Here is a 57671-nt window from a genome sequence, read left to right on the forward strand (position 1 = left end):
TTTAAATAACCTCCTAGTATATAAAATTCTACGCTTATTGCCAAAGTGGCAACCCTCAGTTGTGGAATTTGTTATTCATTGATTTACCAGGGATTTTTATTTATGTCTACTGATAACGCCACAGAATCCTTAACCATAGGATGACAGAAGGAAGACAAAGCAATAAACTTTTAATTATCCCATCCTTTACAATAAATTTAAGTTATATTTGAACAAAAATGGGAGGAATAAAACATACTAGATAACTAAATGGGGAAGCAAAATTGCCGTAAATTTTTCACTATCACCATCAAATTATGATTGGTCAGTTACTAGCAGGACATTACAAAGTTCTTGAAGTATTGGGTGAGGGGGGCTTTGGTCAAACTTACATTGTTGAGGACATACACCTCCCAGGAAAACCCAATTGTGTCCTCAAGCATCTTAAAACTACTAGTACAGACCCGGAATCTTTGGAAACTGCCAGACGGCTATTTCAAAAAGAAGCCGACACCCTACAACAGTTAGGCAATCACAGCCAGATACCAAGACTTTTAGCTTACTTTGAAGAAAACCAACAATTTTATTTGGTACAAGAATTTATCGAAGGACATCCCCTGAGTAGAGAACTACCTCTAGGAAAGAGATGGACAGAAACTCAGACGATTGAAATGCTCATTGAAGTGTTGAGCATATTGGAATTTGTTCACGCTCAGGGGGTAATTCATCGAGACATCAAACCTGATAATTTAATTAGGCGTGTATCAGACAATAAATTAGTTCTGATTGACTTTGGAGCTATCAAACAACTGCGCAGCCAAACCGCTATGGGGGCAGGGCGGCAAAATATAACCATCATTGTTGGCACTCGCGGCTATATGCCCTCCGAGCAAATTCGGCGTTTACCACGTCCTAGCAGTGATATTTACGCTTTGGGGATGATGGGTATTCAGGCGTTAACGGGGGTATATCCCCACGAATTGCAAGACGATCCGAATACAGGAGAAATACTTTGGCAGGATTTGACATCCGTTAGCCCCGAATTCGCCGCTATTTTAGCGAAGATGACGCGCTATCATTTCAAAGAGCGTTATCAAACAGCAAGCGAGGTATTGACAGCGCTACGAGAGTTGAGTAATTCGAGCAATAGTGCGATCACAAGCATTGAGTCTTCTACAAGTAGTTTGCATCAGTTAACTTTAGAGTGGGTAGAAGATGGCCAGGTAAAATATCGCACGATTTTGGAGAAGCAACAAAGTAAAAATCCTGGCAAAATCCGTATCGGTCGCGACCCCGAACAGTGCGATATAGTTTTACCAGATCCGACAATATCTGGGCTGCACGTAGAAATCTTCTTTCATTCACCAAAACAGAGATTTTATTTACGAAACCTACGTCAGCAAAATCCTCCTATTATTGATGGACAACTGCTCTTGGCTGGGGAAATGCCTCTAGCATCTGGCAGCACTCTGCGTTTGGGACAACAGAATTTCAGGGTGAGAGAAATAAGCTGCAAGCAGTATCCGAGTGGATATACCCCAATAGATTATTCCAAGTGCTTTGCGATTACACTTGCATCAGCAAAACCTGCACCTAAGACTATACGGATATCCCAAATTAAAAAGGCTGAAGATGGTGGTAGAAAAATAACTTCAGTGAGTCCGATTGTAGTTCCAGCTTCGATTGCACCCAAGAGAATACAACCCAGATTAAAGGTGGGCACAGCAGTTGCAGTTAGTGCGATCGCTGGTATATTTCTACTGAATACTGGCAATTTAAACAAAAGTAAATCACAGCAGAATTTTATCCTCCAACAACCTCAATTGTGCCGTGTTGTTTCTCCTTCTGGCGGCAAGTTATTGGCAAAATTACGCTCTGAACCACAAACAGAGATTGGCGCAATGAAACAATTAAATCTCGGTGAAAAAGTTTTATTTATGAAAGTACGAGGAGATTTCGTACAAGTAAAACTTGCTGATGGCACCCAAGGTTGGGTTTTCGGAGATGATATTCAGCGTTGTGAGAGAACAATTAGTAAGGGACTAGGGACTAGGGACTAGGGACTAGGGGAGCCAGCGCGTTGGGCGGCTTTGCCCTCCTTGTAGGCGCGTTCGCAAAGCGTTCTCGTAGAGTAACGACGTATCCGTTGGTAGCGACTGGCGTGCTAGGAAGAGGACAGAAAGAGGGGGGAGTGGGGGAGAATTATTCCCCGTGTCTCCGTGTATTCTTGTCCCCGTGTTCTCTCCCCAATCCCCAATTCCTAAAATCCCGAACCAGGTTGCTTCAAAAACTCCTTTTCTTCTGATGTAGAGTTTCTTCCTAAAATCGCATTCCGATGGGGAAAGCGCCCAAAACGCTCAATTATTTCCATGTGACGAATTGCGTAGTCAATACAACTAGCACTATCAGGATCGCTACTAAGTTGTTTAAATAGTTTTACTGCTTGACGTTGATGCTCAAGATTTTCGCTGTGTTCAAATGGGAAGTAAATAAACCAGCGTTGTACTGGCAGTAATTTTTGATCATAGCCATGAGCAACAGCGTGCTGTGCCGTAGAAAGCGCTTCCCAATCTGTGGCAAAGGCTTCTGGAGTACCGCGAAACATATTGCGGGGAAATTGATCCAACAGCAATATTAATGCCAGACAACTATCGGGAAATTGCATCCAGTCGTCTAAGTATCCTCCTGCCGCCTTTTGGTAATAATTAAAAAACTGGGTTCGCACTTGTTCATCAAACTCTGGTTTTTTAGTAAACCAAACATCTCTTGGTTTTCCGTAATCTGGCTGTTCGGGCTTGCCAAACCAAAAGTCTAATACTTCTTGTGCCTGTGTCATTGTTTTTACTGAGCACTACAAAGAACTTGTCGCATTTTATGCATATTCGCTGGCAATTCAAAATTGATTGCTTGTTGAATTAAAATTGAAGGGATAGGAATATTTGGGGTAGCTTGTACGGCATAACTAAGCAAAGTCCCACTACCGCAATCCAAGAGTTTCAATTCAGCACTAAAATCGTGAAAACTGCCTTGTTCTAACCGAAATTGAATTTTCTGCCCCAGTTCTTCTACAACGTTTAGGTAAATTTCTACATGGGCAGTAAAAAACAAAAAGGCTTTTTGTGCTGCTTGATACAGACGCTTGACTTCGCCTCGTCTTTGCAACACTTCGCTTTTGGTAATATCAGGGAAATATTGTACCCAACGGGGGTAATCCGTGAGTTGTTGCCAGACTTGCGATCGCACTAGTGGCACATACATCCAAGCAGTTACAGCACCACCCCAAGCTGTATGCGATCGCGTTTCTAACAAAATTTCGCCCTTTAGTAAGACTCTATTTTGCTCATCTTGACTCCAAGCTACTTGCGAACCTGGGTTAACTGAGTCTGAGATATCAGATGCAAATATCATGTTTTCTGTCACTCCTCAACACCTCACATTCCAGAAATTTCAACTCGGAACTACTTAATTTATTGATTAAGTGTATTCCATCAATTTCAATTCCAGTCCAATAGACAAAATTTCCGGAAATAAATATTTCTAACTAATTATGTTCTAATTTTTACTAACATTAAATAATCTCCTACCGCTTTTTCAGTAAAATTACTTTAAAGCTTGCAAAAATCGTTATATTGCCATATTAATAACCAGAAACAAGTTTGTCATAGATAGATACTGCTTATCAATCGCCCTAACCTCAACTACGAGCAAGGCGCAAAGCGGCGATGGGAGCGGAAATCATTGTAGTAACGCAAGTCATTTATGGAAAATACATTATTTTTGCTTGATAGTTCCGCAAAACGATATAAATGCTAGATTATACTACTTTTAAGCGTGATTGCACTTTTTAGCAACGCTCCGGTTCGCTCTTAGTCGATCTAAGATTGCTATATCTCAAATCGAAAGGCTGTTAAGTAAAGAGGCAAACTACGTGAGTCAATCTTCTTCCAAATTAAATCGCACATTAACCCAGGCTTTTGGTCTTTTTCTTGGTATTGCCATCGCTGTTTGGGTACTGAGGGGCTTTGGCATACTCACTTTTATCCCTGGAGGAATTATTTTGCTGTTGTTTGTGTTAGCGATCGCATTAGCTATTCTCAGTTACGTGCAAAGAACCTGGTGGCGTTTCTAAGCGCTAGATATTTAAAAGTTCACTTGATATTTCTGCGGCAAAGCGCAAGGGCACGCTGCCTCACTACCGCAAGTAGCTCACCGTGTCATTATCTGTAACTGCCTTTTGGAGAATTTAGTATAACAATTAAATATCTCTATTGATTGATAAAAAAATAATTATTGCACTGTGTTAGTTTTGTCTATATATCTTTAGTAAGAAAAATAAGTTGTTTCTGGAGTGAAAATTTTAGGATAAATAAATATTATTTATTATTTAATATGATAAGGGATACTCAGCAGGCTAAAATCTTGTTAATTGACGATAATCCAAGTAATATACAATTTTTATCCAATATCATCACCCAGCAAGGTTACAAAATACAAGTAGAAAAATCTACAAAAATAGCGGTAGTTACCGCAATTAATTGTTTTCCTGATTTAATTTTGCTAGATATTATAACACCGGAAATAGATAGTTATGAGATTTGCAAACAACTGAAATCTCATGTGATAACTCAGGATATTCCAATCATTTTTCTCAATGTTTTAAACACAGCCACAGAAAAAGTAAAAATTTTCAAATCTGGTGGTGTTGATTATTTGACCGAACCATTACAAGCAGAAGAAGTTATAGTACGTGTAGAAACTCAGCTGAAACTAAAAAGACTTCAAAAGCAGGTAAAAGAGCACGGCAAGTGGATTCATCAAGATTGCGATCCCTTCGCCGCTACGCGTCTACGCAGACTAGCTGAAGATACTTTACGAGAGAGTACAGAACGAGAACAAGCGATCGCCCAAGTAATTCAGAGGATGCGCCAGACATTAGATCTCGAAACGATATTTACTGCTACCACTCAAGAATTACGGCAAGTTCTCAATTGTGATCGCGTCGTTGTGTTTCGTTTTCATCCCGATTGGAGTGGTGAGTTGGTAGCCGAATCAGTCGAGAATGGCTGGGTGTCGCTGATTGAGCAAAACAATCATCACCCTCATCTGACAGAAAGTACTCTTCAAAACGAAAACAGCTTTCTACAAACTGCAAACAGTGCAAAGAATCCGATACTGGATATATATTTGCAAGAAATCCAAAATGAGATTTCTAAGCGCAACAGAGATTTTATTTGTGTACCAGACATTTACAAAACTGGGTTAGATTCTTGTTACATTAATCTCTTAGAAGAGTTTCAAGCCAAAGCTTATATTAAAGTTCCCATCTTTTGCGGCAATCAACTTTGGGGATTGCTGGCAAGTTATCAAAATTCTACTCCCCGCCCATGGAAAAAAGAAGAAATCAATATTGCCGTACAAATAGGCAATCACTTGGGAGTCGCTTTGCAACAAGCAGAATTGCTAGCACAGACTCAAAGACAATCACAAGCACTTCAGCAAGCTTTAGTTGCTGCTGATGCTGCCAATCGTGCCAAAAGCGAATTTCTAACAAATATGAGCCATGAGTTGCGTACCCCCCTAAATGTCATCCTTGGCTTCACTCAAGTCATGAACCGTGACAGTAGTCTATCTAATGAAAATCAGCATAACTTGGCAATCATCAATCGTGCTGGCGAACATCTGCTCAACTTAATCAACGACATTTTGGAAATGTCCAAAATTGAAGCTGGCAGAACCACATTGAATCTTAGTAGCTTTGATTTAATTCTCCTGTTGGATAATCTCCAACAAATGTTACATATTCGTGCTGCCACCAAAGACTTACAACTGGTGTTTGAATATGCACCCGAAATTCCCAGGCATATAATTAGCGACTCTAGTAAACTACGACAAGTCTTACTTAATCTTTTGGGAAATGCCATTAAATTTACAGACAGTGGTAGTGTGAAGCTGAAAGTAGACATAGGCAATAAGAAAAAAGATACGGAGAAATCACTCTCCATCTCTTCATGTCTTGATGCCAGTCATCATCCCACACAAAATCACCCACTTTTAGAGAAGCCCCGCTACGCGCCTCTACCAGTCGAAGAACCATTACTTTCAGAAGCCGTACCTGCGGAAGCAACTCCGCGTCTACATCAGCCGCCTAGTAGATCGGGAATTCCTTTCAGAACTATGGTTCAGCATGAGGCTGGCTTTTGCGAACAAGCCCCAAAATCTCCTGATTCCGTCTGTTTGCACTTCCAAGTAATCGACACCGGGCATGGTATTTCCCCAGAAGAAATTGAGCTGCTCTTTGAAGCTTTTGGGCAAACCGAAATTGGTAGAAAATCTCAACAGGGTACTGGGCTGGGTTTAGCCATTAGCCGCAAGTATGTACAATTGATGGGCGGTGAAATTAGTGTTAGCAGTACCGTTGGTGTAGGTAGTACATTTGCTTTTGATATTCAAGTTAATCTTCCTTCCTCAAGCGAAATTCAGACTACTGCTACCCCACACCACCGAGTTAATAGTTTAGCACCCGGTCAATCTGAATATCGCATTTTAGTAGTTGATGATGCCAATGATAGCCGCAAATTACTAGTAACATTACTGAAAAATATTGGTTTTGCTGTAAGGGAAGCGGCAAATGGTACTGAAGCCGTATGTATTTGGGAATCTTGGCAACCACACGTGATTCTTATGGATATGCGGATGCCTGTGATGGATGGCTATGAAGCAACAAGAGAAATTAGAGCCAGGGAGAGGAGGAGTGGGGGAGAGGGAGAGAGAGGGAGAGAATTCCCCGCATCTTGTGCTCGTACTGTGATTATTGCCTTGACAGCAAATGTATTTGAAGAACAACGACAAGCAATGATATCGGCTGGTTGTACTGATTTTATTAACAAGCCTTTTCGTGAACAAATAATACTAGAAAAATTGAATCAATATTTGGGAGTAAAGTATCTTTATCAAGCAGAAAACTGTCAAATCATACAAGAAAAACAAATAAATACAGAAGAAAGTTTAATTTCTGCAGATTTAGTAGCTTTATTATCTACAATGTCGCCGGAATGGTTGATAAAAGTACATCAAGCCGCAGCTCAGTGTAGTGATGACCTCATTTTAGAATTGCTTAAGCAACTGCCTCCAGAAAAATCTCTATTAGTAAACTGGCTTAAAGATTTAGCTCAAAATTTCCAGTTTAATAAAATTATAGAATTAACAAATATAAATATTAAAAAATGCAGAATGCAGAATACAGAATGTAATTAGTGGGGGATAAGTAGAAGATAGTCAGTGTTTTTCATTTACCCAAACTCCAGATAGAAAATCTGCATCTATTTGGTTCTTCTCTCCCTCCTCTGTATTTTTAAATAGCACTGTAAAAGCACCTGCGCCTAAGCCATCTTGAGGAAACATCCGATAACAAGGCATTGTCGTTAAATGAGACTGATAGTCTTTTAAGTGGGAAATCTCTACCGCCTGAAATTGAGGAAATTTTTTTAATAGCCATTCACAAACTTCCTCGTTTTCTTCTGGTGAATACGTACAAGTCATATAAGCAAGATAGCCTTGTGGTGACACAATTTGAGCAGAGTTTGCAATTATTCTTTTTTGTCGATTCGCATTTTTATTAATAGCGCTAGGGTGAAAGCATCCTGGTACTTTTTCACCTTTAGCAAGCAAAGATTGTCCACTACAAGGGGCATCTACTATGACTAAGTCACTAGATAATGGCACTTTTTCTGTAAAAAAGCTGGAATCTTTACTAACAACTATAGAAGGGCTAATATGGCAACGTTTCAAATTAGAAATTAACATTCCAAGACGTTTACCAATTACCTCGTTACTAATAAGTAACTCTGGTTTTAAAAGATTCCAAGCAAAGATGCTTTTTCCTCCTGGTGCAGCACACATATCAAAAACTACCTTGATTTGTTGAGTAATTTCTAATAATATTGAAGCTGCAAATACCGAAGAAAAATCTAAACAATAGAAATATCCTTGTTGATGTAGAATACTTTGGCCGGGTTTTTCTCCTAATAATAAACGGTCTATAAAGGGTGGTTGCCAAGGTAGGGCTGTTTCCAATCCAAAAGAAGAATCTTCTGGTTTTTCTTGGCACCAAAGTATACAGGGATGAAAAGGTTTGGGATGAGTTAAAGCTTCGACAAACTTTTCTTGTTCATCTATGTTATTAAATAAACGTTTAGCCAATTTCAGTAATAATTTTGAAGGTGCATCCATAAAGTTGGTTAGTTATATTTCTATAAAAATAGAAAGAAGAGAAATAAAATTTAATCAAAGTAGCTTTATATAATATATAAATCTTACAGCGGTTTTCTCTAAGGTGGGCATTGCTCTCCAATCTTTAAAAGGTTTACTAAATAGGCTTTGACGGGCAATGCCCACCCTACAATTTGTGGTCTACTACTCCTTATAAGCTACAAGGGTGTGTTATTCCGTAGTGGCGTGACACGACTAAAACGATGCAATCAATTGTCTTGTGGTGCGGGCAGGAAAGCCCGCTACGAGGAGAGGCTAAGTTGAACTTGGCAACGAGGATTTGTGAGTAGCATGAAGATAATTTTCGCCGCAAGTTACTTTGAGAGAGATAACTGCGGCGTCATGAAGGGTTGATTGAGAATTTACAGCACAGGTAATCTGTCGAACCCCATTAATATTAATTATCTAGAAACGCTAGAAAGCGATATGACTTATGATTTAAATTCACCCTCTAAAGCCCATCGTTTACCTGCCAAAAACTAATCTTTATGGCGGTGTTGCCATGCGACACCAAAAGCCGCCCCTGCCCCTGCCAATAAACCGGTACTCATTCCTTGTATAGTTTTAGTAATTGGGTCTTGAGTGAGGCACTCATTCGTAACTTTACTCGCTTGTAAGCAGGTGTTGCTCTCTGCCCAACTGGTAGTACCTCCTAAAATTACACCAGCTAGACTACAGGAAACAATAAGTAATAAAAGGCGCTTGTTTTTTCTATCCATAGATAGTTGCTAAAATTTTTAGGCTGCAAAGATTCATCAACTACTTTACACAACTGCTGGCGGGATGTCAGCAAGTAAGATCCTATATTAGAAAGCGATCGCCTAAAAAAAGTGGGCATTACCCACTCAATTTAGCCAAATTTACAAGACAGACGCCCACATCAAAGGATGAAAATCTTTATCCCTTCTGTCATCTGCCTTCTGACTTATTTTCAAGACAGATACCCTATTTACTCAATCCTTAAGTTAAAGGGCAAACGAGCATACACACCTCGCGGATCGTTCATATTTTGCAGAGTCGCAAGTTCCGCTTGTAGTTTTTGGAATTCAGCAGTAAGCAAATCGGGTGTTTTGAGTTGCTCTCTATTGAGGGCAACAACAGTCTTAACTTCTTCAGTTACCTCTCCAAAAAAGCGTTCTCCCCAACTACTCAATCTAGGATACTCTTGTAACTCCCAGTCTTTTCCCAACTTGGCTTGTTTAGCAGCGTAAGCAATAGCAGCATCCAAACCACCAATTTCATCAATTAAACCGATGCTTTTTGCTGCTGTACCTGACCAAACTCGTCCTTGAGCAATTTCAGCTACCTTTGCTTGGGGAATTTTTCGACCTTGGGCAACTTTATCAAGAAATGTATCATAAATTTGATTCACCATGCGCTGGTAAAGTGCCAATTCTTGATTAGTTTTAGGACGAGAAACTGTTTGACTATCAGCATAACGTCCAGTTTTTACACTATCCCAAGCGATGCCGTTGTTGTTAGCTAACTTTTGGGCATTGAAAAGCAATCCAAATACACCAATGGAACCTGTGATTGTATTTGGTTCAGCAAAAATGCGATTGGAATCACTAGCAATCCAATAACCCCCAGAAGCAGCGATATCACCCATTGATATTACCACTGGCTTTACTTCGCGAGTCAGGCGTACTTCTCGCTGCATCACCTCAGCTGCTGTCGCACTACCACCAGGGCTGTTAATTCTGAGTACAACCGCCTTCACATCCTTTTCTTGTCTGAGTTTGCGGAAAATTTTAGCAAAGCGATCGCCGCCGATTTCTCCTGTATCCCCTTGACCATCAACTATCTCACCTTCAGCGTAGACAACAGCAATTTTATTTTTAGAACTGCGTTCTGTACCAAGGGAGCGATCGCTAATTTGCGCATATTGACTGAGACTAATTTGCCGGAAGCTTTTCTCGTCTTTATCGGCACCTGTTAGCTGTTTGAGATCGGCAACCACTTCATCAAAATAGCCGACTTTATCAACTAAACCATTAGTTTTGGCTTGTTGTGCCTCTAAGAAAGCTTGGTTATCTGTAATTGCTTGCAATTTGGCGGGGGTAATTTTGCGACTGCTTCCGACTGCGTTTCGCCACTCTGCCCAGACATCATCCAATAATTTCTGAGTTTGTTGTCGGTTTTCTGGACTTAATTTTGTGAGTACAAATGGTTCAACGGCTCCTTTGAATTTTCCTACCCGCACAACTTGTACGCCGATACCATATTTTTCTAAAGCTCCTGCCAAGAATATCGGTTGTGAACTAAAACCATTGACTTCCATTGCTCCCAAGGGGTTAAGCACGACTGTATCGGCTACAGAACTGAGATAATATTCTCGTTCTCCCCATCCCACACCATAAGCCACTATCTTTTTACCAGCAGCGCGGCATTTTTCTAGTGCTTGACGAATTTCTTTATAGGTAGCAAAGCCTGCATTATTGGTTGCAGAATTACGAGTAGCATCTAAGTAGATACCGACAATGCGGCGATCGCGTCGCGCCTTTTCTAAAGCATCTAGAACTGCACGGAGGCTCATCTGCTCCTCCTCTGTTCCTGATAATGCTTTTTGCAGCAGTTCGCCAGAGCTTGGCTTTGTATCGGTAATTTTCGTTGATAAGTCAAAAACTAGCACTGACTTATTTTTAACTTCTGGCCCTGTATCTTTGCTAGCTGCAAACAACAAAACTAGAAGCCCTGTGGTTCCAAGACCAAAGAAAATAAAAAGTCCTAAAATACTGCCAAGTAAGCTGGCAAAAGTTTGTTTGATAAAATTCTGCATATTTTTGTTATTAGTCATTAGTCATTAGTCATTAGTGATTTTCCCTACGGCAAGGAACAATTTTACTAATGACTTCATTTGTATTCTTAATATTTCCCAATTCCTCCTACCCAACACTCAAAATAGGGAAAGTAAGACGAATCATTATACTTATTTTATTCGCTGTAAGTTACCTGAACACTTCAACTGCTCCAAGTTGGCGCTGCCAGTACAAAAGAGTACTGTGGTAATTTCAGCAACTAACACTTGTGCCAAGTCGTAAACAGCAGCTTCTGAGGAAGCCGCCGCTTGCAAAAACGGCATTGCTAAACCAGCTAGATCTGCTCCCAGTGCCAGTGCTTTTGCCACATCCAATCCATGACGCAACCCCCCGGAAGCAATCAAAGGTATTTGTGGTGCCACAGCACGAATGCTCATTAAGCACTCTGCGGTTGGTAAACCCCAATCTGCAAAGGTTGTACCCAAACGTCGCTGCAACATATTTTCGGCTCGTTCGCTTTCCACCTTTGCCCAAGATGTACCACCAGCCCCAGCCACATCAATTGCCTGAACTCCAGCAGCAATCAGTTTTTGTGCAATTGGTGCTGATATGCCATTGCCAACTTCTTTAGCAATCACTGGCACTGATAACTTACTGCATAAAATTGCTATTTTGTCAAGCAAACCTCGGAAATTTGTATCGCCTCTAGGTTGGATACATTCTTGTAGTGGGTTGAGGTGCAAAATAAGAGCATCAGCCTCAAGAATGTCAATGATTTGCAGACATTCATCCAAACCGTAATCGTAGTTGAGTTGGACAGCACCCAAATTGGCGAATAGAAGTACACCGGGGGCATACTTGCGCATAGCGAAAGTATCAGCTACTTGAGGTTTTTCTACCGCCACGCGCTGGGAACCAACACCCATAGCCATTCTGTAGTGTTGGGCAACTTCTGCCAGACGACGGTTAATTATGCCAGCCTCCGGGGTTCCTCCAGTCATTGAAGAAATTAACAGTGGTGCCCCTAGTGTCTTTCCCAAAAAAGTAGTACTAATATCAATTTCGTCGCGATTGAGTTCTGGTAAACAACAATGGGTAAAACGGTAGTCTTCTAATCCGTTGGTAGTTTGCTGGAATTGTACGTCTTCCTCAAGGCAGATGCGAATGTGATCGGCTTTGCGAGTTTCTGTAGAAGCGAATGGGCTAGTCTGGGTGTTCACAGGTGGTTCATACTACAAAGGTGTTGTAGTTTCTATTTTCTCATCTTAGTCGCGCCCATTCTGTGGGAAAGATAACGAAGACTGGTGAGCGTGTAATCTCTAATTCGTTGTGCAATCAGAAATTTTGCGATCGCTAATGGCTTATTTTCATAAATTTCTTGCAAAAATTAGGTTCTAAGGTAATTACAACCACAGATAGACACTGATTTTATCGGTGTTTATCTGTGTCCATCTGTGGTCGATATTATTTAATTAAAAACACATAAAAAAGCACAGCAATAGCCGCTAGCACCAAAAATAATTATGAGATTTTAGATGAGATTTTAGATGAGATTTGGGATGAGAATTTTTGCGTAATATTAGTTTTGACAACAGTAGTATTCACAGAACCCTCTTAAGCTCACCCTCTTGAAAGTGAATGCTGTTAACCATTACAACTACACACCAGCCTGCTACAGATCTAGGTTATCTACTACATAAACACCCAGAGCGCTGTCAGTCTTTTGTCCTTTCCTTTGGAAAGGCACATATTTTCTATTCTGAAGCAAGTACACATCTCTGTACGGCGGCACTCCTATTGGATGTTGATGCAGTGAAGTTGGTACGGGGACGGGGTACTTTTGTTGGGCAATATGTGAGCGATCGCCCTTACGTTGCTTCTTCATTTTTGAGTGTGGCAATTGCTCAAGTATTCAGTACCGCTCTTGCAGGGCGTTGCAAAGACAAGCCAGAACTAGCACAAATTCCCATTCCCTTGGTAGCAAGATTACCTGTTCTACCCTGTTGGGGAGGCGAAGAGTTTTTGCGGCAACTGTTTGAACCTTTGGGCTATTCAGTCAGTGCTCAAGGTCATTTATTAGATGAAAATTTTCCAGAGTGGGGACAGAGCCATTATTATACAGTTGAATTGCAGCATACTCTGCCACTTTCAGAATTATTAAGCCATCTCTACGTACTTATACCAGTACTGGATGATGAAAAACACTACTGGGTGGGTGATGAGGAGGTAGAAAAACTGCTACGTCATGGTGAAGGTTGGTTAGCTGGGCATCCAGCACGAGAACAAATTACCAAGCGTTATCTAAAACGTCAAGGTCATCTCACGCGTGCGGCTTTGGCTCAATTGATGGAGGAAGAAAATCTCGATCCAGATGGGGTAGAAGAACAACATACTCAAGAAGAAGCAGCGGTAGAAAAACCCCTCAGCCTCAATCAGCAAAGGTTAAATGCTGTAGTTGCCGCCCTCAAAAAACATGGTGCCAAGCGGGTGATTGATTTAGGCTGCGCTCAAGGCAATTTACTAAAAATCTTATTAAAAGACAGTTTTTTTGAGCAAATTCTCGGTGTTGACGTTTCCTATCGCTCCTTAGAAATAGCAAAAGAAAGATTGGATCGCCTACGTTTACCTCGCGATCGCTGGAACCGCCTGCAACTGATTCAAGGTGCGCTCACTTACCAAGATAAACGTTTGAAAGGCTACGATGCAGCTACGGTAATTGAGGTAATTGAACACCTAGATTTGTCGCGTATTCAAGCTTTTGAGCGAGTTTTATTTGAGGTGGCTCAACCAAAAACCATAGTTTTAACTACACCGAATATTGAGTATAACGTCAGATTTGAAAATTTACCTGCCGGGAGATTGCGCCATAAAGATCACCGCTTTGAGTGGACGCGAGAAGAATTCCAATCCTGGGCAAACACTGTGGCAAAACGCTTTGGCTACAAAGTGGAATTTCAACCTGTAGGAATCGAAGACTCAGAAGTCGGTTCACCAACGCAGATGGGAGTATTTAGCCGTAATTCCTAATTTCGTCATTGGCTATGGAAGCAATTATTTTTGTCAGAATTCAGAGTTATTTGTCATTAGTCATTAGTTAACACCATTTACTAACTACTGTACGGGCGGGTTTAGAAGATAAATTATCGGTTTGAACGGCAAGATTATCAACAAAACCCGCCCCTAATAACCACTAACCACTGTACGGGCGGGTTTAGAAGACAAATTATCAGTTTGAACGGCAATATTATCAACAAAACCCGCCCCCACTAACTACTAACTACTAACCACTCACTAACAATGAAATTAACAATTCCTGAACTTTCCTTAGTTGTCTTGATTGGCGCTTCTGGTGCCGGAAAATCAACTTTTGCTCGCAAAAAATTTCAAAGCTTTGAGGTACTCTCTTCAGACTTTTGTCGGGGATTAGTATCTGATGATGAGAATAATCAGTCTGCTAGCAAAGATGCTTTTGAAGTGCTGCGTTACATTACTGCCAAACGTTTAGCAGTAGGGAAACTAACGGTAGTTGATGCGACAAATGTCCACCCAGAGGATCGCAAAGAATTTATTCAGCTAGCACGGCAGTACCATTTTTTCCCAGTAGCGATCGCTTTTGATTTACCAGAAGAACTTTGTCACCAACGCAATCAACAACGCCCCGATCGCCAGTTTGGTTCCCATGTTGTCCGCCGTCATACCCAATTTTTGCGCCGTTCTCTACGAGGCTTGGAAAGAGAAGGCTTTCGCTATGTCTACATCCTCAAGTCTCCAGAAGAAATTGACGCCGCAGAAATTGAGCGTCAACCTCTTTGGAATAACCGCAAGTACGAACACGGCCCCTTTGATATCATTGGTGATATTCACGGCTGTTGCAATGAGCTAGAAGAATTACTGGGAAAATTAGGATACGTCAAAGATAGGGGACAGGGGATAGGGGATAGGGGACAGGGAAAAGAAGACACGGGGAGGTGGGAACACGGGGACAAGGAGAAGAATTCTGCTCCTCTGCTCCTCTGCTCCCCTGCTCCCTTGCTTCCACTCCCCCCCTCTGCCGCCCCCACTCCCTCTCTCTGGAACGATGCCCCCACCTATTACCATCCCCAAGGGCGCAAAGCTATTTTCTTAGGTGATTTAGTAGACAGAGGGCCGCGCATCCTTGATACAGTCAAGCTAGTGCGAAATATGGTAGTAGCGGGAACGGCTTTTTGTGTTCCTGGGAACCACGAACACAAACTACTGCGAAAATTACGAGGTAAAAACGTTAAGGTAAATCATGGCTTAGAGCAAACCTTGGCAGAAATTGCAGCTTTGCCAGAAGAGGTGCGCGAACATTTTTCAAAGCAATTGAAAGAGTTTTTAGATTCTTTGGTGAGTCATTATGTCCTTGATGGCGGGCGTCTAGTAGTTGCCCATGCGGGAATGAAGCAGGAATATCAGGGACGGGGTTCGGCTCAGGTGCGAGAATTTGCGCTGTATGGTGAAAGTACTGGCGAAATTGACGAGTTTGGTTTACCCGTTCGTTACAACTGGGCAGCAGAGTACAGAGGCGAGGCGATGGTTGTCTACGGACACACTCCCGTGCCGGAAGCAGAGTGGCTAAATAACACAATTGATATTGATACAGGCTGTGTTTTTGGAGGCAAACTTACAGCCTTGCGTTATCCAGAAAAAGAATTGGTAAGCGTACCTGCTGCCCAAATTTATTGCCAACCTGTTAAGCCTATTACAGCAACTGGCAGTGGGGAGTCAGACATAGAAAAGACAGCCCAACAAGAACATGATGATTTGCTGAATATAGATGATGTGCTGGGTAGGCGTATTGTTAATACTCGCTTAGTGCATAGTATTACTATTCGAGAAGAAAATGCGATCGCTGCTCTAGAGGTAATGAGCCGTTTTGCCGCTAACCCCAAATGGCTGATTTACTTGCCGCCCACTATGTCTCCCGTAGAAACTTGCCAAGAAGCAGGATATTTGGAACATCCTCAACAAGCTTTTGCTTACTACCAAAACCAAGGAATTACGGAAGTCGTATGTGAGGAAAAGCATATGGGTTCGCGGGCAGTAGTCATAGTTTGCCGTGATGAGATAGCAGCCAAGAAACGCTTTGGTGTTGATGACGAGGGCATTGGTATCTGCTACACCCGCACAGGACGGCATTTTTTTGAAAACTCTACTCTAGAAACACAACTTTTAGCGCGTTTAAATACTGCCCTTTCTAGCAGTGGCTTTTGGGAAAAATTTGATACCGATTGGGTTTGTTTGGATTGCGAACTCATGCCTTGGTCAGCCAAAGCTCAAGGGTTATTGCGAGAACAATATGCTCCTGTGGGAGTTGCTTCACGCCTTGCCCTCAATAATGCTGTCACATTACTGGAAAAAGCCACTTACCTTGGTGTTGATGTCAGTACACAACTAAGCAGTTATCAACAAAAATCTGAAATGGCACAGCACTACGTCAATGCCTATCGCCAGTACTGCTGGTCAGTAAGTGATATTTCTCACTTAAAGCTTGCGCCTTTCCACATCTTAGCAACAGAAAACGCTGTTCATACCGATAAAGAGCATTGCTGGCACATTCAAGAAGTAGCAAAAATTGCTTTTCACGATCCAGAGTTAGTGTTAACAACGACACACAAGGTAATAGATTTGTCAGATCCCAGTAGTCTAGCAGAGGGTGTGCATTGGTGGAAAGAACTAACAGCAGTGGGAGGTGAAGGTATGGTAGTTAAACCGATGCAATTTATGATTAAGGGCAATCGAGGTATTATACAACCTGCAGTAAAATGTCGTGGAAAAGAATATCTGCGTATCATTTACGGGCCGGAATACGATCTGCCTGAAAATTTACAACGTCTGCGTCAACGGGGATTATCGCTGAAGCGTTCCTTAGCAATGCGAGAGTTTGCTTTGGGTGTTGAAGCATTGGAGCGTTTTGTTGCCCATGCACCACTACGCCACGTACATGAATGCGTTTTTGGTATTCTGGCGCTGGAGAGTGAACCTGTAGATCCAAGGTTGTAAACTAATCAAAATATGCCTTCGTTCGGCAACGCCGATAAAATAATCTAAAAATGAGTCTTGTGGTGGAAGGTAGTTAAATCAAAGGTGAAAGCAAAAGCAAGATAGTGACGCAGGTTCAGGTTTTGCTCGCTAGAAATTGCTCGATCGCAACAGTATCGGAGTAAAACATTTGGGATTCAACAATTTTGCCGCCGTGCATTTTATAAACGCTTGCAGCTGGCAAATCAAGTTTACTGCCGCTACTTGCTTCCAAGCCTTTCAGACGCCAGAGAACGACGACATACTCGCCTGCATCGAGAAAGACAGCATCCATCTTTCTTTCAACTTCAGGTTGGAGATGATTCCAGGTTTGAGCTGCACCTTCAATGTGTTGTTTTGCGCCTTTGAGACCGTAATGAACACCACCATAAGGTAGTGATGCAGCATCGCGGATGACAATCTCAGGATCATAAGCAGCAAGCACTCCAGCCACATCACGTTCTTCAACCGCTTTGAACAAACGACGAGTTGTCTCGATATTCTCGTGTGACATAGCAATTTCTTCCTTTCATGCAAAGTGTTTGTAGCAGGGTTTTACAATCGTCAGACTAGTCTTTAACGATTACATATTCAGTATGCAGAAATCTTTGACCGCTTTGCTTCAACGTTCTTGCGATCGTTTTCAACGTTCTTGCTGCGAATAAACTTTGGGTGTCACTCCCACAAGCCGTTTGAAATGGTAAGTGAAATGTCCTTGACTGGCAAAACCAACCATCTGAGCAATTGTCACGAGCGACAAATTTCCTATCACCATCAGTTGTTTAGCTCGTTCAATTCGGCAACGGATTACATATTGATGAGGTGATGTATTGGTTGATTTCTTGAACAAGTGAGCAAAATGATAGGGACTTAATTGCACAATCTTTGCCAATTCAGCCAAGTTAATGTTTTTATCCAAGTTTGCATTAATGAAATCAATAATTTGCTTCCATTGTGTTTGAGTAAAACCGCCTGGAATCGGTTTAATTTGACGTGAATGAGTTGAATATCGAGCTAAAAGATGGACAACCAGTGCATAAGCGATCGCATCAGCATATAAACTGCTGTTTTCCCCATCAATCTCTAGCGATGTTTTCAGCGCAAAGCCAATCTGTTCCACTAATGGATCAACAAGAGTCGCGAGATGGGGAATCAGTTCTAAGCGATCGCTCCCAAACACGTCATAACCCACCTGAGTCAAAAAAGACGGTTCTAAAAACAGATTGAAGAATTCAGCTTCTTTATCCCAACGGAACTGTTGACTCAGATAAGCAGGATAAATTGCCAAATCTCCTGGGATTGAATCAACCGCCTTTCGTTGTCCATCAACGGCTTGCTCCAGTCGCACAGGCTTGCCGACATTCATACAAAGGGTATGTCGAGGCGATATATGCTCCGGCACTTCACAGGGAGGTTGCTGAAAGTGGGCAAAGTGAATGTTTGTCCACCTCGATCCGTCACTCACCAATATTGGCGATCGGGGAAGGATTAAAGGTAACTTGTTTTGAGCAAGATCGGTCACAGTTATTTTGAGTTTTTTAAGAGGATTCTAGCAGCAAGCACTAGAGATGCCTTCCCCAAAAATGGTGATTGAGGTGTCTGTTTTGGAAAAATGAATTAGCTTATTGCACCCCAAAAGAGTGTTTTGATAAACAAATCACTCTCAAGTTGGAAACACATTATATGCTCTGACAGAGGTTTTTTTGTCTCCATTTAAGTATCCTAATCGGTTAATGAGCGAATTAGAAGAAGGAAGAACAGGCAAGAGCATGGATAATATAGACAATATTGATAGTACTGCAAGTAATTCGGATCAAAATACGACAGGTACTGAAGCTAATATTATTGATAAGCCATCATCTCAAGAACCAAAAAAATTTTCGAGCATGATTGATATCGATGGTCAGCGTCCGATAGACCCAAGTGATTTAGAGGTTAAAGAGACTCTCGATATAGATGGTCAACGTCCAATTGCTAAGAGCAATTTTCAATTAAATGAAACAATAGACGTAGACGGTCAGCGTCCGATAGCCAAAAGCGATTTTCAGGATCGTGAAAAGCTTGCTATAGACGGTCAGCGTCCGATAGACCCAAGTGATTTAGAGATTAGAGATACTCTCGACATCGACGGTCAACGTCCGATTGCTAAAAGTAGTTATCAGGTTGAGGATACCCTCGACATTGACGGTCAGCGTCCAATTACTTCAAGTAATACTGAAAAGCTTGACATTACAACGGACTATGTAGACTAAAATCATCTAGGATGTTCTGTTTGAGTCTGAGGCTTAAGTTCAGAGTAAATTTGAGCCAGCTTGAATAATGGTGCGATCGCGTACACCAATCAGAATTATCAATTAATCACTTGGTGAAGGTAAAGCACGGAAAACACCTGTGCTTTTGCTAAGAGCTTTTCACGAGACGCAAATTATCGATAACCGCAATCACACTGAAAAAATTAAGCCAGCGCCTCAGGTGGTGCGCGTACACGCAAAGCGGCTATTTGCAGAAGTCGCTATGCGCACCAGGTTCTCGTCAGACATCGCTCCCCTACTCTTTTCAGAAATGAGAGGGCAGTGCTATTTAATCGCGGTATTACCCTCTGTGACTAGGGTTGAAGTCAATTACTCATGTTCACCCACGTTTTGTGCATTCCAGAACTGTTCGGCAAATGCAACGGCTGGGTGAATTGGCGCTTTAGGCTTGGCTTTCAGTAACATACCCGCTTCATGCGGCAAGCGATCGCTCTTGGTTGAATTACACCTCTCACACGCCGTTACCACATTGTCCCAGGTATGCTGTCCACCCTTGGAGCGAGGAATTACATGGTCAAGTGTTAAATGCTTGGTGCTACCGCAGTATTGACAGGTGTAGCGATCGCGTTTGAGCACTTCACGTCGGTTTACAGGAGGTACTTTCCAATGCCGTTCGGGATTGCTAACCGTGAGACGAATATGTTCGGGAACTTGTAGTACAACACTAGGAGAACGGACTTCCCATTGCTTTGTACTACCAAAATTTAAGGATTCTGCCTGACCTGTAATTAACAAAACGATTGCTCGTTTGATATTGATCCGTGCCAATGGTAAGTAGTTTTTCGAGAACACTACCACTGAATTTTGTAGTATGTGCGAGCGTTGAAAAGGTGGTTGAGCTTCCATAAGTTAATTCACTCCTAAAAAATAACCCCTGCCTCTGGTGAAAAGAAGCGGGGGTTAGGTAGTTGATACTTTTTGCCCTATGTCGTTACTATGAGACATTTGCACCTCCCGCTGTGGATAAAATCCGGATTTAGCCATCTGGAAATCGCTCCAAAAATGCCAACACTTGTAGATTTATCGCCTAACAAGCAATATATTCCCTCCAACGCTTCGAGTGCTATCGCTCTGCTCGATCCCCTGCGGGATTGGCAATGCCGAAAAGCGCTAGTAACGGTTAAGGAAAATCTGCGTATCATTGAAGCTTTGTATTATTTGTAATCGAGGCTATTTTTAATATTACATATGTAGTATGTATTTGTCTAGCACACAGTTTCACAATAGTTGAGCGTCGATTGAGTATGACATAAATCCAAATTTTCAAGAGAGGAAACTCAAGCTCAGATGCCTTTTAGCTTAACAATAAATAAAGTTAACTCCCACAAAGCAACGAGATCGGGGTTAATAAAAGCTATACACTATAAAAAGGAAAATATTCAACCCTTGAACAATCGACTCTTCTTAAAGGAAAAATTACAAGCGAAGCTTGAGGAGATCCAAATTAACAGGGATGGCTCTCCTGTTACCAATTTGAAGCTAGATAAAACTACTGTCACAGAAATTGAGCAGTTGACAAGGGAACTCGAAAGCTTTAATCCTCATCCTAGTCCTCTTTTGTATGCTACTTCTTTGCTGGAGGGAGCGTGGCAATTGCAATATTCCACTGCAAGAGAAATCCGTTCTTTAGCCTCCCTCCCGTTGGGGTTAAAAGTGGGTAAAGTCTATCAAGTGATTGATACTGCAAATAAATTGTTTTTCAACTTAGCTAAAGTTAAACATTCTTTTGGGCTAGTGTCGGGATATGTCAAAGTGACAGCTAGCTTTGAGCCTGCCACAGAAGATTTATCGCCTCCACCAAACAAACGCATTAATGTCTATTTTGACAAACGTTATCTATCGATTGAGAAGATTATTGGCATTAATACTCCCCAATTCAACCCATTCAAGGTGTCGAGTGCTAATAATCCTACTGGTAGAGTTGCCACCCTTGACATTACTTACTTGGATGAAACCCTAAGAATTGGGCGTGGAGGGGATGGAAGTTTATTCATTCTTACTAAATCCAATGATTTCCCTGATAATGCAAACTCGATCTGAACTGCGATCGCACTTCAGCTGGCTTTGGCAAGCAAAGGAAAGTCGCTCGTGAAGATTCGGTTCTATTCTTGGTGCGATCGCTTTATATTAAAGATAAATAATTAAGAAAAATTAAGCTGTACTACCGTAACCAGCCATGAGTCAAACTGCCCTAAATTTAATTGCCATCTCTGTTTTTCTCATGACCCTTTCCAGCCTGCTGGGGCCATTATTTCACCTATCGCCCACAGTACCAGCACTCGCCACCTTTACTATTTTGGGAATAGCAACTGTTGATACATTAGGTTGGCAAGGTAAGGGTGGAACCATATTTTTAGATTGGATAGCAGGATTTTCTCCTGCACATCGAGAACGCATTATCCACCACGAAGCTGGGCACTTTCTGGTTGCATATCTTTTAGACATTCCCGTTATCGGTTACACTCTCAGTGCTTGGGAAGCTTGGAAACAAAAGCAACCAGGGCAAGGAGGCGTGAGTTTTGATGATCAAGAGCTAGCATCCCAGTTGGAACGAGGAACTATTAGCACCCAAATGCTCGATCGCTACTGCACTGTTTGGATGGCGGGTATTGCTGCTGAAACCTTGGTATACAAAAATGCTGAAGGTGGGGCTGATGATAAAAGCAAGCTGGCTGGAGTTTTAGGAAGTATGGGCTGTTCTGCCTCGGTTTGCGAGCAAAAGCAGCGCTTTTTTGCCCTGCAAGCCAAAACTCTCCTGCAAGAAAATTGGTTGGCATATCAAGCTTTAGTAAATGCCATGCGCCAACGTGCCTCTGTGGCAGAGTGTATTGCTGCCCTCAAACTTAAGAAGAAACTACCCGAAGATGCGAAATAGGTTGAGAAATAATATTTTCGCTTTCGCTTTCGCAACCCATGACACGATTACGCCCGGCTGCTTTCGCTTGCAACAAATAACGATCAGCACGTTCTAGCAGACTGATTCCGCTCGCATCATCTTCCGCTTGCAGACATGATATTCCCAAACTAACAGTGGTGTTGATTGACAGTTGATTGTCGATCGCAAAGGTATGCTCGCTAACTATACGATTAAGACGATGGGCTACGACTAGTGCTTCTTCGCAGCTTGTGTTACCAAGCAGGATCACAAATTCCTCCCCACCATAGCGGAAAGGAATATCACGCTCGCGCAGATTGTGGCGCAGTCGCTGGGATAACAACTGCAAAAGGCGATCGCCAACTAAATGCCCGTAGGTATCATTAACTTTTTTAAAATAATCGACATCTAAAATAATTAAACTTAGAGAAGTCCGATGATTGCGAGCTTTTTGAATTTGCCTGGGCAATTCCCAATCTAAAGCACGGCGATTGCTAAACTCTGTCAGCGCATCAGATAGGGCGATTGTGGATAAAAAGTCGTTTTTGCGGAGCAGATCCCGGTATTTCTGAGCTTTTCGCAAGCCTACTGTCAATTGCGCTGATAATAAACGCTGATTGACGGTTAAATCTACTAGATTTGGATCTGTATCGTCCTTTGGAACTAGCCAAATATATGCATCAGCTCCTTGCCTGAGTGCGATCGCATTGATCTCAAACTCCCACTCCAAGCCGTACTGACTTTTACTTGCAAGCAACTGGGGACGATCTTCTAAAAGAATACAGTAAATCCAAGATAGTTTTGTCTGTTCTTTCAGCCAACAGCAGAGTTCTAGACTGCCATTATTGCTCGCCTGCACAAGAATAATATCGGGCGGTGTGATTTGAATGTAAGACACAGCCTGATCGATATTATTGATAACTTCTATGCTACAGGCACTTGCATCACGGATCTGATCCGGAAGTGTAGTGATAAAATTATTGCTTCCAAAGACCAGAATAGAAATTTTCATGGCTTTGCTTTTTGCCCTATATCAACTTCAAGGATATAAGCCTGGTAAAACCTTATTAAGGCTTGCTGCTGTCAATATGTATACTTATATTTTTTAAATCGGAGCAGTATCCCATATTTTCTTGCCTTGCTATTGCATCTACAGTCATCTTCTCCTAACTTTACTATTACTACAGTGGTCAAAGTTGAAATTTAGGATACCTAATTCTGCTGTTACCCGCTGTATTTCAAACAGTAACAATACTGAATCATCTTCAAGAGAAGACTAAGTATACCTGAAATCTTATGTAATCTACAGGAATTTTTTATCTAGAATTGTTATCCAGTAACTTGTTTTAAGTAATCTGAGGTTTTTAAAGAAAAATTTTACAGGTTAAACAATTCTTCTGTTTTTATGGGCTTGGTCTTTGGATGATATATTATTGTATTATTTCATCCGTAAAAACCGTTACAAACTAATATTTTTCAAAGGCTACATAATTAATAGTTTGTGTTTTTTTGTGATTTATAACCTGCAATACTTAAGTTTATATTTTGTTGGGAAACTAATCATCACAGTCTCTATATTTCCACAATATCCTGAAATTCACTAGGAATTGATAAAATTTTAGTGAATTGTTGCCCTGCTTTTTAAACAAAAACAAGTGAATAATATTAGTCTAATCAAATACAGCTTTATAACAGCTAGCTATTAGCTGTCTTGTCCTCCGAATTACTAAGTAGATTTACATAATAGCAAAAATGTCAAAAAATGATCCCAAATAAAAAATTAAGAAACTATTTCAGGTTCATAAAAGAACACAGAACTCAAAATTAGTTAGGGATTAGAGACATTAATTAGGAAATAGGGTTGGGGGAAGGATAACTGACAACTGATAACTGATTACTGGTTTGTGAGTTCTTTGTTATAAACTTTCAGTGAATCAGTATCTATTGAATCTATTGATAGCCTTCTATCTCATAACCAGCTGCAACAATAGATTGTTTGATTGACTCTTCGGAAGCTGTAGATTCTACGGTGACAGTTTTAGCTTGGACGTCCACCTCAACCTTTGCATCAGGTTCCATAGTGTGGATAGATTCCGTAATCGTTTCAGCACAACCTTCACAAGCTATATTTGGAACTTTCAATTTTAATGCCATAAGTGACCTCGGTATGTAAATTTGCCATGATTCTCAAATATCTATCCTATTGAAGAAAGATTAATTCCTCATCTGACTACAGTTAGGAGATTTTTCTATCGTTGCCAGCTAGCTGCGAGCTTCGTTGGTTTCTCGAATCAGGTTTTTGGGTAGCAGCAAATTCAAACAAAATGTCAGAATTAGGATTATCCTCTTTTATGCAACTTCACTATCTCACGTAAATATCCCTCCCATGTCTTATCATCCCCAGTACCTCAGCGGTAACGAAATTCGCACCTTATTCCTCGACTTCTATGCCCAACGGGGACACCAAATTCTGCCAAGTGCCTCCCTCGTGCCAGAAGATCCCACCGTGCTGCTGACGATCGCGGGGATGCTACCGTTTAAACCGATATTTTTGGGACAGCGCACACCAGAATTCAAACGCGCTACTACTTCCCAAAAATGCATCCGCACCAATGATATTGAAAATGTCGGACGCACCCAACGGCATCATACCTTTTTTGAAATGTTGGGTAACTTTAGTTTTGGCGACTATTTTAAAGAACAAGCGATCGCTTGGGGTTGGGAAATCTCTACAACTGTCTTTAAGTTACCTCCAGAGCACCTCGTTGTCAGTGTCTACGAAGAAGACGACGAAGCCTATGCGATCTGGCGAGATCAAATCGGCGTGCCAGAAAAGAGAATTAAGCGCATGGGTGCAGATGATAACTTCTGGAACTCCGGCCCGACTGGCCCTTGCGGCCCCTGTTCGGAGATATACTATGATTTTCACCCAGAACGGGGTGACGACAATATAGATTTAGAAGACGATACTCGATTTATTGAGTTTTACAATCTTGTCTTCATGCAATACAACCAGGATGCAGAAGGCAACTTAACACCCCTTGCGAATAAGAACATCGACACCGGCATGGGTTTGGAGAGGATGGCGCAAATTCTCCAACAAGTTCCCAATAACTACGAAACTGATTTAATTTTCCCGATTATTAAAAAAGCAGCAGAAATTGCTGGTGTTGACTACTATAAAGCTGGCGAAAAAAACCAAGTTTCTCTAAAAATCATCGGCGATCACGCTCGCGCTGTTGTTCATATGATTGCCGATGAAATCCGCGCCTCCAACGTGGGAAGAGGTTATGTGCTGCGACGCTTAATTCGGCGTCTGGTACGTCACGGGCGCTTAATTGGCATTCGTGGTGAATTTACCACCCAAGTTGCTGAAGTTGCTATTTCCCTGGCTGAAGATGCTTACCCCAATCTCCGTCAACGAGAAAATGCCATCAAAGCAGAATTGCAACGGGAAGAATCTCGCTTTCTCCAGACGTTGGAAAGAGGCGAAAAACTGCTGGAGGAAATTATTGCTCAGGTGAAGCAGCAAGGCAAAACCCAAATTAGCGGAGAAGATGCCTTTACCCTATTTGATACCTATGGTTTCCCCTTAGAACTTACCCAAGAAATAGCAGGAGAAAACAACCTGACAGTCGATGTTGACGGCTTCAATGTCGAAATGGAAAAACAGAGACAACGCGCAAGAGTTGCTCATGAAAGTATCGACTTAACAGTGCAAGGTTCTCTCGACAAGCTCGCTGAACATATTCATGCGACAGAGTTTTTGGGCTACGTTCAACCGACAGTGACTGCGAAAGTCGAAGCCATATTGGTAGGTGGCGTTTCCCAAGAAGAAGCAGAAGCGGGAACTGACGTGCAAATTGTTCTCGACAAAACTCCGTTTTATGCTGAGTCGGGAGGACAAATCGGCGATAAAGGTTACATTTCTGGTGAAGGTGTCGTCGCTACAATTTATGATGTCAAAAAAGAATCTGATTTCTTTGTTCATTTTGGACGGATTGAACGCGGCACTCTGAGAGTAGGCGATACTATCACCGCTCAAATCGATCGCGCTTGTCGGCGTCGGCTACAAGCTAACCATACTGCAACTCATCTACTGCAAGCGGCGTTAAAGAAAATTGTCGATGACTCGATTTCGCAGGCGGGTTCTTTGGTGGCGTTTGATAGACTGCGCTTTGACTTCAACTGTTCGCGCCCCCTGACACCAGAAGAGATCCAGCAAGTAGAGGAACAAGTAAACACCTGGATTGCAGAAGCACACTCAGCTCATGTGGCTATTCTGCCCCTTGCCGAAGCAAAAGCTAAAGGTGCGATCGCTATGTTTGGAGAAAAATACGGCGAAGAAGTACGCGTGATTGATTTCCCTGGCGTGTCGATGGAATTGTGCGGTGGAACCCACGTTAGCAACACTGCCGAAATAGGGGTATTCAAAATTATCTCTGAAAGTGGTGTGGCTTCGGGAGTGCGACGGATTGAAGCTGTTTCTGGCCCGGCGATGCTAGACTACTTGAACGTGCGCGATAAAGTAGTTAAGGATTTGGGTGACAGATTCAAAGTCAAACCTGAAGAACTACCAGACAGAATTACAACTCTGCAAAACGAACTGAGAACCACTCAAAAAGAACTAGAAACACTCAAGTCACAGTTAGCGATCGCTAAATCTGACAGTTTACTGCAAACAGTCGAAACTGTCGGCGATTACAAAATTCTGATTGCCCAAATGGAAGACGTTGACGCACAATCCTTGCAAACCGCAGCAGAACGTTTGCTGCAAAAACTTGGCTCTGGAGCAGCAGTAGTACTTGGTTCTGTTCCCGAAGCCGGAAAAGTCAGCTTCGTTGCAGCATTTTCGCCAGAAGTGAACAAGAAAGGCTTGCAGGCTGGAAAATTTATTGGTGCGATCGCTAAAATTTGCGGTGGTGGCGGTGGCGGGCGTCCAAATTTAGCGCAAGCAGGCGGGCGTGATGCGAGTAAATTGCCAGAGGCGTTGGAGAAAGCCCAAAGCGAGTTGAAGTCCGCGTTGGGTTAATTATTTCATGGCTTAAGTGAGGGAGAAATAAGAGGCTAGTTTTTCTCCCTTTTCTATCAAACAGCAGATTAGTTTATATAAATTTACTTTAAATAACCAACCATAATATATATATTCTTAATTATTATCGTTCTCAAAGCTACAAGTAATTTACCCAATTCAGAAATATGCACACTAATCTTGGCTACACCATATCCTTCAAGAATTACTTCCGTTGAAGATGTTTCTGCAAGCCCAGAACGAATTAAATTATTAATATAATTACTATTTTTACTACCTTCTATAAGTTGTTTCAAATCTTCCATAAATGCAATATCTATTTCATTATTAAAAATAATAAATTTAAAAAGAAAAGCAGTCTGTGTATATTTAGATTTAGAGCAGAAAATTAAAAGTGTAAATTTTATGTCTAGCTATCAAGAAGTATTACAACAAGCTCAAAGTTTAACTCCTGAAGAACAAATACGCTTAATTGAAGATTTATCCAGTTTAATTCGTCAACGGGTGACGATGACATCTAAGCCAAAGCACAGCATTTTAGAATTGCGTGGGTTGGGTAAAGAAATCTGGAATAGTATTGATGCTCAAGAATATGTGAATCAGGAACGTGATTCATGGAATGGCTAGTCCTGTTACATGGTCAAATTGTGGGATTGGATACTGCACCACTAATTTATTTTATTGAAGAAAATCCTAATTATTTGGATATTACAGATGTTTTCTTTGAAGCAATATTTCGTGGTGAAATTAGTGTTGTCACGTCAGTTTTGACTATCACAGAAGTGTTAGTCTATCCCTTACGACAAGGAAACACAACATTAGCTCAACAATATCGTGAGATTTTGTTTAACTCCCAAGGGTTGACGACTATCGAAGTTTTTCCAGATATAGCTGAAACTGCTGCACAACTAAGAGCAAATTACAACTTAAGAACCCCAGATGCTATTCAGATTGCTACTGCTATTCGTGGAGGTGCATCATTTTTCTTGACGAATGATGCGCGTTTACCATCGTTACCGGAATTATCAGTGCTAGTGTTGGAGCAGTTGATAGTGTAGTGATCGCACTCTGCACATACTCAAAGCGATCATCTGTATAAAAAGATGAGCGATCGCTAATCATTATGATGGCACTATGGGCGATCGCATTTTGGGAAGATGAGAGCGATCATACTTGGTGCATTCATCAATAGCATTCGGGCCAAATGGTAAACCTTTTGGGAGTTCTAATACGGGTAAAGTAAGATTCCAAATTTCTGCCTCACCATCAACGAAAGCACGACAGGCAGACTTAGTAATAACTGAATATTCGATGATTTGCATTTTACTTTTTTCATTTTGTTCGACAGAACACAGGTTCAACAGAACCATCAGTAAAATATATCACAAATCAATTAATCATGTACGATAATTTATTGCATTAAATAATACCTTTGAACTTTTTGTAATCTATACTTTCATTCCATACTACTTATCACCTTTATCCTTAGTAAATAAGCAAAATAGATGTGCAAATTACAAAGCGGAACATACTATATTTAGGTAGTATGGTTGAGGTTAGGGTTTCAGATGTTTAGTACCTGCCCGATGTCTTCAAAATTCATTCACATCCATAAATTTTCTGGATTATCTTTGTCATCTTCCCATTTGAAAGGGTTGTTGGCAATGTATTCTCGAATTCGGTCTATAGAATCATCAGCAGGAATGATATGCTCGTAAAATCTTGGTTGCCAACTAAAATGTTCTTGACTATTTTTTCTACACCAACGGGTAACGGATGCTTTGTAGGCATGAATAACAGCTTGCAGAGAACCAGGTTTTAAAGGCCCAAATTTATTCGTTTCTTCTGATTGTAGAGACGCGAAATTTCGCGTCTCTACATTAGGTGGACGGTCTATAACGACAATTCCATGCACATGATTGGGCATGATTATATATGTATCAATATCTGTATGTTCAAAATGACTAGGAATTTCTGCCCAGTATTGTTGTGCTATTTGCCCAATGTCTGATAATTGTATTTTCTCGGCTACTACATCACCAAAAAAACAGGTGCGATCGCGCGTGCATATCGTCACGAAATACCAACCATTTGCTGCATAATCACGATTTGGCAACCTAAGAGATTCAACTCGATATTTGTCTTGAAATTTGGGCTTCATAGATTTGTCTGCATAAATAATTTGTAGAGACGCGAAATTTCGCGTCTCTACATTGGATTTATTTACACAGTTATAACCTACTCAATTCCCTCAATCCGATCCTCAACCTCCTGGTACAACTCGCGCAAGCGTTCCAAATTACTCTCACTCGTCTCCCAATAACCACGCCCATTTACTTCCAACAAAGTCGATACAATCTTGCGGAAAGAATGGGGGTTCATATTCATCAACCGCTTCTGCATCTCTTCATCCTGGATAAACGTGGTGTTCACATCCTCATAAACCCAGTTATCAACTGCACCCGCAGTCGCACTCCAACCCATTGTGTTTACCAATCGCTTGGAGAGTTCACGCACACCTTCGTAACCGTGAGACAGCATTCCTTCGTACCACTTGGGATTTAACAATTTGGTACGGGCATCCAAACGCACGGTTTCTGACAATGTCCGCACTTGAGCATTGGCAGTAGTGGTATCTGCAATGTAGGATGCTGGTGTTTTACCATCACCACGCAGACTTGACACAACTTTTGTGGGATCGGAGTCGAAGTAGTGGGAAACGTCGGTTAAGCTAATTTCGGAAGAGTCGAGGTTTTGGAAAGTTGCCTCAGCTGTTTTCAAGGAACTTTCAAAAATCTTCCGAGATTCTTCCATCGTGCCGGGGCTATCAGCACTGAAGGCAAAAGATTTCCGATTCAAATACATTTCCTGCAATTCGGCTTCGCTTTCCCAAGTGCTGTTTTCCACTGCCAAGTTGATGTTTGACGAGTAAGAACCAGATGCGTTGGAGAAGACACGAGTCGCTGCTTGTCGCAGGTTAATTCCCATTTCCTCTGCTTGTTGCAAAGCGTGTTTGCGGACATAGTTCATTTCCACAGGTTCATCCGCTTCTGCTGCCATTTTTACCGCTTGATCCAGCAGGTTCATCTGGTTGATAAACAAGTCGCGGAATACGCCAGAACAGTTGATCACAACGTCAATTCTGGGACGTCCCAACTCTTCTAGAGGTATTAATTCTAACTTGTTCACTCTTCCCAAGGCATCAGGAACCGGACGTGCACCAACCATCCACATGATTTGTGCCAGTGATTCCCCGTAGGTCTTGATGTTATCTGTTCCCCAAAGTACTGAGGCGATGGTTTCGGGATACTTACCACCGTTTTCGGCCATGTGCCGCGCTAACAAGCGGTCTACAACAATTTTGGCTGATTGTACCGCCGCCGTTGTCGGGATGGCTTGAGGATCGAGGGCGTGGATATTTTTACCTGTGGGTAATACATCCGGGTTGCGAATGGGATCACCACCAGGCCCAGGTAGTATATACTCGCCTTCTAAGCCTTGGAGTAACGCACCGAGTTCGTTATCAGCGCACACTTGCTGCAAGCAAAATTCCAGATACTCAAATAGCGGTTTTAAGGCTGTGGTATCAACCTTGGTATAACCAGCTTGATGCAAGGCTTCTACCCAAGGCTCTTTTTTGCCCATGTTAAAGAAGTTGAGCTTGGAAACAAAGGAAACTCTGCCTTCCGCGTCGGTTTGCTCTTTGACAAGAGCAGAAACTGCGGCACGGGTTGCCATCGTGATGTCTTGCAGCAGTTGGACATCTTCTAAAATGCCTAAGTCGCTGTTTTTGTAAATTTCGTCAATATCCCGTCCAACGCTATTGGCAATAATGCGGGGCAAGCTTTGAATTTCTTCTTCTGTACGATCTAAGCCAGCAATATTAACGAGTGTAGCAACTGCTTCTTCTGCACTCGGCGGTTTGCCAATTACGTGTAAACCGCAAGGCAACAGTCGCGATTCAATTTCCATCAACTTGCGGTACACCATGCCAACGATATTATCTCGCTCATCAGCGCTCATATCTTTGGCATCGATTTCTGGCAAATTAATGTCTTTGTCTAAGTTCACCATCCGGCACTTATCCATGATGGTGTTAACAATGGGAATACCGCGTCCAGTATCTTTCAAGGTTTGGTAAGAACCAATTAAATCGCTGAGTTCTTTTAAACCCTTGTATAAACCAGCGTTTTCTGCTGGCGGAGTTAGGTAAGAAATTGTCTCAGCGTAGCCGCGACGCTTGGCAATTGTTGCCTCGCTGGGGTTATTGGCTGCGTAGTAATACAGATTGGGAATTGTACCAATTAGATTATCTGGATAACATTCGCCAGACATACCCATTTGTTTCCCTGGCATGAATTCCAAGGAACCGTGAGTACCGAAGTGCAGTACGGCGTCGGCTTTCCAAATTTGTTCTAGGTAAGTGTAGTATGCAGCAAAACCGTGATGGGGGCTGGCAGAACGAGAGAACAACAACCGCATCGGATCGCCTTCGTAACCGAAGGTAGGCTGAACGCCGATAAAGACGTTGCCAAAGTGCTTGCCGTATACTAGTAGATTTTGCCCATCGCTGTTGAGGTGTCCGGGAGGTGGCCCCCAGTTTTCTTCTAAGCGTTGGGAGTAGGGAGTAAATTCTTCGTACTCAGGCACCGACATCCGATAGGCAATGTTCAGTTCCGGGCTGCTGTACTGTGCCTGGGCGTCGTGGATTACTTCTTGCATGAGCGCCTGAGCATTTTCCGGTAAGTCTGGCACGTCATAGCCATTGTTTTTGAGTGCTTTCATTACCTCGTAGATGGAACCGAATACATCTAAGTAAGCGGCGGTTCCCACATTACCCTTATCTGGCGGGAAGCTGAAAACGGTGATGGCAACTTTCTTTTCCAGCTTGGGTTTGCGACGCAGGTTTGCCCATTTCAGCGCTCGTTGCGCTACTGCTTCGATCCGATCTTGGAGAGCGATCGCTTTTCCTGTCGCACCATCCCGTCCTGATAAAATTATCGGCTCAATTGCCCCATCCAACTCAGGAATAGCTATTTGCAAAGCTACTTGAATTGGGTGTAAGCCCAAATCGCTATCTAGCCACTCTTCGGTAGTTTGGAATACCAAGGGCAGGGCTACCATATAAGGACGATTCAGACGCTTCAGCGCTTCTATTGCCTTAGGATGATCTTGCCGTGCCGGGCCACCTACTAATGCAAAACCTGTTAAAGATATTACTCCATCTACTAAGGGTGCTTTGCTCGTCGGCTCGTAGAAGTAGGCATCTACAGGCTTAGAAAAGTCCAAACCACCAGCAAATACAGGAATTACCCTTGCGCCCATTGCTTCTAGTTCCTGCACCATCGCCACGTAGTGAGCATCATCACCTGTCACTAAGTGTGTACGCTGCAACACTAAACCGATACAAGGGGCTAAAGGATCTTTCAAATCTTGGGAAATATCTGGGCGGCTATTGTACCAATTGAGGTATTCTCTGACATCCTCGAACATTGTTGTGGCTAAAGGATGCCAAATTCCCATATCAGGATAAACAACCGGCTCTTGATATTGGAAAAGTGCAAAATTTTGTTTATCTAGATCTTTTAATACGTACTTATCAGTTAGCATCAGCAAGAAGTTTGCCAAATTCTCTGGAGAACCTCCTAGCCAATACTGAAAACTGAGCATGAAGTTTCTGGCGTCTTGTGCTTTGTCCATGGGCAGGAACTTAAGCACTTGTGGCAGAGTCCTTAGTAACTTCAGCATTGCATCTTCAAAACCAGCGCCGGATTTTTCCTTGCGCTTGCGCATAAATTGCGCAATTGCACTTTTAGACTGCCCTAATTGTGCCATTGAGAAGGTGCCCATCTTATTTAGGCGCATCACTTCCGGCATAGACGGGAAGACTACGGCAACGTCAAGGCGATCGCGGTGTGGTTTTACGGCTTCTACTACCTTTTGGGCTAAGTCTTCAATAAAAATCAGTGAAGCGATGAAGATATTGGCAGTCTCGACATCTTTTTTGAACTCCTCATAGTTCTCACCAGAGCGGAGTTCTTCAATCAAGTATCCACTAATTTCAATCGCCACCTTGGGATTGTTTTCGTTAATCGCCCTCACCGCTTGTGACAATGCACTCTGGTACTGGGACTCTAACACGACATAGACCACCTTAATTAAATGACGCCCCCGTAGGTTATCGGGCGCAATATGTCTAATGGTGGACTTGACGTGGGTGAACATGCTTCCTCGGCTCCTTTGATGCGTGTTCTCTACTCCAGAAGTTCTGAAGGGCAATTGCCGCCTTTCAGACTTCCTCTCTATAGGCAATCTGAGTTTTGTTTTATCAGAAAAAGCTTGCTCACAGGCGATTTTGTCGCTTATCTGACACAAAACGATATAAATAATTAAATACTTTGTTACAAATATTGACAAGCAGAAAAGTGAATACTTGCTTAATTGTAAATTTTTGTTAAATAAATCTAAAAATATATTTTATTCTTTTTACCTTCTGCCTTTGTTCTTACCTTCTGCCCTCTGCCTTCAATAAACAAATCACCACCAGCCAATCAGAAAATGACTATGCCAGCAGTTGATATTTTGATTCTCTCAAACGGCCCCGGAGAAGTAACGACTTGGGTACGCCCAGTAGTGCGAGCATTACGTCAAAAGCTGGGAAATAACCGTTCAAAAGTAAGGATTTCGGTAATTTTATCGCCTTGCCCTAACGCCACTGGTAAAGAAACCGATATAGCCCGTTCTTACCCAGAAGTAGATAGAGTGCAATCTGCAGAGCATTTTTGGCGTTTTTTGCTTTCGGGAAAAACCCAGGAAAATTGGGATTGGAGAAGTCGAGGTGTAGTTGTTTTTCTTGGTGGAGATCAATTTTTTCCTGTAGTTATTGGCAAAAGGCTTGGTTATAGTACGGTTGTTTACGCGGAATGGGAGGCACGCTGGCACAGTTTAATCGATCGCTTTGGCGTGATGAAACCAGAAGTTGCTGCTAGAGCATCGCAAAAGTATGCCCATAAATTTGCCGTTGTGGGAGATTTGATGGCAGAAGCAGCTAGTGATTCGTCATTAGTCAGTAGTCATTTGTCCATAGCAGAAAACCAGGGACAAATGACTGAATTGATTGGTTTACTCCCTGGCTCCAAGGCGGCAAAATTATCTCAGGGAGTACCTTTAACTTTAGCGGCAGCAGAATACATTCACGCCAAAAGGCCGCAAACTAGATTTGTCATTCCCGTAGCGCCGACTTTAGATTTACAAACTTTAGCTAGTTTTGCCAATCCCCAGAAAAACCCTTTTGTGGAAACTTTCGGTTTTTCGTCAGCAGAATTATTTCATGATCCGGCTCCTGTACTCAAAACCGCAACTGGTTTAACTATCGAATTGTTAACTCAAAATCCTGCCTACGAAATTCTTTCCAAGTGCTGTATATGCTTAACAACCGTAGGAGCAAACACAGCCGAACTTGGCTCTTTAGCAGTGCCGATGATTGTTTTGCTTCCCACTCAACAATTAGATGCGATGAGAGCTTGGGATGGTTTGCCAGGATTGCTAGCAAATTTACCTGGCGTAGGTTCTGCCTTTGCTAAAGCTATCAACTGGTTTTTTTTGAGACGTAAAGGTTTATTAGCATGGCCTAATATCTGGGCGCAAGAAATGGTTGTACCAGAGCTGGTAGGCAAACTTCAGCCGCAAGATGTAGGGGAGATGGTATTGAATTATTTGACTCATCCAGAAAAACTAGAAGAAATACGAGCAAAACTGCGCAGTATCAGAGGAGAATCTGGTGCTGCGCAAAAACTTGCACAATTGGTGTGCGAGGAGATCGGGGATCGGGGCTAGGAAAAGGAGTGGGAGAGTGTGTAAGTGGGAAAACTCTTCTCCTTGTCAGAGTGTCCCTGTGTCCTCTTCCCAATTTTGAATTTTGAATTTTGAATTGATATGTCTCCCTATTCCCTGTCACCTGTCCCCTTCCTAATCTCCAGAAGACTTTCCATCCTGTCGCCCCAATTCGTACACGCCGCAACCGACACAGGCGAGTATGCCCATGCTAATTGCCCAGCTGCGTCCTAAACTGAGTTCTACTAGCCAATTACATAAAGTACCGATGCCGAGAAAAGGCAAAATGCTAAACAATGAGGCGTAGAAAGCGTTTTGCGATTCTCTTGCTTGACGAGTCTTTTCAAATTCTGACTTGCTCGTATAAAGCGATCGCTCGGCAAAGTTAAACCAGCGGTTGAGCATTTCGATTACCCATTCACTGACTGGCGAAAAACCTAAGTATAGCGCTAAAGACCATAAACTAGTTCCGGCTATCGCTACTGCATCCAAGTCAAAACTAAAAGGCAATATCTCAGTCAGCATTTTGTGTGGGAGTCCTGCGAAAATTTAATTAAATTTTTCTTTAAATACTAACTCCTGTCCTGCCCCCTGTAACCTATACCTTGTTACATACTCAACTCTCTAATTTGAGCATCCAAAAATTTCAACTGATGGTACAAACAGCTAATTTGTAACAAATTCACGCCAGCTACAAGCGCTTTCCTTAATGGATTGCCAAAAATCGCTTCTACTTCCAAAGGGCGGCGCTCATCGTAGTCTATTTTCATGCTGGTGCGGTAAGGCTTCATTTTATCGGTATAGTCCAGCATTTTGGCAATGAAGCGATCGCTAATTGTTCTACCAGAAGTTTTGGCTCCGGCAACAACTTCATACATCAACTGTTCTACTAATTTACGAGTGTAAGCATCAGCCATTAATTCACGTGTTGTGGCATTGAGAATCACAGATAGCCCATTGTAAGGGATATTCCACACCAGTTTTTGCCAACGTGCCAACAGTAAATCTTCAGCTAAATCAATCGGAATCCGAGCACGCTCAAAGTCATTGCCTATTTGCTGAATTCTGTCTGTATTGCCAACTGCTTGATAGTCAGGAGCGTACTCTCCCAAAGTAACTTTTCCATAATCGAGGTGATGAATATGCCCTGGCCCCAATTTATTAGAACACAAAAAGCATAACCCACCGATTACCCTATCATTACCGACAATATCAGCTACTTCCTCTTCAATTCCCAGTCCATTCTGCAATACCAAAACTACGCCATTATCCTTGAGCACATGAGGTAACATCTGTGAAAGTAAATGATTTTGTGTTGTTTTTAATGCAACTACTACCACATCGCAACGCGGCATCTTTTCAACGTCATGGTAGGCATTGACTTGGGAAAGTGTAAAATCTCCATCCTTTGACTCGACGACTAAACCGTGTTGAGTTACGTGTTCATAGTCACTCTTAAGTAAAAAATGGACATCTAATCCAGCTTTTTGCAGTCTGGCACCGTAGAATCCACCTAAAGCACCCGTTCCGAGAATGGCGTATCTGCGCTCCAACATTTTCTTTCTATGTCTAAAGAAGAGATAATTTAGAATTCATTATGGCTTCCCTCTTTTTCGTGGTAAACAACGACGATTGTCATAAATCTCCTTAACTGAGATCTTGCGCCTTTCTCACTAACCGTAGGGGAGCCAGTCGCTTGCGGAGAGAAGTCTGTAGACGCGGAGCGGCTTCCCGCAAGGGTGCGGCGGCTTCCGCCGATCAGAACTTCGGAGGGTTTCCCCGTTGTGCGAACTGGCGTTGGGCATTGCTTAGATTTGACTCAAACTGCCTTTTGCCTTTCAAGACAGATATGAATTAAGAGTATTAATTTCTGCTAATGATTACCATTACTTAATCAAAAGTAATATTAATTTACTTTTATTTAATATTTTATTTAAAATCTTCCTAATATTAATGGTGAAATAAATGGCTGATATAGTTGATATTGCTGTTAATGCCGACTCTTTTAAAACTCTGGTAACTGCCGTACAAGCAGCAGGATTAGTAGATACACTAAAAAGTCCTGGGCCATTTACAGTCTTTGCACCCACTGATGATGCTTTTGCAAAATTACCACCTGGAACTATTCAAACTTTAGTACAAAATATTCCTCAGTTAACGCGAATTTTAAAGTATCATGTTGTGCCTGGAAAACTTAAAAAGAATGATTTAGCAAAACTTGGTACTGTGACTTCTGTGGAAGGTTCAACAATTAAGATTGATTGTTCTGATGGATTTGAAGTTAAAAATGCCACTGTTTTAGCAGCAGATATAGAAGCCGACAATGGTGTAATTCACGTTATCGACACAGTCATTCTCATGGGTTAATTGAAAAATTTTCTATAAGGGTGGGTGTTTCCCACCTACAAAAACTAAAATTTTAAATATAAAAATTATTATTTGAATCCAAAGGTAGTAAGAATTGAGTTAGAAAAAGAATCTTAAATTTTTAGGGTGCGTTAATATAGAGTAACGCACTATTTTATCTTAGTGGATTAAGGTGCACAAATATTTAATTTAAAAATCAAACATTACAAGTTCGCCTAACCCACCCTACATAATTTTGACCTCTAGGCTGATTTTTTTACTATTAATTTTGATTTTCGAGTAGGTAAATTTTAATAGTTATTAATTTATTTTAATAATTTAAGAAGTATTGCTCATGCTTTATATTTTGTTATTTAATGTAGTTATTAAGTAACCTATACTAAATTGACAACTACCTCCAAAAATTGATGCTCGATTTTCACACCTTAGCAGAATTTTCTCGTGCGAACTGCGTTGGTATTTGTGCATTTCTGGTGCCTGCAAACTTGCTTGCCACCATTTTGACGATGATTTTTGCCGCACTCCGTCGCCCATCACATCAAGTCTGGCAAACCGCAGGGGTAGCTTGCCTTTTTGCTTTAGTTATGGTGCTGCACGTTTATAGTTGGTTCGCGATTGGTGTGGTAATGGCTCCTACCTATATTTTGCTGTGGTTGGCGATAACTTGTTTGTGTTGTAATTTGGGAGCAATTTTGTTTCGCAGGCGTCACTTCAACATCACAAGCTTTGGAAGTTAAGTAGAAGGCAGAAGGGAAATTAGGTAATAGGGGATAGGGGACAGGAGACAGATGAGTTTAATAGTTCTGTTCCCCATAATCTTTTCCCTGACTTGGTGTAAATAGATGATGACAGCTGTTTATCCTATTTCTTGAAAAACTTTTGCCGCATCCGAGTTACAAAAACATTCACTTCTGGTAATTTCATCCAAGCAGCGATCGCCCCAAAAATAACCAAGCCTACTAAGCCAGATATACTCAACAGCAATAGTTGACTTAGTAACCCATCTGTAGTCAAAAACCTTTGTACAACCCCTAAAGTAAAGAAACTGGCAAAACCTGCGACAACGCTGGCAACAGTCAAACCAAAAATAGGTATGCTCCATTCTCGCCAAGGAATTCCATTCAGCTTGCGATCGAGCAACCATAAAAGCATCAATGTTGAACTCAAATTTACTCCTACTGTTGCTAAAACCAATCCAGGAGCGCCAAAAGATTTAATTAAAATCCAGTCTAAGAAGACATTGAGAAAGATATTAAACAGACTAATCCGAAAAGGCGTTTCACCGTCACCCAAGGCATAAAATACCCGCACTAAAACATCACGCCCCAAGTAGACAAACATTCCTGCACCATAGGCAACCAATAGCGAAGACACCATATCTGAGGCAGCTTGATCGAAAGCTCCCCGCTTATAAACTACACGCACAATCGGATTTGAAAGAGCAATCATCAAAGCGCCCAAGGGTAGCATTGTGAAGGCGGAAAGAACTAATCCTTGGCGAATGCGTTGTTTTAGCTCATGCCAATCATTTGGATCGGTTAGTCGAGAAAAGATTGGTAAAAGAGGAACCAAAACGACGTTAGAAATTACTCCTAATGGTGTTTGTACTAGGAGATTGGCGTAATTCAAGCCAGAGGCAGCAGCAGGAATGAAGGAAGCAAAAATAGAATTTATCTGCCAGTTGATATAGAGCATCCCAGAAGAAAAGGTAGCTGGCAACATAATTTTCATCACTTCCCTGACTCCTGGCTGATTAAAATCAAACCGCAGGCGGAATGAACCCATACCAATACGTGACTGTGCTACTAATTGCACAAGCCATTGCAGCAAAGCTCCCGCTAAAGTTCCGATCGCTAATACTGCGCCGCCATACATCAGATACTCAGCAGTGTAAATTTTAGTACCTAATTGCAGCCATAAAAAAGCTACGGCAATTACAACTGTAATGCTTGATAATAAAGGGCTAATCGATGGTAACCAAAATTGATTAGCGACGTTTAATGTGCCAAATCCAATACCAATAAGTCCCGCAAGAATAGCCATTGGTGACATGATCTGGAGTTGTTTTGTGGCGATCGCTTTCACCAATTCTCCATCTGGGCGTTGATCTAACCCTGGTGTAGTTACCTCAATCAAATTCCCGGCAAAGATTGCCAAAATAATCGTGACAACCAACAGCACACCACCAACAAGGGTTGTCATAGTCTCCACCAAAGGAGCAGCTTCTTCTTTTTTGCGCTTGGCTAAAACACTAACAATCGCACTGTAGAAAGGCCCGTTAATGCCGCCAAGTAAAATCAGTAAAAAACCTGGGATAATATAGGCAAAACTATAAGCATCAGCAACAGGGCCAGTACCAAAAGCTGCACCTATAGCTACTTGCCGTGCCAAACCTACAACTTTGCTAATGATGGTGGCAACAGCAACAATGCCAGCAATTCCGGCAAGAGAACGAGAAACTTTTTGTTCTTGTGTCACAAATGGTACCCGACAAATATTCAGACGGCGCTTATCTGAAAACATTTAACCGGAAATCTAGAACTTTGTCAGGGTATTCTCCGATAAAACTCATTTAATCAAGCGATCGCTGGTTTGGAACTAAGTAATACCCATAAACAAGCCAGAATCAAAATTCCTATCAAACCAAACAAGCGCAGTAAAATTTTTTTCATAAAGTATAGTTGCTTGTTAGTAGGTAGTAGTTAGTAGGGGAGGCAGTGCGCCCTTGCCTTTTTTAAGTCAGGTAGTAGTTAGTAGTTGGTTTTTAACCACTAACCACTGTACGGGCGGGTTTTGCCTATGATTTCTCTGCTAATCCGACGATCTATCTTTTAAACCCGCCCCTACTAACCACTAAACCTATCACTCTTTCCAATCTTTCCCAATCCGAATTGTGAGATCGGATTCCAAATCACCTGTTGCCGACACCTCAATGTTACCTAAGCCCAAAACACCTTGCAGTTTTTCTGCTGCTTTACGGTTACCTTTTTGGGCGATAATCTTAGTCTCGCTGTTCCGAGTCGGTAAATCTGGGACAGTATAAATTTTTGTAAAGCCTTTTTGTTTGAGAGAGTTAATAACTTTTTCAGTTAGCTGGGGTTGATCGGAAGAATTTTGAATAGCAATTTTGAGACTAGTTACGGGTCGCGCATCAGGCTTGAGACCACCGATAATCACTCCAGTATAATTAGTCAATAAGTCAACTCTTCCAGTCAGATCCAGCCAATAGCTATCGGGATCTGCACTTAAGCGACTAAAAATACCTGGCAAAATAGCCATTTGGAAATTATCCCTCTCTAAGTTGAGAGTGAAATTGACTATTGCCATCATTTCTTCAACTTTCAAGTTGGTGTCAAAGTACTTGCCCATAATTCGGACTAGTTGGGGCAATTTGGGTAAAACAGTAGGACTAAAGAGGCGTTCGCGCAAACCCATAATTAAAGCTTGCTGTCGCTGTACTCTCGGTAAATCCCCCATATTGGCGTCGCGGAACCGGATAAACTGTTCTGCTTGTTCACCGTTAAGAGTTTGCCAGCCGCTGACTAAATTAATCGAGAATTTCCCAGCAGAGTCTCTATATTCCATCGGTTTAGGAACGAACACCTCTACTCCACCGAGTTGATCTACCAACTGCCGCAAACCACTAGTAGAAATACGGATATAGCGGTCAATAGGCGCATTGCTCAAGGTGCGACTGACAACCCGCGCTGCTAATACAGGCCCTCCTTGGGCATTAGCTTCGGATACTTTAGTTAATCCCTTGGATTCTGGAATTGCTATCATTGTATCCTTGGGAATTGAAAGTACCCGTATTGTTTTGTCGTCGGGGTTTAGCCTGAGAAGCAGCATGGTATCGCTTTTACCAGCAAAACTTTCTGGTGAGCCGTCAACAGTGCCAGGAACTGGTTCGATACCCATCACTAAAATATTCATCGGGCGGATGAGCTTGTATTGGGAGATATTGCTCCAGATTTCCCCAGGTAAAGGCGTTTTTTCCGCGTCTGGGTTATCCATGCCCAATTCTTCATCTGTTCTATCTATATCACTCCACAACGGAGTCCAAAGCGCCAAGGTTGATACCAACAACCCTGACAAAGTGATCCCAACAACTATTGTTAATAGCCAAAAAAGCCACCGAGGCATAGCCAAACCCAATCTTTGGTAAAGCTGGCTAGGGATAGAACCGACAGACTCAACTAATTTAGGAGACGTTTCTGTTTGCTGTTGCGCATTTACCTGAACAGGTGGCTGCTGCACTCGTTGAGATTTGCTCTTCTTTTGTAATCTTTCTGCTTGTTTAACCACAACTTTCTCCCCACTCAACCACTCCCTGGATGTAATGTTAATGCTAGCTACAAATATTGCTAGTTAAAAACACCACTGTAAACTTGTAATGTTCTTGAATTTTCCATGACAACATGACTAGACCATTGTTCCCTGTAATTCTTGCTGGTGGAAAAGGTGAGCGTTTTTGGCCTTTAAGTCGCCAAAACCGTCCTAAGCAATTTTTAGATTTAGATGGTAGTGGTAGAAGTCTCCTACAAGTAACCGCTGATCGGCTGCTACCACTTGCAGGCGATTGGGAAAACTTGTGGGTAATAACTTCTAGTCAGATAGCTCAAGGAGTCAAAGAACAACTGCCTCAACTCCCACCCGATAACTTACTAATTGAGTTACAAGGACGAGACACCGCCGCTGCTGTTGCTTGGACAAGCTTAGAAATCAAAAAGCGTTACGGAGATGACGCTATTATTGGCTTTTTCCCCGCTGATCACTGGATTGCTAACCAAGAAGCTTTTGCCAACACGTTAAATGCAGCAACTCAACTAGCGGCAAACACAGCAGCTATTGTCACATTGGGGATCAAACCTGCCTTTCCATCAACTGGTTACGGCTATATAGAACAAGGCGAAAAAATTGGTTGCTTTAATGACTTGCCAGCTTATCACGTTAACCGCTTTACTGAAAAGCCTGACCGTCAAACGGCAGAAAAATTTCTCTCTACGGGACGTTTTAGCTGGAATAGCGGGATGTTTATCTTTCGGGCAGGTGTTGTTCTCAAGGAACTGCATACCCACGCTCCGGATATTATTGAACCGTTGGAAAAACATGGTTCTGATATTTATCCCCAGCTCCCTAAGATGAGTATAGACTATGCCCTCATGGAAAAGACAGGTCTAGCATATGTAATTCCGGTGGAATTTGGTTGGGATGATTTAGGTGACTGGAATGCGATCGAGCGTTTGCTGAAAAAAGAAGATACACCAAACGTGGAATTGGGTACTCATGTGGGTTTAGACACACAAGGCGCAATTATTTATAACAACAATCCCAACGATGTGGTTGTTACTATCGGCTTAGAAGATGTGGTAATTGTGCGCGATCGCAATGTAACTTTGATTGTAAAAAAAGACCGCACCCAAGAAATCAAACAAATCCTCAAAACTCTCCAAAGCGATCCCCGATTTACAGAACTGCTATGAAGAGGCTAGGGACTAGGGACTGGGGACTAGGGAAATAATATTTCTTCTACTAGCCCCTAGCCTCTAACCTCTAGCCCCTAACCCTTGACAGAGGCTGAAAAGACAAATTTTCCGATATAAATTGAGTGTTGGATATTTTGTCTCCTAATTATGGAAATTACCTACTTAGAGCCTCTTGCCAAGAAAACAGCAATAAACTCTATTACTACCTATCAACATTATATTTCTCCGCACAAAGGATTTTCTTGCCCTCATCGCCTGTTACACGGTGGGGATTCCTGCTCGCAATACGTTAAAAGAATGCTGAGTGAGCAAAGTTTAGTAGAAGCCGTACAATCATCTTTACAAAGATTTAAGGATTGCGCTCATGCCAGCACAATTCTCACAACCAGAAACTCTGGTGGCGGATGTATTGTCATCCCTTGTTGCATACCTGTTTAATCAATTTGTTTTTTCGCGTTTCCTGCATCTAATGGCAGTTCGTTAAAATTATGTTCCTCACCCAAACTGTTCCCCGTCAACGAGAAATCATCGAAGTTTTATTCCGCAATGGCTGGGATTATATGCGAAGGTTGCTCACTGGCGGCAAACCTGATGAGCCTCAATTGCCCACACCTGCGGTTTTGAAAAATATCTTGGTAGATTTGGGGCCTGTTTATGTTAAGCTTGGCCAGCTAATGTCTACCCGTCCAGACTTACTGAGTGCGTCCTACATCGAGGAACTGTCAACGCTGCAAGACGAAGTACCACCTGTTGCTTGGTCAGAAATCGAAGTTGTCATCCGCAAACAACTAAAACAGCCTTTAGAGGAAACTTTTGCTACCATAAATCCCGTGCCGGTAGCAGCTGGCTCAATTGCTCAGACACACCGAGCTACACTCAAAGATGGACGGGAAGTGGCGCTTAAGGTTCAACGTCCGGGAATTGATATCATTGTTAACCAAGATATTGCTTTAATTCAAGGTATTGCTGATTTAGTGGCACGTACTGAATTTGGGCAAACCTACGAAATCAAATCTATTGCTGAAGAATTTACCAAAGCACTAGAAGCTGAGTTAGATTTTACACGAGAAGCTAGTTATACCGAGCAATTACGACGCAATTTATCTCAAGGTCGTTGGTTTGATCCCAATCAGGTAGTAGTTGCAGAAATTTACTGGGATGTGACTACCCCTAAATTGATGGTGATGGAATGGTTGGATGGTGTACCGCTATTGTCAGCTAATCTTGATGATCACCAAAACGGTAAAAGTCCTGCCGTCGAACGCCAAAGAATTACCACCTTGTTATTCCGTGCTTTTTTCCAGCAGCTTTATATAGACGGCTTCTTTCATGCCGATCCACATCCAGGGAATTTGTTTTATCTCAAAGATGGACGGGTTGCTTTACTTGATTGTGGCATGATGGGACGGCTCGATCCGCGCACGCAACGGATATTGACAGAGATGTTACTGGCAATTGTTGATTTAGATGCCCAACGCTGTGCTCAGTTAACTTTGCAGTTGTCTGACTCTGCTCAACCAGTAATTCTGTCTCGCCTGGAAAATGACTATGACCGGATGCTACGCAAGTATTACAATTTAAGCCTGTCTCAATTGAATTTCAGCCAGATTATTTACGAGCTGCTGCAAGTTGCCCGAAATAATAAAATTCGCTTGCCTAGCAACATGGGCTTGTATGCTAAGACTCTGGCTAATTTAGAGGGAGTAGCGCGGTTATTCAACCCAGAGGTTAACTTCATAGATGAAGTTCAGCCATTGCTTACAGACTTATTCCGACGCCAATTAGTTGGAGAAGCTCCCGTGCGATCGCTCCTGAGAACAGCATTGGATCTTAAAAGTTTGTCTTTACAATCTCCCCGACATATTGAATTGCTTTTAGATAGAGTTACATCAGAAACACTACAGTGGAATTTATCTTTACGCGGATTAGATGGATTGCGCCGTACAGCAGACGATGCCGCCAATCGCCTGTCTTTTAGCATCTTAGTAGGTTCACTGATTATGGGGGCAGCAATTATTTCTAGTAATGCACGTACAGCCCAACTATCTTTTTTAAGCAACGTGTTATTTGCTACTGCTAGTTTATTGGGATTGTGGTTGATTATCAGTATTCTGCGATCGGGTCGTTTACGTTAAAAAATGGTTAATGGTTAGTCAATAGTCATTGGTCATTAGTCATTTGTTAGTGGTTAGTGGTAAATAACTTTTTAACCGAAAGATAATCAACAACAGCCGCTCCTACCAACTACTGTACGGGCGGGTTTAGAAGATAAGTTATCGGTTTGAACCAAAAGTTAATCAACAAAACCCGCACGGCAGTCGCACTCGACGCGCTTAACCCGCAAGGGCGCGCTGCCTCCCCTACTATCTACTAAAAAAATATATGCCGATTATCGAAGCTCAAAATTTGAGCAAAGTTTATCCTGTTGCTGTTAAAGAACCGGGCATAATTGGGACAATTACCCACTTTTTTCGTCGCACCTATCGCGAAATTAAAGCGGTTCAGGATGTTTCCTTTGAAATTGGAGCTGGTGAAGTAGTAGGCTTTTTAGGGCCAAATGGTGCAGGTAAAACTACTACACTCAAAATGCTGACGGGATTGATTCATCCTTCTAGTGGCAAAGTCAGAGTAGCTGGTTATGTTCCCTTCCGTCGTCAAGAAGGTTTTTTGCAAAAGATTACCTTAGTTATGGGGCAAAAACAGCAGTTACTTTGGGACTTGCCAGCAATGGATTCTCTGAGAATTAACGCTGCTGTGTACAATATCTCGGAGCGTGAGTTCCGTCAGCGGGTGGGGGAATTAACTGAGATGCTGTCCTTAGAAGGCAAGCTTTCCCAGCCTGTACGGAAGCTATCTTTGGGTGAACGGATGAAAGCAGAACTTTTGGCAGCACTGTTGCACCATCCCAAAGTGTTGTTTTTAGATGAACCCACTTTAGGATTGGATGTCAATGCCCAAGTAGGAGTGCGTGATTTCTTACGCGAATACAATCAGCGCTATCAGGCAACGGTGTTATTAACTAGTCATTATATGGCTGATATCACAGCTTTATGCGAACGAGTACTGTTAATTCATCGGGGCAATTTGATGTATGACGGTAGTTTGGATGGATTACTAGAAAGGTTTGCACCATATCGAGAAGTTCATGTGGAGTTAGCTCATTCTCTGCCCAAAGAAAAACTCATGCTTTATGGTGATGTGCAAAAGCTAGATGGGCGAATGGTGTGTTTTATGGTGCAGCAAGAAGAATTAACACGTACAGTATCGCGAATTTTAGTTGAGTTAGAGGTAACTGATTTAAAAGTGACTGAACCGCCAGTAGAAGAGGTGATTGGGCGAGTATTTTTAGAGGGAGTGGTTAGTGGTTAAATGAAGCGCATCTTTAGAACAGCTTTGACATTACTTTCTGTTTACTATGCTTACATGGTGGAGTATCGGGCAGAACTAATTTTATGGGTTTTGTCTGGTTCTTTGCCAATTATATTAATGGGAGTTTGGACGCAGGCGGCACAAGGTGGAAATTTTGGTTTAACACCTGTAGATTTTGCCCGTTACTTTCTAGCAGTTTTTCTAGTTAGGCAATTAACAGTTGTTTGGGCAATTTGGGATGTTGAAAAGGAAGTAATAGAAGGCAAGCTTTCTAATCGATTATTACAACCGCTCGATCCAGTCTGGCATCATGTTGCATCTCATCTAGGTGAAAGAGGCGCTCGTATACCTTTTACGTTTCTGTTAATTGGATTATTTTTTATACTGTATCCTCAAGCTTTTTGGATACCGAGTTTAGGAGAAATTTGTTTGTTTCTCTTGGCAGGGGTATTGGCTTTTATCTTACGCTTTGTAATTCAGTATACGTTTGCTCTATTTGCTTTTTGGACAGAAAGAGCTAGCGCCATAGAAAATTTTTGGTTTTTGTTTTATTTGTTTTTGTCTGGGATGATTGCCCCTTTAGATGTTTTCCCTGAACCAGTAAGGACAGTAGTACTTTTCACACCTTTTCCCTATTTAATTGATTTTCCTGCGAGTATTTTGGTGGGGCTACCTGTAGATATGACAAGGGGATTTTTAGCAACATTAGGTTGGATTTTATTATTTTTGATTTTGAATCGCTGGCTATGGCGGCAAGGATTAAAGCAGTATTCGGGAATGGGAGCGTAGAAGAGGACAAGGGGACAGGGGACAAGGGGACAAGAGGTAAATTACAATCCTTCTGTCTCCTGCCTCCTGCCTTCTCAAGCTGCTAGATGTTGCTGAACTTGCAGCACAAGTTCATTTGTCCAGTGGTTGGCGAGTTCAGCTGCTTCTGCTTCTACCATGACTCGGATGACTGGTTCGGTGCCAGAAGCGCGAACTAATATCCTGCCTGCGTTGCCCATTTCCACCTCAGCACGAGCGATCGCTTCTTGTAGAGGTTGGCATTCTTTCCATCCTAAACGCTTGCTACGGTCTTCTACACGCACGTTCCGCAATAGCTGAGGATATGTTTGAAAGCTTCGATCCACCATTTCTGAAAGGGGAACATTAGCTTGCTGTACTAAAGTTGCTAAATGCAAAGCTGTAAGCAAACCATCTCCAGTAATACCATAATGCCGACACAGAATATGACCGGATTGTTCTCCACCCAGCATTCCTCCTCTGGAGTGCATTTCTGCTTGGACGTATTGATCGCCTACTGCTGTACGAATTAGTCTACCACCAATTTTTTCCCAGGCTCTTTCAAAGCCTAAGTTAGCCATGACTGTGGAAACAATGAGATTGTCTGGTAGTTCTTGTTTTTGTTGTAGGTAACGTCCCCATAAGTAAAGGATATAATCACCATTTACTTGCCGTCCGCTATGATCTACTGCCAAAACGCGATCAGCATCGCCATCAAAGGCAAAACCTAAGTGAGCATTGTGTTCGCTAACTGCCGCTTGCACAATATCTAAGTGAGTAGAACCACAATTAACATTAATGCGATCGCCATCTGCTTGGTTATGCAAGCAAATAACTTCTGCGCCTAGTGACTCGAATACCGATGGTGCTAACCCAACAGCTGCCCCCCACGCCAAATCTAAGACAATCTTCATACCTTGAAGATTGACAGCGTGTAAAGGATGTTTTAAAGCTTCAGCATAACGTTCTACTAGCTCTGGACGCGAGTAATGCCTGCCACAATTGCGCAAGCTAATATTAGGCGATGCTGTACCCCGCAAACCGGCTTCAATTTCTGCCTGTAATACTTGCGATAACTTCAAACCATCAGCACCAAAAATCTTAATGCCGTTGTCTTCCGGTGGATTGTGGCTAGCAGAAATCATCACTCCACCGATCGCATCACTAATACTGGTAAGATAAGCAACGCAAGGAGTCGGGCATAAGCCCAAATACCAAACTTCCAAACCTGCTGCTGTTAAGCCTGCACTTAAGGCCATTGCCAGCATATCACTAGAATTTCTAGAATCCTGTCCGACAATAACTGGGCCGATTTGGGAAGCATTAGCTTGCAATACAACCCCCGCCCAAAAACCAACTTGCAATGCTAGAGGTGCACTTAGTAATTCTCCAACTCGTCCGCGAATACCGTCTGTGCCAAACAAGGGAGTTGTTGGTAATGAAATATTATTTAGTGCTAAATTGCTTGCGATCGCTTGGTGTAATCCGTCTGGTTCAGAAGCAGAATTTCCACCAAAGCCTTGAGGCCGAATTATAGATGAGACCATACGTTAAAACACTCCACACAGACACACAGGAGAATAACACTTTAAAACTTATTCAACAATTCTCTATGGGTAGGTTTTATCACGCACCATAGTCCTATTAGTTTTTCTTTGCCTAAAATTGATTAAAGTAAAGCTTTTTTAAGGAATAGTGCTCTTAAAAGGGACTGGGGACAGTCTTTGGGATGTTGATATCTTGCAATTTGATTGAGAGAGCCAGAGGCTCTAGTGGTTCTTGTTACCAGATTGAACCTAGTAACGACGGTTTGTGGGCTGCCGCCTCCAGGCATATCCTCTCCTTGTCCCCTTTACCCAATACCCAGTACCCAATTCCCGATGTAAATAAAATTTAGCCCGTCATAACAAAACTTTAAGTTATGGAAATATGGCTCTGTATCAGTGATAGAGTTACGTTTGCAAACTCTCCAAAACTTAGTAGCTTAAAAATATTTAATAAAATTTCTCATCAAATAGCTCTACTGTAACGTTTTAGTGGCTTTTGTAGCCGTTAGTAAATCAATACTCCGGCAGTTGACTTTTTAAAGTTGAGAAATTTAGCATGAGCAGCAATTTAGCAACCAAATTGCGTGTCGGCACTAAAAAAGCCCACACGATGGCAGAAAACGTTGGTTTTGTCAAGTGCTTTTTAAAAGGAGTAGTAGAGAAAAACTCCTACCGCAAGCTCGTTGCCAACCTTTACTTTGTGTATTCCGTCATGGAAGAGGAGATGGAAAAGCACAAAAATCATCCTCTAGTTTCTAAAATTAATTTTCGAGAACTATACAGACAGCGCAGTTTAGAAAAAGACCTTAGCTATTACTACGGTGGCAACTGGCGGGAACAAATTCAACTATCGCCCGCCGGAGAAGCATACGTACAACGCATTCGGGAAGTTTCTGAAAAAGAACCAGAATTATTGATTGCTCATTCTTACACCCGCTATCTTGGCGACTTGTCTGGCGGGCAAATTCTCAAAGGCATTGCCCAAACTGCAATGAACCTAAGTGGTGATGGAACCGCCTTCTATGAATTTGAAGACATTTCTGACGAAAAAGCATTCAAAAACAAATATCGTCAGGCTTTAGATGAACTGCCCATTGATGATGCTACAAGCGATCGCATTGTCGATGAAGCTAACGCCGCCTTTGGCATGAACATGAAAATGTTCCAGGAATTAGAAGGCAACTTGATTAAGGCGATCGGACAAATGTTGTTCAACACCCTGACTCGCCGTCGTACACGTGGCAGCACAGAATTGGCTACTGCCGAGTAAACCAAAAAATAATATCAGCCAATATTTTCTAAATTGTAGGGGCAGCGCCCCTGGGATTGTCCTCCTCAAACAGGGCTTTCTTAGGGATGTTGCCCCTACAGTCTTAGTTTTGTTTAAGTTTTGACAAGAGGTTTATGGCTATAGAGGAATTACAATGATTCACTCATATGAGGAGGAGCGCTTTTACCCAACCTCTACGAGTCAACTTTACTTTGTGCGTAAGTGCTGATTCCCAATCTACTCACTATGGGGCAAAATGCAAAAAGGCTCAATTCATGGCTTTTGTGCAAAATTTTAATTAAACAATGGTTGCAAAAATTCCTGTCACCGTTATTACCGGGTTTTTAGGTAGTGGTAAAACTACTCTAATTCGCCACCTACTACAAAATAATCAAGGACGTCGTATAGCTGTTTTAGTTAACGAATTTGGCGAACTTGGCATAGATGGAGAATTGTTGAAATCGTGTCAAATTTGCCCAGAAGATGGTGATGGTATAGATAACATATTTGAATTAACCAATGGCTGCTTGTGCTGTACTGTACAGGAGGAATTTTTACCTACGATGCAACAGTTACTCAAGCGGCGAGATAGTATTGACTGCATTTTAATTGAAACCTCTGGTTTAGCCTTGCCAAAACCACTAGTAACGGCTTTTCGCTGGCCAGAAATTCGTTCTGGTGCTACGGTTGATGCTGTAATTACAGTGGTAGATTGTGCAGCAGTAGCAGCAGGAACATTTGCCGACGATCCAGAGGCGGTAGAGGCACAAAGGCAAGCAGATGATAGTTTAGAGCATGAAACACCTTTACAAGAACTGTTTGAAGATCAACTTGCCTGTGCAGATTTAGTAATTTTAAATAAAACTGACTTGGTGGATGGAGAAACAAAAGCAAAAGTTGAGGAGTTAGTTAAACAAGAGTTACCCAGAGTTGTAAAGATTGTAGAGAGTTGTGAAGGTCAACTCGATCCATCCATATTGTTAGGATTCCAAGCCGCAGTTGAAGACAATTTAGATACTCGTCCCAGTCATCATGATACTGAAGAGGAGCACGAGCACGATGACGAAATTGTATCAACTCATCTAATTTTAAATCGGGACTTTGATCCCCAAAAGCTGCAACAAAAGTTACAAACACTTGTAAAACAACAAGAAATTTACCGAATTAAAGGCTTTGTTGCTGTACCTAATAAACCCATGCGTTTAGTGATGCAAGGGGTGGGAAGTCGCTTTGAACAATTTTACGATCGCCCTTGGCAACCCCAGGAGATAAGGCAAACCCGTTTAGTTTTTATTGGCAGAGAACTAAATTCGTCTGAGATTGAATCGCAGCTTGTGGCATTATAAGCTATTTAGTCATTGGTCATTTATTTAGTGGTTAGTGGTTAGTAGGGGAGGCAGCGCGCCCTTGGAGGTTAAGAGGAGCTAACGGAAACGTCTCCGGCTCCACGCCACATGCTTTATGCCGGGAAACCCGTCCACCGCAGTGGCTCCTCCGTTGTAGCGACTGCCGTGCGGGTTTTGTTGATAATCTTGCCGTTCAAACTGATCATTTATCTTCTAAACCCCCCCGTACAGTGGTTAGTGGTTGGTAGTTCTCTCCCCAACTTCCCCAGCTTCAAGGGCTTCCCCATCTCCCACTCTCCCCCTCTCCTTGTCCCCTTGTCCCTTTGTCTCCCCCTCTCCCCATCTCCTATGAACATCACTCAACTGTTCAACATTGCCAATGTTTACGTTTTACCGTTTTGGGCGTTGATGATTTTCCTGCCTAAATGGAAAGTTACTCAGCGGGTAATGGAATCCTATATTCCTTTTGTGCTTTTAGCTGCTGCATATCTGTATTTATTCATTAGCAGTGTTACCCCAGAAAATGCTCAAGCTCTATCAAATCCGCAATTAGCAGATATTGCTAGATTTTTTGCCGATGAGAAAGCTGCTGCTACAGGTTGGATTCATTTTTTGGTGATGGATTTGTTTGTTGGGCGCTACATTTATTTGCAAGGACAAAAAACAGGAGTTTGGACAATCCACTCCTTGGCACTATGTTTATTTGCTGGCCCTTTAGGATTACTCTCTCACATCTTTACTTACTGGATTGCTAAGAAATTGTTTCTGAGTTCTGGAAGTGAAACAGAGGAGGTTGCACCAAAAATAGTGTCATCTACATCAGATGCAAGTTAACCTTGAGTGTCAGCGCTCTCAAAATCAACCTTAGGTCGCTAATCCCACAGAATAACTATTTCAATTTCTCGATTTACATACTATGCATCAACCAACCAAAGAAGAGTTATTGCAGGCAATGAAACTTATGGTTGGCTCAAGAAATTGGGCAGGATATTTACACTTTAGAAGGTTGTTAAAGTTACACTATCCTATCGGTTTCAACGGTGAGTTGAGGCAAATGTTTTGCTCGCTATCCGATGAGGATAAACTCGCGTATCGTAACTATTTTAACGATCCACCAGAGTCGATGGACAAGCAGCAAAAAAAATTGAAAAAGAAAGCCAAGGCAGCAGAACTACAAGAGAGACAGGCAGGTATCTATCGACCCAAATTAATTACTTCACCTAAAAATCACTCAAATTAATCAATTTTATTGATATTCTCCGCATAAATCATCGCTGTTTGTGCTAGGAGTGTGTTAAAGTTTGTTTTTCTACTTAATCTTGTAATTCAAAGATATTAACTTAGCTTTTTTTAATTAAGTAGAACATCAAACTAAACGTAAAATATGCTCTGTAAAATCCCCGATTTCTTAGATAAGTCGGGGATTTGTGTTTTTTGTGTTTTTAGTTTATTTAAAATTTAACAATAATAAATGTGTCATGAGGTAATTATTTGCAAATATTTGTTTATTTCCTCACAACTTCCTCAAATTTTATTCTTAATCTCAAAAAAGAAGTAAATTTGATTAAATGTTAGACTGATAAAGTTTGCAGTCACAACATAGTAATCACATATCAATTCCTAGAAATTATCAGGAGGGCAGATTTATGCCATCCATTAATTTATTGGCTATTTTCAATCCCTCGAATTATTGGCGAGGGGGTTATGTGTCTTTACCCTGGCGAGCGATCGCCCAAGAATTTCAAATTTCACCAGAAGAGCTAGTATTAAGTGACTTGCGCGATCTTTCCCAGACACCCCTCAAAGCTCAAGTCGATCACATCGATCCCGAAGATCCCAGCCGCGATGTTCTGATTTTCTCTCTATCAAAGCCAATACCACCCGGTTCAGAAGACGAAACCCTTGCCTCAGCCTTCGTTAGATTAGATCGAGGTGAGCCTATGCCTCCAGAACTAGGTGAACCTTCAACAGAAGTCATCTACGGTTCTACAGGAGAAGCACGTGGAGTCAGGCTAGTAAATAACCGCCTAATTGTTTGGTTTAATTTAATACCCGCACCAGAGGACAATGAGCGAAACTGGTTTAGTGGTTCAGCAACAAGCATACAGCTTGACCATCAGGAACTTCTCGATCCATTTCCAGCGGCAAGAGGTGAATGGTTAGGACAAGATCCAGAAAAGCGTTGTATGCAGGTAGCTGAAATCCTGTTACCAGGGCCTCCCCATCCTAAATCACCTTACTATGAGGTTTGCCTATTTAATCATTCTTATCGACTCATATCCCAATCCAGTGGTTCTGTACGAGCTAGCATTACTATTGCCTCCGAACCCTTTGATTATATTGGTGCAGATCCTGTTACAGGCAAGAACCGTCATCTGGTATGCGAACTTTACCGAACAATCAGCCTTTATGCCGAGGCAGACTATTTGATAGAAGAACTATTTATCAAAGGCAAGCCAAAGAGCGAAGAAGACAAGATTGCAGATGAGTCAGAAATAGTCAATCTTAGTTTTGCTGTTCGGTACTTTGCTCATATGAACATGGGTTCTACAGAAGATGTTGAACCCGTATTCCCCGTGCCTGATTGGTTTGCTGTTGTTTCCACCGCACCCCCCTATCCGGCTTATGGTTTGGCAACAAACGTACACATAGACTCGGTAACACACCCATACGAGGGAAATAAAAGTCATTTCTGCTGGCAGTTATTACCAGGCAAATATGTCAAATGTTTACACCTATTCATGCGCGGTCAACGGTTGGGATTTGATGCACGGGTAGGTCATGTTTGGTATGAACTGATCTACAAGCCTCTGAAGGCAGAGATTTATCAAGAAACCAACTTTGCTAAAGCAGTCACAAAACCTAGCTTTGCTAGTGCGTTAAGGTAGTTATAAATGGATGCAAAAACGACTGAAATCAAACAAATTGCCACGCAGTTACTAGCTGGAATGCTTGCCAATCCTCATATTTACGCCCAGACTTCTGATGATATGGGTAAAGGAGTGCAAGAGCAAGATTTGATTGTGCTGGCAATTGAAATGGCTGAACAATTGATTGAAAAGGTTGAAAACAGAAGTATTTGATCGGAGGTTGTTTCGGTAATTAAAAATTAAAAATTAAAAACGTCAAAGTATTTTCAAGTAACATTTACACTGCAACTGAAGTGCAAATCTAAAACAACTAAATTTTCGAGAATCACCAAACTCTATTAAGCACCTTTTGTCAAGGAGAAAAAATGTCAGATTTCCACGATTGTCTCAAACATCAATATGCTTATGTTGCTGTAGGAGAATTTAAACCAGGTAAATTTGAAGAAGCCAAACAACTTTTTGAACAAGCGGTTTCAATGTATACCACAGGTTTCCAAAAAGCATACTTGCTCCAAGAACCGGGTACTGATAAAGGTATTGCTGTAATTTTTTGGGAAAATATGGGTGATATGGAAGCAAATAACAGCGAAGCTTATCAAAAAATTTTAAACAAGATGAGTCCTTTATTTGCTAAAGCTCCCATTACTTCTTTCAATGAACTTGTCTGTGAAATTCACCCAGGAAATGTTCAACGGATCTCTGCCTAAGAACGAATAATTTAGTTTTATTAGTCTCTTGAGCGATCGCCCTAGTTGTTCAATCTTCACTACAACAGGCGATCGCTCTTTCTTAGTACCAAAATTAAAAAATTAAATCTGTCACTGGTTAGCAAAATTGTTGATTAGAAATTTTCACAGCTATATATAATTTTATGTTATGAATATTCTTCAGTATCTAAGGCATCTGCTAAGTCTAAAGGCTCTTCCACATCAGATGTATCTTCCAAAAACAGAGACAACTGCTCTGATTGTGGTTCTAAAACAATTTCCTCTCTCTTGGATACATAATCAACCAGCTTAACCCAGTCAATTTGGTAATTTTTCATAAAGTAACGAGTGAATTCCGCTGTCATCTCATTGACTTTTGCAGCATATGTAGCTTTGAATTGCTCGTCTTTCTTTTTCGCCTCCTCATCAATTGGCACAATTATTTCTTGATACAGATTTTCATCTCCTGAAATAAAGCTCCAGAAAGCCTGACCAGCATATTTGTAGTAAATCTTATCTGGTTCTTTATCATCCTTCAAAGGTTTCTGGTCTTTACCATACATACAACCATTGACAGCAATAATGTCACCTGTAACTCCTCGCTCACGTAAAATTTCTTTTGCTTTCTTAAAATTATCCTTCATCTTGTTAATCTGGTCAGAGTTACCCCAGTTAGTTCCAGATTTAATGCCTACAATGTAATATACGTTATCACGTTCAAATTCTAAGTCTATGCTTTTCAATTTAGACTTAAAGCCATTATATAAACTTGAAGATATATGTATAGCAAAACCCTCTAGCAAATTTCCAAAAATGGTTTCTTCTTGAGAGGATAGATAGGCATCAACTATACTTTTTACGAAATCTCCAGCAAGCTCAATATTCTTAGCTTTGAACAAATAAGGGTTTTTACGTCTAAGAACATCTTTAAGCTTAAGCTCTCTTAAACTCTTAAATCTCTCATCATAAAAAGGAGTAAGAACATTCCTAACAAGATAATCATAATAAAGCTGATAATTTGAGTTTGTCATATTGGCATTATTCTGGCTAGGTGTTTCATCCTCTAGAACTGGCTCTAAAAGTTGCACATTAGTCTTTGTCCGCTCAATATTAAAAGCTGCTAACCTAGCGTATTCTTCTTTAATTTCAATACCAATATAATTTCTACCTAATTCCTTTGCTGCCATACCTGATGTGCCAGAACCAAAAAAAGGGTCAAGTACTATATCTCCAGGTTCAGTAAACAATTTAATAAACCAAGAAGGGAGAGATTTAGGAAAAGCTGCACTATGATTTTTGTTACCACACTCGGTTGCTAAATGCAGAACATTAGTTGGATAAGCCATCTTACGGTCTAACCAATTTGATATGTTCTTACCAAAACCACTTTCAACTTTGGAATTATCACGTATTCTATCTGTATCACTTAAGTTCCTAAGACGAGACTTAGCCCAATCACCCATAGGAACCATAACTCTCTCTTGATACATTTTGAATTTTTTCTGCTTGTTAAACTGTATACAACGTTCCCAAGCATCACGAAAACGATTAGACCATTTTCCAGGGTAACAATTTTTTTTATGCCAAATATATTCCTCAGTCCATAACCAACCTTGTTTTTGCATCTCTAAAATCAAATGCAAAACATACGGATGTCTTTCTCCGTTAACAACTTTTTCTTTAATATTGAGAATAAAAGAACCATCTTCTTTAAGAACTCTTCTGAGTTCGCAAGCAATCGGAACAAACCAATTAACATACTCATCTGGACTAATTCCACCATATGTTTTTTTACGACTATCTGCATATGGAGGTGAAGTAATAACTAAATTAATAGTCTCAGAGGGTATTCTCCTTAGTACATCTAAACAGTCACCAATAATTATTTTATTATTCCAATTTTGTGGGGTATCTGTGTCTAGTAAACCCACATCCTGAACAACTATTTCATTTATTTCAGTAAGTACACTACTATTCAACTTTGCTTCTACCATCTATCAAGACTTTCCTATGCCAATTAGTAGTATAACTTCAAGCATATAAGTAATAATTCTATATTTTAGTACTTGCAAAAGCTGAGAATCAGTAAACAAGCTATATCTATCAATATTTAGCTTAAATTTAAATAGCCTACTTATCAAAAAAAGTTGTGGGATTTGCAGCTCTTGCTCATCTACTAAACCCTTTTCATAGGGACTTACCTTGTAGAATATAGCTTTTTATTTATCTATCAAAACTAATTCGTTTTTACAAGTAACCGCAAATATCATTTTCTCGATGGTCAGGAGAAGAATCGAACTCCTGTGGTTTCAAGCGAGTCAGATTTCGAGTGATGCGGGTGGTCAGAGTCGAACTGACATGGGTTTAATCCCGGTAGATTTTGAGTCTACTGCGTCTACCATTTCGCCACACCCGCATTTAAGAGCGCATTTTAATTGTGGTGTCTTTACCAGTTTCGCCACCCGCCCTTATTTGCAACTTCACTATTATAATCCATTTTTTGTTTTTGCAACAACAAGTTTTCATATTCTTTGCTGCTTGCCCATCGGTCGATTTCTCGCGCTCGTAGCACTGGAACTGGATGAGTTAACTGGGCTGTGCGGGCAGCTTTGACCATTTCTCCTAATTCGCTCTTGCTGATGTCATCGTAAGCACGAGCTTGGGCAATAAAGGCATCTAAGTTCAGTTGGGGTGCGAGGGTAGGTGAGCCACCAGTAAGCTTCATCAACACCGACATGACTGCTTTGGGGTTTTGGGTTGCTAACAATGCAGCGCGATCGCAAGTAAACTCTGCACAGCGTACCCATTCCAACAATTGTGCCT

Annotated in this window: 49 protein-coding genes and 1 tRNA gene (1 of these 50 running past the window's edge); 27 read left to right on the plus strand and 23 right to left on the minus strand. The window is 41.7% G+C overall.

What is annotated here, in order from left to right; all coding sequences use genetic code 11:
* Positions 1-296: 296 nt before the first annotated feature.
* Positions 297-2039, plus strand: a complete 1743-nt coding sequence (locus UYC_RS0106220; protein ID WP_016874023.1) for a protein kinase domain-containing protein — start codon at positions 297-299, stop codon at positions 2037-2039.
* Positions 2040-2239: 200 nt separating this feature from the next.
* On the opposite strand, the gene UYC_RS0106225 is transcribed toward UYC_RS0106220, so the two are convergent.
* Positions 2240-2815, minus strand: a complete 576-nt coding sequence (locus UYC_RS0106225; protein WP_016874022.1) for a DUF924 family protein — start codon at positions 2813-2815, stop codon at positions 2240-2242.
* A gap of 5 nt (positions 2816-2820) precedes the next feature.
* Positions 2821-3384, minus strand: coding sequence for an SRPBCC family protein (locus UYC_RS0106230; protein WP_026087411.1), 564 nt, complete (start codon positions 3382-3384; stop codon positions 2821-2823).
* A 523-nt stretch (positions 3385-3907) separates the two neighbouring features.
* Here UYC_RS0106230 and UYC_RS0106235 point away from each other — a divergent pair.
* Together UYC_RS0106235 and UYC_RS35365 are read left to right on the plus strand one after the other, a co-directional pair.
* Positions 3908-4108 carry a hypothetical protein gene (locus UYC_RS0106235; RefSeq protein ID WP_016874020.1) on the plus strand — a complete coding sequence of 67 codons (201 nt, stop codon included), beginning with the start codon at positions 3908-3910 and terminating at the stop codon, positions 4106-4108.
* Positions 4109-4368: 260 nt separating this feature from the next.
* Positions 4369-7233 (plus strand): response regulator, encoded by a 2865-nt coding sequence (locus UYC_RS35365; protein WP_016874019.1) that lies wholly within the window; start codon positions 4369-4371, stop codon positions 7231-7233.
* 21 nt (positions 7234-7254) lie between these two features.
* On the opposite strand, the gene UYC_RS0106245 is transcribed toward UYC_RS35365, so the two are convergent.
* From UYC_RS0106245 to fni, 4 genes are all read right to left on the minus strand, one after another.
* A complete protein-coding gene (locus tag UYC_RS0106245; protein ID WP_016874018.1) occupies positions 7255-8208 on the minus strand; it encodes an RsmB/NOP family class I SAM-dependent RNA methyltransferase in 954 nt (317 codons plus the stop codon).
* A 518-nt stretch (positions 8209-8726) separates the two neighbouring features.
* A complete protein-coding gene (locus tag UYC_RS0106250; protein ID WP_016874017.1) occupies positions 8727-8966 on the minus strand; it encodes a hypothetical protein in 240 nt (79 codons plus the stop codon).
* A 230-nt stretch (positions 8967-9196) separates the two neighbouring features.
* Positions 9197-11026 (minus strand): signal peptide peptidase SppA, encoded by a 1830-nt coding sequence (sppA, locus tag UYC_RS0106255; protein WP_026087410.1) that lies wholly within the window; start codon positions 11024-11026, stop codon positions 9197-9199.
* A 150-nt stretch (positions 11027-11176) separates the two neighbouring features.
* Entirely contained in the window at positions 11177-12226 is a 1050-nt protein-coding gene (gene fni, locus UYC_RS0106260) for a type 2 isopentenyl-diphosphate Delta-isomerase (RefSeq protein WP_016874015.1), read from the minus strand.
* Between the two features lie 418 nt (positions 12227-12644).
* Here fni and UYC_RS0106265 point away from each other — a divergent pair, with 418 nt between their 5' ends.
* Positions 12645-14033, plus strand: a complete 1389-nt coding sequence (locus UYC_RS0106265; protein ID WP_016874014.1) for a 3' terminal RNA ribose 2'-O-methyltransferase Hen1 — start codon at positions 12645-12647, stop codon at positions 14031-14033.
* A gap of 270 nt (positions 14034-14303) precedes the next feature.
* A complete protein-coding gene (locus UYC_RS0106270; RefSeq protein WP_016874013.1) occupies positions 14304-17030 on the plus strand; it encodes a polynucleotide kinase-phosphatase in 2727 nt (908 codons plus the stop codon).
* Positions 17031-17145: 115 nt separating this feature from the next.
* Here the strand turns inward: UYC_RS0106270 and UYC_RS0106275 are convergent, their stop codons facing one another.
* Entirely contained in the window at positions 17146-17562 is a 417-nt protein-coding gene (locus tag UYC_RS0106275) for a nuclear transport factor 2 family protein (protein WP_016874012.1), read from the minus strand.
* A 129-nt stretch (positions 17563-17691) separates the two neighbouring features.
* Positions 17692-18570 carry a helix-turn-helix transcriptional regulator gene (locus UYC_RS0106280; protein ID WP_235082917.1) on the minus strand — a complete coding sequence of 293 codons (879 nt, stop codon included), beginning with the start codon at positions 18568-18570 and terminating at the stop codon, positions 17692-17694.
* Positions 18571-18781: 211 nt separating this feature from the next.
* Between UYC_RS0106280 and UYC_RS0106285 the strand changes: the two genes are divergently transcribed.
* Positions 18782-19300, plus strand: coding sequence for a hypothetical protein (locus UYC_RS0106285; RefSeq protein ID WP_016874010.1), 519 nt, complete (start codon positions 18782-18784; stop codon positions 19298-19300).
* Positions 19301-19669: 369 nt separating this feature from the next.
* Here UYC_RS0106285 and UYC_RS0106290 read toward each other — a convergent pair whose 3' ends face one another.
* Complete coding sequence (locus tag UYC_RS0106290; protein ID WP_016874009.1) at positions 19670-20206, minus strand: HNH endonuclease; 537 nt, start codon at positions 20204-20206, stop codon at positions 19670-19672.
* 156 nt (positions 20207-20362) lie between these two features.
* Between UYC_RS0106290 and UYC_RS38805 the strand changes: the two genes are divergently transcribed.
* From UYC_RS38805 to UYC_RS0106305, 3 genes are all read left to right on the plus strand, one after another.
* The gene (locus UYC_RS38805) at positions 20363-20524 is read left to right on the plus strand and encodes a hypothetical protein (RefSeq protein WP_016874008.1); all 162 of its coding nucleotides are present in this window, start codon (positions 20363-20365) and stop codon (positions 20522-20524) included.
* A 222-nt stretch (positions 20525-20746) separates the two neighbouring features.
* Positions 20747-21400 (plus strand): PAP/fibrillin family protein, encoded by a 654-nt coding sequence (locus UYC_RS0106300; RefSeq protein WP_026087409.1) that lies wholly within the window; start codon positions 20747-20749, stop codon positions 21398-21400.
* Between the two features lie 136 nt (positions 21401-21536).
* Positions 21537-22235 (plus strand): hypothetical protein, encoded by a 699-nt coding sequence (locus UYC_RS0106305; RefSeq protein WP_016874006.1) that lies wholly within the window; start codon positions 21537-21539, stop codon positions 22233-22235.
* On the opposite strand, the gene UYC_RS0106310 is transcribed toward UYC_RS0106305, so the two are convergent.
* Together UYC_RS0106310 and UYC_RS0106315 are read right to left on the minus strand one after the other, a co-directional pair.
* Positions 22204-23247, minus strand: coding sequence for a diguanylate cyclase (locus UYC_RS0106310; RefSeq protein WP_016874005.1), 1044 nt, complete (start codon positions 23245-23247; stop codon positions 22204-22206). The genes UYC_RS0106305 and UYC_RS0106310 overlap by 32 nt on opposite strands.
* A gap of 938 nt (positions 23248-24185) precedes the next feature.
* Positions 24186-24389 carry a heavy-metal-associated domain-containing protein gene (locus UYC_RS0106315; RefSeq protein ID WP_016874004.1) on the minus strand — a complete coding sequence of 68 codons (204 nt, stop codon included), beginning with the start codon at positions 24387-24389 and terminating at the stop codon, positions 24186-24188.
* A gap of 232 nt (positions 24390-24621) precedes the next feature.
* Between UYC_RS0106315 and alaS the strand changes: the two genes are divergently transcribed.
* Positions 24622-27267: an alanine--tRNA ligase gene (gene alaS, locus UYC_RS0106320; RefSeq protein WP_016874003.1), complete on the plus strand. Its 2646-nt coding sequence runs from the start codon at positions 24622-24624 to the stop codon at positions 27265-27267.
* A gap of 83 nt (positions 27268-27350) precedes the next feature.
* On the opposite strand, the gene UYC_RS0106325 is transcribed toward alaS, so the two are convergent.
* Entirely contained in the window at positions 27351-27572 is a 222-nt protein-coding gene (locus UYC_RS0106325) for a hypothetical protein (RefSeq protein WP_016874002.1), read from the minus strand.
* A gap of 100 nt (positions 27573-27672) precedes the next feature.
* On the opposite strand from UYC_RS0106325, the gene UYC_RS0106330 reads away from it, so the two are divergent.
* Positions 27673-27894, plus strand: a complete 222-nt coding sequence (locus UYC_RS0106330; protein ID WP_016861423.1) for a hypothetical protein — start codon at positions 27673-27675, stop codon at positions 27892-27894.
* Entirely contained in the window at positions 27882-28325 is a 444-nt protein-coding gene (locus tag UYC_RS0106335) for a type II toxin-antitoxin system VapC family toxin (RefSeq protein WP_016874001.1), read from the plus strand. The genes UYC_RS0106330 and UYC_RS0106335 overlap by 13 nt, the downstream gene beginning before the upstream one ends.
* Before the next feature lie 63 nt (positions 28326-28388).
* Here the strand turns inward: UYC_RS0106335 and UYC_RS0106340 are convergent, their stop codons facing one another.
* From UYC_RS0106340 to UYC_RS0106350, 3 genes are all read right to left on the minus strand, one after another.
* Positions 28389-28589 carry a hypothetical protein gene (locus UYC_RS0106340; protein ID WP_235082916.1) on the minus strand — a complete coding sequence of 67 codons (201 nt, stop codon included), beginning with the start codon at positions 28587-28589 and terminating at the stop codon, positions 28389-28391.
* Positions 28590-28870: 281 nt separating this feature from the next.
* A complete protein-coding gene (locus UYC_RS0106345; protein ID WP_016873999.1) occupies positions 28871-29428 on the minus strand; it encodes a transposase in 558 nt (185 codons plus the stop codon).
* Positions 29429-29505: 77 nt separating this feature from the next.
* Positions 29506-33492 (minus strand): magnesium chelatase subunit H, encoded by a 3987-nt coding sequence (locus UYC_RS0106350; protein WP_026087408.1) that lies wholly within the window; start codon positions 33490-33492, stop codon positions 29506-29508.
* Positions 33493-33831: 339 nt separating this feature from the next.
* On the opposite strand from UYC_RS0106350, the gene UYC_RS0106355 reads away from it, so the two are divergent.
* Complete coding sequence (locus tag UYC_RS0106355) at positions 33832-35103, plus strand: glycosyltransferase family protein (RefSeq protein ID WP_016873997.1); 1272 nt, start codon at positions 33832-33834, stop codon at positions 35101-35103.
* A 132-nt stretch (positions 35104-35235) separates the two neighbouring features.
* On the opposite strand, the gene UYC_RS0106360 is transcribed toward UYC_RS0106355, so the two are convergent.
* The gene (locus UYC_RS0106360; RefSeq protein ID WP_016873996.1) at positions 35236-35625 is read right to left on the minus strand and encodes a hypothetical protein; all 390 of its coding nucleotides are present in this window, start codon (positions 35623-35625) and stop codon (positions 35236-35238) included.
* A gap of 83 nt (positions 35626-35708) precedes the next feature.
* Complete coding sequence (locus tag UYC_RS0106365; protein ID WP_016873995.1) at positions 35709-36656, minus strand: putative 2-dehydropantoate 2-reductase; 948 nt, start codon at positions 36654-36656, stop codon at positions 35709-35711.
* Positions 36657-37065: 409 nt separating this feature from the next.
* On the opposite strand from UYC_RS0106365, the gene UYC_RS0106370 reads away from it, so the two are divergent.
* Entirely contained in the window at positions 37066-37467 is a 402-nt protein-coding gene (locus tag UYC_RS0106370; protein ID WP_016873994.1) for a fasciclin domain-containing protein, read from the plus strand.
* Between the two features lie 407 nt (positions 37468-37874).
* Positions 37875-38204 carry a hypothetical protein gene (locus UYC_RS0106375; RefSeq protein ID WP_016873993.1) on the plus strand — a complete coding sequence of 110 codons (330 nt, stop codon included), beginning with the start codon at positions 37875-37877 and terminating at the stop codon, positions 38202-38204.
* 124 nt (positions 38205-38328) lie between these two features.
* Here UYC_RS0106375 and murJ read toward each other — a convergent pair whose 3' ends face one another.
* Complete coding sequence (gene murJ, locus UYC_RS0106380) at positions 38329-39990, minus strand: murein biosynthesis integral membrane protein MurJ (RefSeq protein ID WP_016873992.1); 1662 nt, start codon at positions 39988-39990, stop codon at positions 38329-38331.
* A 339-nt stretch (positions 39991-40329) separates the two neighbouring features.
* On the minus strand, positions 40330-41724 hold the full coding sequence (locus UYC_RS0106390; protein ID WP_392408682.1) for an LCP family protein: 1395 nt from the start codon (positions 41722-41724) through the stop codon (positions 40330-40332).
* 161 nt (positions 41725-41885) lie between these two features.
* On the opposite strand from UYC_RS0106390, the gene UYC_RS0106395 reads away from it, so the two are divergent.
* The 5 genes from UYC_RS0106395 (at position 41886) to UYC_RS0106410 (ending at position 47111) form a co-directional block, all read left to right on the plus strand.
* Positions 41886-42950, plus strand: coding sequence for a mannose-1-phosphate guanylyltransferase (locus tag UYC_RS0106395; protein ID WP_016873989.1), 1065 nt, complete (start codon positions 41886-41888; stop codon positions 42948-42950).
* A gap of 150 nt (positions 42951-43100) precedes the next feature.
* The gene (yidD, locus tag UYC_RS36415; protein WP_071588431.1) at positions 43101-43391 is read left to right on the plus strand and encodes a membrane protein insertion efficiency factor YidD; all 291 of its coding nucleotides are present in this window, start codon (positions 43101-43103) and stop codon (positions 43389-43391) included.
* 50 nt (positions 43392-43441) lie between these two features.
* Positions 43442-45088 carry an ABC1 kinase family protein gene (locus UYC_RS0106400; protein WP_016873988.1) on the plus strand — a complete coding sequence of 549 codons (1647 nt, stop codon included), beginning with the start codon at positions 43442-43444 and terminating at the stop codon, positions 45086-45088.
* A 247-nt stretch (positions 45089-45335) separates the two neighbouring features.
* Positions 45336-46322 carry an ABC transporter ATP-binding protein gene (locus UYC_RS0106405; RefSeq protein ID WP_016873987.1) on the plus strand — a complete coding sequence of 329 codons (987 nt, stop codon included), beginning with the start codon at positions 45336-45338 and terminating at the stop codon, positions 46320-46322.
* Complete coding sequence (locus tag UYC_RS0106410; RefSeq protein WP_016873986.1) at positions 46323-47111, plus strand: ABC transporter permease; 789 nt, start codon at positions 46323-46325, stop codon at positions 47109-47111. It abuts the gene before it with no gap.
* A gap of 74 nt (positions 47112-47185) precedes the next feature.
* On the opposite strand, the gene glmM is transcribed toward UYC_RS0106410, so the two are convergent.
* Complete coding sequence (glmM, locus tag UYC_RS0106415) at positions 47186-48655, minus strand: phosphoglucosamine mutase (protein WP_016873985.1); 1470 nt, start codon at positions 48653-48655, stop codon at positions 47186-47188.
* Positions 48656-49211: 556 nt separating this feature from the next.
* Here glmM and UYC_RS0106420 point away from each other — a divergent pair.
* The 7 genes from UYC_RS0106420 (at position 49212) to UYC_RS0106455 (ending at position 54848) form a co-directional block, all read left to right on the plus strand.
* Entirely contained in the window at positions 49212-49925 is a 714-nt protein-coding gene (locus UYC_RS0106420) for a biliverdin-producing heme oxygenase (protein ID WP_016873984.1), read from the plus strand.
* Positions 49926-50230: 305 nt separating this feature from the next.
* Positions 50231-51271: a cobalamin biosynthesis protein CobW gene (gene cobW, locus UYC_RS0106425; protein WP_016873983.1), complete on the plus strand. Its 1041-nt coding sequence runs from the start codon at positions 50231-50233 to the stop codon at positions 51269-51271.
* A 348-nt stretch (positions 51272-51619) separates the two neighbouring features.
* Positions 51620-52105: an ABA4-like family protein gene (locus tag UYC_RS0106435; protein ID WP_016873981.1), complete on the plus strand. Its 486-nt coding sequence runs from the start codon at positions 51620-51622 to the stop codon at positions 52103-52105.
* A gap of 82 nt (positions 52106-52187) precedes the next feature.
* On the plus strand, positions 52188-52511 hold the full coding sequence (locus UYC_RS0106440; protein ID WP_016873980.1) for a hypothetical protein: 324 nt from the start codon (positions 52188-52190) through the stop codon (positions 52509-52511).
* A 406-nt stretch (positions 52512-52917) separates the two neighbouring features.
* Positions 52918-54159, plus strand: a complete 1242-nt coding sequence (locus UYC_RS0106445) for a hypothetical protein (RefSeq protein WP_016873979.1) — start codon at positions 52918-52920, stop codon at positions 54157-54159.
* 6 nt (positions 54160-54165) lie between these two features.
* Entirely contained in the window at positions 54166-54354 is a 189-nt protein-coding gene (locus tag UYC_RS0106450; RefSeq protein WP_016873978.1) for a hypothetical protein, read from the plus strand.
* Between the two features lie 152 nt (positions 54355-54506).
* Positions 54507-54848 carry a hypothetical protein gene (locus tag UYC_RS0106455; RefSeq protein WP_016873977.1) on the plus strand — a complete coding sequence of 114 codons (342 nt, stop codon included), beginning with the start codon at positions 54507-54509 and terminating at the stop codon, positions 54846-54848.
* 167 nt (positions 54849-55015) lie between these two features.
* Here UYC_RS0106455 and UYC_RS0106460 read toward each other — a convergent pair whose 3' ends face one another.
* From UYC_RS0106460 to UYC_RS0106470, 3 genes are all read right to left on the minus strand, one after another.
* On the minus strand, positions 55016-56842 hold the full coding sequence (locus tag UYC_RS0106460) for a PmeII family type II restriction endonuclease (RefSeq protein WP_016873976.1): 1827 nt from the start codon (positions 56840-56842) through the stop codon (positions 55016-55018).
* A gap of 339 nt (positions 56843-57181) precedes the next feature.
* A tRNA-Leu gene (locus UYC_RS0106465) sits at positions 57182-57264 on the minus strand.
* Positions 57265-57294: 30 nt separating this feature from the next.
* Positions 57295-57671, minus strand: the final stretch of a protein-coding gene (locus tag UYC_RS0106470) for a M48 family metallopeptidase (RefSeq protein ID WP_016873975.1). Its footprint extends 502 nt past the window's final position; 377 of the gene's 879 nt are visible here — the last part of the coding sequence; the start codon falls outside the window, past its right edge; the stop codon is at positions 57295-57297.

The organism is Chlorogloeopsis fritschii PCC 6912 (assembly GCF_000317285.1).
GTDB classification, from domain to species: domain Bacteria; phylum Cyanobacteriota; class Cyanobacteriia; order Cyanobacteriales; family Nostocaceae; genus Chlorogloeopsis; species Chlorogloeopsis fritschii.

Excerpts from the sequence above, each read along its gene's own strand:
- UYC_RS0106220 (WP_016874023.1), top strand. The coding sequence starts at position 297 with ATGATTGGTCAGTTACTAGCAGGACATTACAAAGTTCTTGAAGTATTG.
- UYC_RS0106225 (WP_016874022.1), bottom strand. The coding sequence starts at position 2,815 with ATGACACAGGCACAAGAAGTATTAGACTTTTGGTTTGGCAAGCCCGAA.
- UYC_RS35365 (WP_016874019.1), top strand. The coding sequence starts at position 4,369 with ATGATAAGGGATACTCAGCAGGCTAAAATCTTGTTAATTGACGATAAT.
- UYC_RS0106245 (WP_016874018.1), bottom strand. The coding sequence starts at position 8,208 with ATGGATGCACCTTCAAAATTATTACTGAAATTGGCTAAACGTTTATTT.
- UYC_RS0106250 (WP_016874017.1), bottom strand. The coding sequence starts at position 8,966 with ATGGATAGAAAAAACAAGCGCCTTTTATTACTTATTGTTTCCTGTAGT.
- sppA (WP_026087410.1), bottom strand. The coding sequence starts at position 11,026 with ATGCAGAATTTTATCAAACAAACTTTTGCCAGCTTACTTGGCAGTATT.
- UYC_RS0106265 (WP_016874014.1), top strand. The coding sequence starts at position 12,645 with ATGCTGTTAACCATTACAACTACACACCAGCCTGCTACAGATCTAGGT.
- UYC_RS0106270 (WP_016874013.1), top strand. The coding sequence starts at position 14,304 with ATGAAATTAACAATTCCTGAACTTTCCTTAGTTGTCTTGATTGGCGCT.
- UYC_RS0106275 (WP_016874012.1), bottom strand. The coding sequence starts at position 17,562 with ATGTCACACGAGAATATCGAGACAACTCGTCGTTTGTTCAAAGCGGTT.
- UYC_RS0106285 (WP_016874010.1), top strand. The coding sequence starts at position 18,782 with ATGAGCGAATTAGAAGAAGGAAGAACAGGCAAGAGCATGGATAATATA.
- UYC_RS0106290 (WP_016874009.1), bottom strand. The coding sequence starts at position 20,206 with ATGGAAGCTCAACCACCTTTTCAACGCTCGCACATACTACAAAATTCA.
- UYC_RS38805 (WP_016874008.1), top strand. The coding sequence starts at position 20,363 with ATGCCAACACTTGTAGATTTATCGCCTAACAAGCAATATATTCCCTCC.
- UYC_RS0106305 (WP_016874006.1), top strand. The coding sequence starts at position 21,537 with ATGAGTCAAACTGCCCTAAATTTAATTGCCATCTCTGTTTTTCTCATG.
- UYC_RS0106310 (WP_016874005.1), bottom strand. The coding sequence starts at position 23,247 with ATGAAAATTTCTATTCTGGTCTTTGGAAGCAATAATTTTATCACTACA.
- UYC_RS0106315 (WP_016874004.1), bottom strand. The coding sequence starts at position 24,389 with ATGGCATTAAAATTGAAAGTTCCAAATATAGCTTGTGAAGGTTGTGCT.
- alaS (WP_016874003.1), top strand. The coding sequence starts at position 24,622 with ATGTCTTATCATCCCCAGTACCTCAGCGGTAACGAAATTCGCACCTTA.
- UYC_RS0106325 (WP_016874002.1), bottom strand. The coding sequence starts at position 27,572 with ATGGAAGATTTGAAACAACTTATAGAAGGTAGTAAAAATAGTAATTAT.
- UYC_RS0106330 (WP_016861423.1), top strand. The coding sequence starts at position 27,673 with ATGTCTAGCTATCAAGAAGTATTACAACAAGCTCAAAGTTTAACTCCT.
- UYC_RS0106335 (WP_016874001.1), top strand. The coding sequence starts at position 27,882 with ATGGAATGGCTAGTCCTGTTACATGGTCAAATTGTGGGATTGGATACT.
- UYC_RS0106340 (WP_235082916.1), bottom strand. The coding sequence starts at position 28,589 with ATGCAAATCATCGAATATTCAGTTATTACTAAGTCTGCCTGTCGTGCT.
- UYC_RS0106345 (WP_016873999.1), bottom strand. The coding sequence starts at position 29,428 with ATGAAGCCCAAATTTCAAGACAAATATCGAGTTGAATCTCTTAGGTTG.
- UYC_RS0106350 (WP_026087408.1), bottom strand. The coding sequence starts at position 33,492 with ATGTTCACCCACGTCAAGTCCACCATTAGACATATTGCGCCCGATAAC.
- UYC_RS0106355 (WP_016873997.1), top strand. The coding sequence starts at position 33,832 with ATGCCAGCAGTTGATATTTTGATTCTCTCAAACGGCCCCGGAGAAGTA.
- UYC_RS0106360 (WP_016873996.1), bottom strand. The coding sequence starts at position 35,625 with ATGCTGACTGAGATATTGCCTTTTAGTTTTGACTTGGATGCAGTAGCG.
- UYC_RS0106365 (WP_016873995.1), bottom strand. The coding sequence starts at position 36,656 with ATGTTGGAGCGCAGATACGCCATTCTCGGAACGGGTGCTTTAGGTGGA.
- UYC_RS0106370 (WP_016873994.1), top strand. The coding sequence starts at position 37,066 with ATGGCTGATATAGTTGATATTGCTGTTAATGCCGACTCTTTTAAAACT.
- UYC_RS0106375 (WP_016873993.1), top strand. The coding sequence starts at position 37,875 with ATGCTCGATTTTCACACCTTAGCAGAATTTTCTCGTGCGAACTGCGTT.
- murJ (WP_016873992.1), bottom strand. The coding sequence starts at position 39,990 with ATGTTTTCAGATAAGCGCCGTCTGAATATTTGTCGGGTACCATTTGTG.
- UYC_RS0106395 (WP_016873989.1), top strand. The coding sequence starts at position 41,886 with ATGACTAGACCATTGTTCCCTGTAATTCTTGCTGGTGGAAAAGGTGAG.
- yidD (WP_071588431.1), top strand. The coding sequence starts at position 43,101 with ATGGAAATTACCTACTTAGAGCCTCTTGCCAAGAAAACAGCAATAAAC.
- UYC_RS0106400 (WP_016873988.1), top strand. The coding sequence starts at position 43,442 with ATGTTCCTCACCCAAACTGTTCCCCGTCAACGAGAAATCATCGAAGTT.
- UYC_RS0106405 (WP_016873987.1), top strand. The coding sequence starts at position 45,336 with ATGCCGATTATCGAAGCTCAAAATTTGAGCAAAGTTTATCCTGTTGCT.
- UYC_RS0106410 (WP_016873986.1), top strand. The coding sequence starts at position 46,323 with ATGAAGCGCATCTTTAGAACAGCTTTGACATTACTTTCTGTTTACTAT.
- glmM (WP_016873985.1), bottom strand. The coding sequence starts at position 48,655 with ATGGTCTCATCTATAATTCGGCCTCAAGGCTTTGGTGGAAATTCTGCT.
- UYC_RS0106420 (WP_016873984.1), top strand. The coding sequence starts at position 49,212 with ATGAGCAGCAATTTAGCAACCAAATTGCGTGTCGGCACTAAAAAAGCC.
- cobW (WP_016873983.1), top strand. The coding sequence starts at position 50,231 with ATGGTTGCAAAAATTCCTGTCACCGTTATTACCGGGTTTTTAGGTAGT.
- UYC_RS0106435 (WP_016873981.1), top strand. The coding sequence starts at position 51,620 with ATGAACATCACTCAACTGTTCAACATTGCCAATGTTTACGTTTTACCG.
- UYC_RS0106440 (WP_016873980.1), top strand. The coding sequence starts at position 52,188 with ATGCATCAACCAACCAAAGAAGAGTTATTGCAGGCAATGAAACTTATG.
- UYC_RS0106445 (WP_016873979.1), top strand. The coding sequence starts at position 52,918 with ATGCCATCCATTAATTTATTGGCTATTTTCAATCCCTCGAATTATTGG.
- UYC_RS0106450 (WP_016873978.1), top strand. The coding sequence starts at position 54,166 with ATGGATGCAAAAACGACTGAAATCAAACAAATTGCCACGCAGTTACTA.
- UYC_RS0106455 (WP_016873977.1), top strand. The coding sequence starts at position 54,507 with ATGTCAGATTTCCACGATTGTCTCAAACATCAATATGCTTATGTTGCT.
- UYC_RS0106460 (WP_016873976.1), bottom strand. The coding sequence starts at position 56,842 with ATGGTAGAAGCAAAGTTGAATAGTAGTGTACTTACTGAAATAAATGAA.